Origin of the sequence: Pseudonocardia sp. TRM90224, assembly GCF_021245725.1 — a bacterium.
GTDB lineage: Bacteria > Actinomycetota > Actinomycetes > Mycobacteriales > Pseudonocardiaceae > Pseudonocardia.
This window is the reverse complement of the sequence record NZ_JAJGSX010000003.1, coordinates 169587-227257: the sequence shown is the minus strand read 5'-3', so window position 1 is coordinate 227257 and position 57671 is coordinate 169587. Positions and strand designations below refer to the sequence as shown.

The following is a 57671-nucleotide window of genomic DNA, read 5'->3' as shown; positions in this document are numbered from 1 at the left end:
CCCCAGCAACGGCTCGACATCTCCGCGGGACCCCCATGTCGACAACAGAACTCGCACCACTGCACTTCCGTTTCCTAGGTTGCGGCGTTCGGCCGCGAATTGTGCAGCATGAATGGGGCCTTGCCGCAAGGCCGGGGGCGTGTTATACGTTGAAGTGGGAAGAGTAGATCTCTTTTCTTTTCGTTGTTCGTGGGCTCAGGCTCCACGGCCTGGCACGGGCGCACTCTCGTCGAGGCGGTCCGCCGCGTCCTCCTGCTCCATCGGCCAAGAGGGCCCGGAGCAGCCGCGCCGCGGAGGCGTTGTACAAACCGGGGAGCCCCACGACGCAGGTTCCACCTCGGCCGCTGGATCGGGCGGCATGGGCGGACCTGATCGGTGACCGCCGGCGTGAGGCGTCCGGCGAGTTGCTCGGTTTTGCGCCGCCGAAGTGCAGCGGCCTCGTGCCTATAGCCCGGGGGCTTTCACGTGGGGTCGGCCACTGGGGGTGAGCGAGATCGGTGACCGCTTCGGGGAAGCCAGCACGGTCGTCTGCGTCGCCGAGCGCCACGACCGCGCCAGGGTAGCCGACCGGGCGGCGCAGCTGCCCCGCCACGCCCGCGCGCTCCTGACCGAGCTCGACCCACCCGCGGCGGAGCAGCTGCGCATCGAGCACAAGTCGCGGCTGATCGCAGCGCGCCGGATGCTCGACCGCGACCGCGCAGAACTCGAACGCCGCCGCCATAGCTGGACGTGGGCCCGCGTCGGGCACCCACCGCTGCCGATCGAACCCCTTCGGACCGGCGTGGCCGCACACCGACTCGTCGAGAAGGCCCGCACGTGGGCTGAACGCGGCGAGAGCGCTCATTGACGAGCCCCACCCCCTCAAGCCCGAGCTCGGCGCAGGATCAAGAAGGTCTTGAGCCGCCCAGAGCGTGTTCTTGTCAGCTACGCGAGGTCGGGCTGTGTCATCAGCGGCGACGTCAGGTGCAGTTCCAGGTTGGGGCTGCTCGGGGGCACGGTGCTCCACGTCGCCACCGCCGTTCCGGCGTCGGCGTCCACCACCAGCCGGACCCGGTGTGGGGTGGTGATGACATGGAGCTCGGCGGCGAATGTGCTGCCCTGCCAGGCGCCGGCCGTGACGACGGGGCGGCCGAGCGGCGAGCTCTCCCGCCACCCGCCATGGCTGGCCTCGATGTCGAGGCCCGGCCCGAGTCCCAGTAACCAGCCACCGTCTACGGAATCGACGACTACCTTGGTCCCGTCGGGCAGGGCCGAACCCTCGGCGGAGGCGTCGAGCCTCGCCGTGACCGAACGTCCCGGGTTGGCCGAGCCAGGCACGGGGGCGAGCGACAGCCGACGCACGAACGGCACTGGCGTGGGCGGGCATGGTCAAGTCGCGCGACAGAGACCACCGCCAACTCGAACCGATGTTCGACGAGCGGTAGCCTCCCGACGCGGCCGACGAGTGGGGAAGCACTCGGCGGCCGCCGCACTCGTCACGTGCAGAAGGGCTTGCCATGTCCACGCCGTACACCCGAGTCGAGCACCGCGCAGCTAACTCGCTCCGGGACATGCAGGTGATCGCCCAGACCCGCGACATTCTCCGGCAGGTCGCCACGCACGACAGCCACCTCGAGGCGCATCGCGGCTACGTCAGCAGCACTCTCGCGGCGCTCGTCATGTGCTCGGGCGCCGGCGGTGGAAGACCAGGCCCGCCACCAACGCCAGCACGCCGACTCCCACGAGGCCGACCACGTTGTAGGAGGTGGTGAACGCACCGCGGACCGCGTCCAGCAGCGCTGAATCGGAGTGCGCCGTCGCCTCCGAAACTCCGGCGACCACGCTCGTCGACGCCTTGCCCGGCAGGTCGAGCACGCCCCGGTAGACGATGGTGCCCAGAGTTCCGAGGACGGTCAGGCCGAGCGCGATCCCCATCTCGTTGCTGAGCTGGGCCAGCGCGGCTCCCGCTCCGGCCCGCTCGGGTGGCGACGCGCTGATCACCAGGTCCATCAGCAGCGGGTACGCCGCGCCGATTCCTAAAGTGGCCAGCGCGAACCCGCCGGCGGCCAGTGGGCGCCCTGCCCAGCTCACCGGGATCAGCGCGGACAACGCGAACCCGACCGCCATGATCGCCACGCAGGTGAGCACCACCGTGTGGTGCTCCAGCCTGCGGCGCAGCAGCGGTCCGCCGTTGGCCGCGAGGATCATGGCCACGATCTGCGGCAAGGTCCACCAGGCCGCCTCCAGCGGCGTCAGGCCCTGCACCTCCTGCAGGTACAGGCTGAAGAACAGCGAGACGCCACCCATGATCAGCGAGGTGAGGAACAGTGCCGCCAGCGCCCGCCGCACCGCACCGCCGGTCAGCAGGGCGAGGTCGAGCAGCGGGTGCTCGAGCCGCCGCTGCCGCCGGACGAACAGCACCGCCAGCAGCGTGCCGCTGGCTAGCGCGAGCCACACCCCGAGCCCCGCGCCGTCGTTCACCCACGTCTTCAGCGCGTAAACCAGGCCGAGCACGGCGCCGATGCTCTGCGCGGTGCTGAGCAGGTCGATCGGGGGCGCGGCCTCGGCGCGGGTCTCCGGCAGCAGCAGCGGGACGGTGATCATCGTCACGACCATGACCGGTACGCCGACCAGGAACACCGACCCCCACGAGAAGTGCGCGAGCAGGATCCCACCGACGAATGGCGCCACCGCCATGCCCAGGAGGAACACGGTCATGTAGGCGCCCATCGCCTGGATGCGGGCCTTCTGTTCGCCGAAGAGCACGCCGATCAGCGACATCGACGCCGGCATGATCGCCGACCCGGCGATGCCCATCACGGCGCGGGCCAGGATGAGCATCGCGGCGCTCGTGGCGAACGCCCCGGCGGCCGACGCGAGCGCGAACACCGCAGCGCAGATGATGATCATGCGTCGGCGGCCGACCCGGTCGCCGAGCGCGCCCATGGTGAGCATCGAACCGGCGACCAGGTAGTTGTAGCTGTCGCTGATCCACAACAGCTCCGCGGCGCTCGGCTGCAGGTCGCGCCCGATCGAGGGCAGCGCGACGTTCATCACCGAGATGTCGATCGCGATCAGCAGGGTCGGGAACGCGAGCGCAACCAGGCCCAGCAGCGGCGGTCTCGCCCGGGTCGGCGGTGCCGGTGAGGCGGTCAGGGACATGGTCGTCCTTCTCTCGTCGATGCGGGGATCACGGGCGGGCGCGCCGCCAGCTCAGGTGCGTGACGTGGGGTGTGGTGCGGCTCGTGACCGGGACGTAGGCCTGCCCGGTCACGCCCTCGAACACGCGGATACCGGTGCCGACGACGAGCGGCGCCACGTGCAGCCGCAGCTCGTCGACGAGGCCGGCGCGCAGGTAGGCGTTCAGCGTGGTGGGGCCGCCCGCGATCGCGACGTTCCGGTCGCCCGCGGCGTCGCGCGCGAGCTTGAGCGCGGCCTCGATGCCGTCGGTGACGAAGGTGAAGCTGGTGCCGCCCTCCATCTCGACCGGGCGGCGCGGCCGGTGCCCGAGCACGAACACCGGTGCGTGGTAGGACGGTTCCTCGCCCCACCAGCCGGTCCAGTCGAGATCCCACTCGCCGCGGTCGGGGCCGAACATGTGGCGCCCCATCACGAACGCCCCGGCGTCGTGCATCGCCGCCAACTCGTCGGCGTGGTCCTCGGCGTGCTCGATCAGCCAGTTGTGCAGGCGGAACCCGACCTCGGCGCCCATGGGGTGCTCGGCGGACTGGTCGCGGCCCGCGGCGATGCCGTCCATCGATACGGCGAGATCGGCGGTCACCAGTGGCATGGCAGCTCCTCGGCTGTATGGCACCAGGACGGTCCCGGCGCCGCAACCAGTCTTGGGCGGCCACCGCGGCAGCCCCAGTGCCCGGCGCACCGACCACCCCTGGGATGCGCCCCGCTACGCATATGCGTTCCGCACATCGCGCAGGTCAGCCCACCGGGCGCGGGTGCGTTGCCGGGACGGGCGGTAACCGCATACCGTCGCGCGGTGAAGGCACGGCGGTGGTCGGCATCGAGCGAGGCGGCCGACCCGGCGCCCGGGCGGCTTGGCCTGCCGGCACCGGTCTTCCTCGCTGTCGTATTGCTGGCGAGGATCAGCGACGCGAACTCCCACCCGGACATCTCGCACGCCCCGTTCGTCATGGCCGCATTCGTACTGCCCTTCTGGTACGTCTCAGGCATCGGGCGAGCGGTGTGGGCACATTGGTACGCCCCGCTGCTCGTGATCCAGGTCGTGCTGACGTTCGCGCCGTTCGCCCTGTTCGGAGCCGATTGGCCGGGCGGGGTGACGGGCCCGCTGGGTGGGCTGCTGCTGCTCACGGTGCGGGCGCCGCTGAACTGGGTGCTTTTCGTCGCCGCCGGAGCGGCAGACCTGGTCGTGCGGCTCGCAGTCGGGCTGCCTCGAGTGAACCCGGGTATCGGCCCCATCTGGGTCATCATCGCCTATGCCGATGCCGGGATCGCCCTCTACGGCCTGGTCCGCCTCGGCGAGATGGCCGCCGCACTGCACGCGACGCGTTCCGACCTGGTCGACGCCGCCGTCGCTCACCAGCGCCTCGCCGGAGCCCAGCGGTTGCGCGCCGCCGTGGTCGACCGCCTCGACGAGGTTGTCCGGCACGCGGCCAGGGCGCTCGGCGGCGTCGTCACCGAGCCCGCCGGAGTTCGCCGGCACCTGGAGCGGGCGGGGCGGATCGTTCGCGACGCGGCCGCCGAGATCCGCCGCACCCTGCCACCGGGCCCGCCCGATCCGTCCGGTGATCCGGTCGCGCAGCGCACCGCGGTGCTGGCGCCCCGGCTCGCCCGGCTCGTCCTGCTGTCCACGCTCGTGATGTTCGGCGTGCTCAACGTGCTGAACGTGGCGTACCCGGACCTGGACGTGCCGGTCCCCCCACCTCCGGTGGTCCTCGGGACGGTTGTGGTGTCTGCGGCGGTCGTCCTGTTGCAGTGGCGCCACTCGACCGCCATGGCGCGACCAAGGGGCTGGCCGTGGACGCTTGCGCTCCAGGCCGTTCTGACCTACGCCTTCTATCCCGTCGTCGGCGCGGGCGGCATGACACTGGTGGCGTTCCTCGCCGGGAGCGCTCTGCTGCTGCTCGCGCCCCGACTGCGGTGGATCGGGTTCGCGGCGGTCGTGCTCAGCCTGCCCGTGCTCGTGGGGGTAGCTCAGTTCGGCCCGGTTCCGTTGGTCACGTTGGTCGTGTGGTCCGGGTACGTGGGCGGCGTCACCGCGGCCTGGGGGCTGGTGGTGTACGGGCTGTCGAGGCTGACCGGTGTCGTCGCCGAGCTGGTCGAGGCGCGCGCGGAGCTCGCCGAGTTGACCACGGTGCGCGAGCAGTTGCGGATCACCCGCGACACCCACGACCTGCTCGGGCTCGGCCTCTCGGCGATCGCGCTCAAGACTGACATCGCCGCCGCGCTGCTGGCCAGCAACCCAGGGCGGGCGCGGCATGAGATCGGCGAGCTGCTGGCCATCGCGGCCGCGACCCGCGACGACGCCCGTGCGATCCCGACCCGGTCGCAACGGCACACGCTGGCTGCGGAGCTGCGGACCGCGGGGGAGATCCTTCGCACGGCGGGCATCGAGGTGCGTGGTCGCCTCGACCCGCCGTCGCTGCCGCCTGAGGTCGACTCCGCGCTGGCTACGGTGCTGCGTGAGGCGGTGACCAATGTGTTGCGGCACAGCACACCCACGCGGGTGGATCTGGACGTCATGGTCGCCGGTGATGGCGCGGGGCTCACCGTCGGCAATGACGGGGCCTGCCCACGGTCCGACGGCCATGGACAGGGCCTGGCGAACCTTCGCGACCGGCTGGTCGCCCTTGGCGGCACCCTGCGGTGGCGGCGCGGTGACGGGCTGTTCGTCCTGGAGGCCGCGGTTCCGCTGCCCGTCCCCGCCGGGAGCCTCTCGTGATCAGGATCCTGGTCGCGGAGGACACCGCGATCCTGCGCGACAGCCTGGTGGTCGTGCTCGACCTGGAGACCGACCTGGAGGTGGTCGCTGCCGTCGGCACCGGCGACGCCATCGTCCCGGCCGCCCTGCGCCACCGGCCCGACGTCGCCGTGCTCGACATCGACCTGCCTGGCGTCGACGGCCTCACCGCCGCCGCCCGGCTGCACGAGCAGCTGCCGGAGTGCCGCGTGCTGATCCTCACCGCGCTGGCACGGCCGGGGAACCTGCGCACCGCGCTCGCCGCCCACGCGAGCGGCTTCCTCGCCAAGGACGCGCCTGCCCGTGCCCTCGTCGACGCAGTCCGAAAGGTCGCCGCAGGCTGCCGGGTCGTCGACCCCGCACTCGCCGTGGCCACCCTGACGACGCGCCCCAACCCGCTCACCGACCGCGAGGTCGAGGTCCTGCGCCTGTTCGCCGCCGGCGTCGCGCCCCGGGAGATCGCCGCCGAGCTGTTCCTCACCGTCGGCACGGTGCGCAACTACCTTGCCTCCGCCACGACGAAGCTCGACGCGCGCAACCGCGTCGACAGCATCCGAATCGCGACCGAGATGGGCTGGCTCTAAGGCGGGAACGGCCAGAACCGGGCCGTTGTCATGCTGGGCGACCTGAACGACGAACCCCGACGCCGCAACCACCCAGATCCTGCACGGCCGACCGCGCTGCACTGGAACGGCTGATGGACGTGCTGGTGGCCCAGGATGAGCGAGTGCTGACAGGAGCGCTGCGGTCAGGACTTGGCCGGCAGTGCCAGCGCGGCGTCGATGGTGGAGTCCAGGAAGGCGAGGGTGTCGCGGCGGCGGGCCAGCGGGTTGCGGTAACTCCGGTGTCCTTCGGCGCCCTCGGTGCGCAGGCTCAGGCTCTCGGCGATGATGCGCTGCCAGCGCGGGTCGAACTCGTTCTGGGCGTACCGGCCAGCACCGCACTTGGAGGTCATCGTGCCGGTGGCGAGCAGGTGGTGCAGCCTGCTCACACCGAGAACCGTCCACACCGGGAACCACCGGCTGAGCCCGATGGCGAGCGACAGGGCGCTCCGCTGCTGCATCCGCTGCCCCCACGTCCGCCAGTAGGCACGGAGGTTGTTGATCGTGTACGTGCGCAAGGCATCCTGGTCGGCCCACAGATCCACCTCGACGGGCCGTGGCCCGCGCACGGTGATGCCGTGTCCGGCCAGCTCGCAGAACATCACCGGGTTGAGACCGGACCGTCCGGCCGGTACGAACCGGCTCTCCTGGACGCAGGGAACATCGGGGCAGCCGTCCGGACCGGCGGCAAGGTCGTTCCAGGTGAGGACGGCACCATCGAAGTGCGGTCGGGGGAAGCGAGCGGCGGTGCGGGCGTGTGCGTTGGCCAACGCCGTCATCTCCCATAACTCACGCTCCAGGCGGCGGTCGGTCACCGCGACGAAGTCGATGTCGCTGGCTGTGCTGAGCCGACCGCGACCGGCACCGCGGGGATGGAAGTCGCCCAAGGCGACCGATCCAACCAGGTAGAAGCCGGTCACCAAGCCCGGCGCCAACTCGTCCAGGGCCTTCAGGAACAGCTCCACGCTCCGGCCGACCTCGACCGGGAGATCGTCACGAGGCATGCCCCGAGGATGCCACGGGCCGAGCAGGCAATGCCTGCATGACGGGCCGGGGAAAGCCGGCGATGCAACCAACGGCGAGGTGGCGTCCGGCACCCAGGCGACCGACGGCCCGGTGCGGTTCGCCAGCGAGGACGGTCGGCAGCAGCGGACGTTCGACTACGCGGGCCTGTCCGGACACGCCGGGATCCGCGAGGACTTGGTGACCGGCGACCGGTCCGCTGGGCACGTGGCGGCGGGTGGCGTCGACCAATGGCGTGTGGACCATCGTGCGCACGGCCAGCCGATGGTTGGCCGGCAATCGCCCGTCGATGACTGGGTTCGCAGACACGGCGAGCGAGTCGGCCTCCCGATCCGGAAGCGGATCGATCGGGCGATGACTCGCGAGGTCGATCAGTACGGTGCCGTAAACGTGCCCGCGACGCAGCGCGAAGTCGTCCACGCCCAGCACCGCGATGGTGCCGATCTGCAGGTCCGGCAATGCCCGGACCAGCCGCAACAGTGGGCCCCGGCTGATCGCGGACCGTGAGCAACAGCGGCCACAGTCGAGTGGAAGCACCACCGGCGGTACCCCGGAGCGAGGTTTCGAAGCCTGCGCAATACCCAGGTTGGAAGTGGCAGCGCCCGGCTCCGCCGGTTCGTCCGTTCCAGCTCGGCGCCTACGTCATGCACCTACCTCAGCAGCGGCGCTGTGGTGATCGGGCCGCTGGAAGGTGTACGACGGAGTTCGTGCTGACTTGAGCCGGGCCAGGCGCAGTAGCTCGCGCGCGATGCCGGCGTTGCACCCATTGGTGCCCACTCAGAACGGCCCCGGACCCAGTTGGTCGCGACAAGGCCATGCGCGATCTTGCTGGGCGGCGGCGTTGCTAGGGTCGAGTCCCGTGGGGATGAACGGGCGGGCTGCGCTGTTGGTAGCTCTGGGTGTGGATCAGTTCGGCGCCGGCCTGTTCCTGCCGTTGTCACTGGTCTACGCAACGGGAGTAGTGGGGCTACCGCTGACGGTCGCCGCCGCGGCAGTCACCGTGGGCACCGTGGTCGGGCTGGCTGTGCCGCCGATCGCCGGCCGGATGGTCGATCGGGTGGGCGCGCGAGGGGTCGTCGTGGCTGCCCAGGTGGTGCAGGCGGCGGGCGCCTCGGCGTATCTGTTCGCGAACGGCACAGCGCTCGTGTTCGTGGGAGCGACACTGTTGGCTGCGGGGTTGCAGTGCTTCTACAGCGCGCTCTTCGCCCTCATCGCGGACGTGGTCGGGAACGCACCGAAGGACCGGGCCTTCACGGTCGTGAACATGATCCGCGGTGGCGCCTTCGGGCTCGGAGCGCTGGTCGTCGGTGCGCTGCTCGCCGTCGCCGGCCCGGGCGGCCTCGCAGTGGCCATCACCGTCAACATCGGGTGCTTCCTCGCCGCGGCGACCCTGTTGCTCGCCGGAGTGAGTGCCCGGCCCGGTGTCCCGATCGGTGCCGCAGCGCCGTCCGCCGGTGAGCCGTCGGTGGCCGGCGTGTTGGGCAACCGTCCCTATCTGGGGCTGATCGCGGCCACTGTGTTGCTCGTGCTGCCGCTGGACGTGTTCCTCATCGGGGTCCCGGTGTACGTGCTCGATGTCCTGGGCGCGCCGGCGTGGCTGCCCGGTGCGATGCTCGCGCTCGCGACAACGATCGGGTCGGTCGCAGGGACTCTCGTGCTGCACCTGACCCGACGGTGGTCCCGGCCGACCGCCATCCGGCGAGGGGCGTGGGTCCTGCTGGTCTGGTGCGCGGCGATGGCGGCGACCGTGGCCGTCCCGGCGACGTGGCGGGTGCCGTACCTGCTCGCCGCTACGCTGCTGTTCACGACCGCCAACCTGGTCGCCGCCGGCCGGGTGAACGCGCTGGCCGAGGCGGCTGCGCCGGCGCACTCGCGCGGGCGCCACCTGGCCGCGTTCCAGTACGCCTCCACGACCGCCCAGATCGCCGCGCCCGGCGTCGTCGCGCTGTTCGCGATCGCGATGTGGCTCCCGTGGCTCGTGGTCGGTCTGGCCACGCTGCTCGGCGGGGCCGCGATCGGGCCTGTCGCGGCACGACTGCCGCAGAACGCCCAGCGAGACGCCGAGCCGAGCTGGACCACCTGAGAAGGCGGTGGTTGCCGGCCACGGCTGGTGCGCGCCTGCTCGGGTGCGCCCGCAGGGTTCGGGCCGCACGTGCTGCGCCACACGTTCGCCACGCAGCTGCTGCGCGCCGGTGTCGACGGTGCTGCTGGCCGAGCTGCTCGGCCACGCCAGCTTGGACACGCTGCGCGTCCACACCAACTATCAGGCCCTGGGCCATTGTCTTCGTCGCCGACGGCGTCGTAACCCGCGTCCGCGCGGTCGACAGCGATCTGAGCAAGCCGGCCGAGGACGACCGCGGTCATGCCGACGTACCCGTCAGCCCACCCCTTACCGACCTGCAGATCCCCCGCCTCTTCCCCACCCTGGGCTTCGCACTCGGCAACCACCGCCCGCACGTGCGCGGCAAGATCCGTGAGTACATGACGCTGTAATTGATGCCCGCGCCCGGCGCTCTGCCAGGTCCGACCGTCGCGGGCGGATCCTGTTCGCCGGGGACGCTGCGGAGGGCGTCATCGCAACAGCGGAAGGCTTCCGGTGAGTCGCAGGGAGGCCGGGTTCGAGCTCGTCGTCGACGACGGATCGCGGGTGCGGGCGCGCCCCGCCAGGGCCAGCCCGATCACGCAAAGTGGGCCAGATCCAGATCCAGTCCCAACGCGCCGTTGACAGGCCGATCTTGGAGAGGGTGGTGATCACCGTCTGCGCGTAGCGTCGCTCAACCATGCGGGCGTCGCGGAACGTGTAGCTGACCCCTTCTGCTGAGCTGGCTCGGTTGGGTTTGTTCAGTTGCAGGCACCGCGTCGATCGCTTCGAACACGGCCTGGATCTTGTCGAGCTAGATCTGATTCTTCTCAAGGCATTGCAGCCGGGGTGCGCTCGGAGAACTCTCCGCTGTGAAGCGACAACGCCGGACTTCGTCCCGATCGCAAGCGGAGCGGTCCGGACATTCAGTACGGTGGCAGGTATGACAACTCGCAAAGTGATGTTGTCCCTGGACGAGACGGCGCTCCACATGGCAGCGATGGCTGCTCATCGAGCTGACATGTCACTGTCCGAGTGGGTGTCGGCCGCAGCCCAGCGTGAAGCCGTACGCCTGGGCGCAGGCACCGCGTGGGGCGACCACCTTGCTGACGCGACCGCCGCCGACGCTGACGATCGTGCCGCAGAGTGCGACCTCCTCAGCCGAGGCCGAGGGTGATCCCCGGAGCCTCGTGCGCGGCCGTTGGCACGTGAGGAACTAGTCCCAGCAGGGTGTACGGGCTCGTAGGAAGCTCATTCGAGCGTGATGCCGTGCTCGGTTGCCCAGGAGGTGAGCCGCGGTCGGAAGGCTCCGGTGGAGGCCCAATACGGCGTCGAGATCTCACCCTGTGGCGTGAATTGGGGCATCTCGGCCAGGCCAAATGACTGCACGATCTCGCTGCCGACCCGGGCAGCTGTTGCGACCAGTTCGGGTCCGGCACTCGCGATGGCATCGAGGTCGACCGCGACCGTCAGCACGATCGGTTGGTGCGGCTGAGCCGTCATGGCCTTGTGATCGTCGAACCCGGTGGCGCCACGGGTCCAGCGCAGTTCCATCCCCCGACCGCCGGCGGGCAGGACAACCTCCACGCGGAGAAGCCCGTTGCCACTGGTAGCGGCTCGGGTTTGGGCATGACCCCCGATGGTGTGCAGTTACCCGGTCGCGCCGGAGGATCAGCGAGTCAACCATTGCTGCTGTCGCGACTACACCATCACCCGGTCGCCGGGCGTGCGGAACGCAAGGCACCGGCATTTCAGTTAAGGAACCCATCGAACTTTGGCTCGAACGAGAACTGCTCCGCCCGGCCATGGTCAGGAAGGTTCGGCTCCGCGCGCGCCGTCATGGGCCGTACCGGTGCCGCCAAGTCGACGGTTGCGGAGTCCTTCACGCCGCAACTGTAAGCAGGTCACAGAGCGCTGACCTGCGACGGACTGTCGGTCACCACTTGGCCAAGCCTGCTCGCGGTCAGCCAGGTGGTGACGACGGCGTCCGGCATCGCGGGGTCCGCATTCGGCTGAGCTCGACGCGCGGGTCAATGACGGGTTTGCGATTGATCAGGGGCAGCGCCGGCTCGGGTAGTCCCGTTGACAGGGGCCGCACGCGGTGTCGTGCAACTCGTCCCACATTTGCGTACCCCGCCAGAACCCGTGCGGTTCTTCATTCCATTCGCAGCACCTCCGGGGGGTGCATATGACCGCGGCGGCGGTACCCCGCGGGACCACCCGCTCCAACAGGTGATCGGCGAGTCGACTTATGCCACTACTCGTTCTTCTCAATTTGAGCTCCTTTCTGGATAATGAATCATGTTGGGCAAGTCGGACGCTACAGAAGCCACGCGTCCCTTGTCAAGACACGCATTGCGCCCCAGCGGCAGGCGGCAACTTTGCGGCAATTTCCGCCCCGCGAATTGCCTGTCCGATGGCGGCGAGACTTTCTCGCTAGTGCTTGTCGTAAGTCTGTTTGCAGTTGTCGGGCGCAGGACTTCAGTGGCGACGTTCTCCTTGCACTGTCTGACGTGGTCTTACGAGTCAGAGCGCTGCACAGAGTCTTGCATCGATGCGGGCGCGACCCCGGTGGTGAGAAATTGATCGAGGGATCGGTGACGACGAACCGCTTGCAGGCGCCGATCCTTTTCGCCGAAGGCTGGCGGGCGCGCTGCGTCCCACGCACCGTTAACGAGTCCGGCACCTCATTCATGTTCACTTGTCAACCCGGGGCCGTCGATCAGTCCGCACATCACCCCGGCGACCCCAGGCGCTGCCTTCGGTGAGGACGCGGGCATGGATCGTGATTGATGCGCGTGCGTTTGAGCACAGCCGGACACCCGTGCGCCTGTCAGCCCAGCTGGCCCAGCCTGACAGCCTGCTTGAGGAAGAGGACGCCATCGATCATGTCGAGCTGGGCCGGGTCCAGTGGAAAATAGGCGAAATCGTGGGAGATGCGCGGGGTGGGCTTTGTGATGGCCTCGGCCAGGCGGCGGGCATCGATGAGAGAGTGATCCCACGGTAGCGTGGACAGGATACCCTCGACGGTGTCTGGGGGCGGGGTGTTGTCGCCGGCCGTGCCAAGGGCCGAGGCCAGGAAGACGTACCGGTCGCCCAGGTAGGTCCCGGTGATCGCCCCCGCGCTCCACCACTCCAGCTGCTGGTCGCCGAAGGTCATGACGCTCTTGTTCCGCTGCAGGTGGAGGTTGGAAGCGAAGACCAGGGCCGGGCCGCGTTCGGCGACGGCACGCAGGTTGGCGGCCATCATCGCATCCCGCAGGGCCGACAGCCGGGTCCACCGTGCCGGGGACGCGTCGGCCATCCAGTAGTGGTATCGGAGCAGGCCGGTGGCGGTGCGCGCGTGCAGTGCCGCCCGCTCCCTGTCCTGCTCGCTCAGCTGCGGCGCCTGCGTGTCGAGCAGCGCCACCAGGTCGTCGGCGATCAGCCGCAGCCGCTGGGCGTCGGCGGACTGGCCGATCGCCTGGGACGGATCCATGGCCGTGGCCTCGTTCGACCACCGGTCGTCCGGGCCCAGCAGCGTGTCGAGGGTTTCCCTGGTTACTACGGTATTGGGGAGCGGGCCGTCAAGGAGGGCGTAGAGGGCGGTGAGCGACTGTCGCGGGCTCCCTGCCCAATACTCCAGAGGGCCGTCGAACCCGAAGAACCGCAGCTTCTCGGCATGCTTCTCGTTGTAGGCCCGCATCCAGCGCACGAGTTCGCGGTTGCCCGGTGCAGCGCCGAAGTTGTGGCCGAAGCCGCGTTCCATGACGTCATCGAGCGTTCCCGCGCCGGTCGAAATGTAGTCGTCGACCAGGAGGCCCTTGAGGCAATCGCTCTCGATGGCAAACGACCGGTAGCCCTCGTGCTCGACCAGATGCCGGAACATCTCGTTGCGCAACTCACCCAGTTCCCCCACGAAGTGCCTGGCCTCACCCAGGCCGAGCAGCAGGGGCCGGGCGGGAAGCGACCGCAGAAACGCCGAGACGCTCGCGCCATCGAGCAACCGGGCCGAGTCCTTGATATCCATACCCTCAACAGTATCGCTGAACCCTCAGTGTAAACTTTGTGCTGGCATCTCCACTCTGAACACGATGGACCTTCAACCGATGATGCATCCATGAGGCCAGTGGATCTGGCCCGCGAGCACGGCTTGTCCACCCAGGCGGTCAGAAACTACGAAAGCGCCAGCATCCTGCCCGCCGCCGAACGCACCATCACCGGCTACCGCACCTACACACCGCTGCATGCGCAAGCCCTGCGCGCGTTCCTCGCCCTTGTGCCCGGGCACGGTCACCAGACGGCCACGTCAATCATGCAGGCGGTCAACCGCGGTGCCACCGAGGACGCGCTGCGGCTCATCGACGAGAGCCACGGCCAGCTCCTCGACGACCGCCGCACCCTCCAGGCCGTCGAAGCCGCCCTCGGCGATCTGGCGCCCATGCCGCAGGAACGCGGCAACACGTTCATCGGCCCCCTGGCCAGACGGCTCGGCCTTCGCCCCGCCACCCTGCGCAAATGGGAAAACGCCGGGGTGATCCGGCCGCACCGCGACCCGCAAACGGGGTACCGGATCTACAGCGCGGCCGACGTACGCAACGTCCGGCTCGCCCACCAGCTCAGGCGGGGCGGCTACCTACTGGAGCAGATCGCCCCGCTGATCGCTCAAGTCCGATCCGCCGGAGGCATCGCCCCACTGGAGTCGACTCTGCACGACTGGCAGGCCCGCCTGTCCGCCCGGGGACGCGCCATGCTGAAGGGCGCCGCCGACCTGGACGCGTACCTCCGCGCCCGCGAGCTCTGAGTCCGAGTCAGGCTTGCCTCAACAAGGACGCTCCGACGTCTCAGTTCCTAGTACTGCAACGGCGTTTGGATGTCAGGTCGGTGGGCGTTGTCCACGGCGCCGGTAGTGGCAAGTGCGGGCCTGGTGTTGTCGGCGGCGACGCCAATTTGACCAGTTCAGGACCGTGCTCACGGCGGTGATCGGTGTGAGGACGAGCGCGGCGAGGATGCGACGGATCTCGTTGCCCGACAACGGGATCAGCGCATCGAGGCCGGCTGAGGATCCCCTTTTTGGGCCTCCTGTCCGACACGCCGGGCCAACAGGACGGATCGCCGGGACCTGCTCCACACGATGAACGTGAAGATGACGGGCATGGCCACGTAGCGGGACTACGGTTCACGGCAGACAGGTCGACGTCATCAGAGCGACCTCGAAGGATTGGGCCGATCATCGGGGAGATCTAGCTTGAGCGCTGAAACTCCGGAGGTGGATCGGGAACCGACGTTCGCCGAGCTGCTCACTCGCCTCTTTGAGATCCTGCATCCCGTGGGAGACAGGCAGCTGAGTCTGCGCGAGGTGTCGAACAGAGTCCGAGAGCTGGGCGGGTCCCTCTCGCACTCCTACATCGGTGAGCTCCGGAGCGGCGTGAAGGACAAGCCGAGTCGAGACAGCGCCGACCTGTTAGCGCAAGCCTTCGGTGTGCGGCCGGGTTATTTCAACGACCCCGAGGCTCGGGCGAGCGTTAATCGGAAACTTGATCGTCTCGCAGCGCGTCATCGGGACCACAACCTTTCGGAGCTGGCACAGCGAGTTGCGAGTCTCAGTGACTCCGATCGTGCGGCGCTGACAAAGCTCGTGCAGAGCTACGACCCGCGGACCAACTCATCTCCGTCGATGAAGCTCTAGGCCCTCGACCTCGCCGAGGCAAGTCCAAGCCCGGTGCCGCGACGGCGCCCACCACCGTCCTGTCGCGGACGGGCCACGGCGTCGGCATTGAATACACTGCTCAGTTGTGGATGAGGAAGAACCTCGGTACGACACGATGGAGGATGGCCGCGGGCAACGTCTGGACGTAACCGCGAAGCTCGGGGACGAGGAGGTTGGCTGGCTGGTGGCGGTCGAGCGGCGCTACGCCTACGACAGCGTGCCAACCGACCGCAGGTACGCAGAGATCCGCGAGGTCGAAGTTGAGAGGCCATTCCGACGTCGGAGCATCGCCTCGAACATGGTGTTTGTCGCGCTGGATTGGGCCCGCCGCAACGGCTACACCCATGTCTCAGTTGAAGCGAGCGCCAAACCAGACACCCCCGGCCGGGCTCTTTACGAGAGGGAAGGCTTCGTTGCGCGGTCGGTGATACTCGATATTGGACTCAGTTCGTCAGATCCTCCTGCTTGAAGTTGAGCGCTCTGGTACTGCCTTCCCTCGCGTGCCATGTCCGGTGCGGGCGGCCATGTATCACTGGCGGTAGAGCGCCAGCATCTGCTCACGGGCCTGATCCGTGGTCAGCTCGCCGGACGCGACGTGCTCGATCAGCCGCAGGCCATCGGCATCGGGCTCAAGTCCCTCGGCTCGTACAGACGCCAACGCCTCGCGCACCGCGATCTGCCGTCTCTGCGCTTCGTCCAACTTCTCGTATTGCGACGCCGACATGACTACAGTCTCCAGCTTGCGACGTGCACTGACGACCACAGGACCGCCGCCAACGCCCTGCAGCCCGTCGACCTTCGCGAACCCGGCAGGTCGGTCCCTCTTGAAGGCAAGGCCGGGTGCACCGGTGCGTGGCTAGGCGGCACGCTGTGGCAGCAAGACGACGCGGAGCAGGACGATTGCGATCAGGGTGTCACCGAGGATTCCGCACAGCTGGCCGAGCACGCCACTGGCAGCGCACCGTCGCTCCGGCCTGGTGGACCATACTGCCGGGATCACGACGCTCACGAGCACCGCTATCACCACCGTGAGGACGGGGTTGGCGCTTGCGAAGCGGGCCAGGGCGTCGAAGGAGGGGAGCGTGATACTCATGAGTGGTCTCCGTTCCGATCGGGACCTGGGAGTCAGGTCCGCGCTGGAGCCGAGGTTCCGAGTTCCGCACCCCACTCGCAACCACGCGTGAACCCTCGCTAGACTGCACTAGCGCAGCGGCCGAACGCAGCACGATGAAGAGGTCCTTAGGCGCAGTCTAGCGACGACAGTCTTTACAGACTTTGATCTTCAGGGGTTCACTCCAATGGCCGACAGTTCGCCCGACTCCGATAGCGAGCGTAGGGAGCCGCGGTCCGTCAAGGACCGTGCGCTGAAGCGCATCGCTCAGCTCGAGCTCCTCCTCGAGGAGGACGGCGACGGCCGCAGTCCTGACAGCCAGGCATGCGCCTCACGGGCAACGCTGTGGGCCAGCTCGAAGCCGACACGCAGCGAAGTCCTCATCCGCGGGGCAATGATTCGGAGGTCGGACCTACGGGCATCCGACGTGAGCGATCCAGGACAGCCACACAACCAGGGGCGTAGCGGCCGAAAGGCAGGCGCCTCGCCGGCGCGCAAGATCGCTGCATCGAGAAGCGTGGCCCTGCAGCTTCTGCTCGTCGCGATCTTCGCGGAGCAAGCTCGTCCACGTGGTGAGATCGGGAAGCCCACGAACTTGCCGTTGCGTGATCTACCTGCCGATGGGTCTGTCTCCTGGCGCTATCTGGTTGCTATGCCGACGCGCGATCTCCGAAATGACCGATCGAACGCGCGCCGTCCCGCGGAGAACCGTGACGAGCAGCTCCGAAGTGCTCTCAAACGGCTCAACGGCAGCCGCGTCGAACTCTCGCGGCCCTCGGGTCGAGGACGGTTTGCCGGGTTTCGGTTGCTCGATGAGGGCGCAACCCATGACACCGGCACTGTCGCGTATCGCATGCCCGGGGACACCGATGACGACGTGTTCCGGATTCCGATCGAGTTCTTCACCCGCGGCTGGGTCCATGCACTGACCGACGACGAGACGATCGCCTACCTGTTCCTGCAGCATCAGATTCAACTCTGGCCTGCCGAAGCACGGGAGGATGGGGTACCTGTCTCCAAGAGCGTGTGGTCGATGGCCTTCGAAGCGCCTCGGGCCCACGAGGGCGCTTCTCGGAACCTGTTCCGGTTCGGCCTGATCGGGATGGATCGACCTGCCGGCCGCCGCGGCGACGGCACCATCGAAGACTTCAGAGACATCTCCGACGGAGGGGGGCGCGCTCCGGGACCGAACCGCTTCCACATCGCTCCCGAAGCACTCAACCGCCCGGCCGTTGCCACGGTCGTCGAAGGCCTCCGCGAGATCATCGCCGGTACACCCTTGCATCCCTACAGCGACCTCGACGGCTTCTTCCCGCAGATGCAGCGTTGGCGGAGCTCTCCGGTGTGGCCTGGCAGAAGCGACCCGCTCAACGTCCAGGACTGACGAAGCCTCTGCTCATCCTGCTCAATCCTGCTCGCTCTATCGGGACCGCGGCTTCAGGGAACTGGCCCAGCGAACAGCAAGTCTGAATGACTCGATCAAGCTGCTCTTGCCAAGCTCGTCCAGAAATTGCGGCTGCGCGCGTACTCACTGACCCGTCGGTGTACCGGCCGCGCGGGGGGTCGGTGTGCAGCGCAACTAGAGCGGCCATGCAACAGGGCGCAGGCAGCGACGGCGCGGAAGCACGGGCGCGTGTCGGCAGGGCATGCGAAGGGGACTGAAGAGTGGCAAGGTCGCGATGATCACCTTGGGTCGCACGGGCAGATGCGTGCGCACGCGTGACCTCAGAATGGATGCAGGTTACGAGCCGGGTGGGGCACCGTCGGGTCGCCGCGTTGGCCGAGCACGGGTGAGCTGCCGGTGGAGTTCGCCATGGACGGCGGCGAGTTCGTCGTCACGTTGGCGCAGCAGGTGTTTGAGCCGGGTGATCTCGGCTTCATAGCGACTTTTCTGGGTGGACAGGTCATTGCGTAGCGCGGCGATGATCGGGTTGTGCTTGGTCGCGGGTTCGCGTGGGATGGCGCGCAGTTGCGGCCGGTGCTTACGGATGCGTTCGAGCAGGTCGGTGTGGTGGTAGATGGTTTTCCGGCTGACGCCGGCGCGGCGCGCGACGGCGTTGACGTTGATGGGTCGGTGTTGTCTACGCAGCTCTCGCAGCGCCTGTTCTATGGCGGCACGGGCGTCGGCGGAACGTTCCCGGGCATGACGGCGTAGCCCGTCGACCGCGTGTTCGGTCCGGGGATGCTCGGGGCGGGTCACCGGGTCATGTCCTGTCGTCGATCGGCGGCGGGAGTTGATCCGCTCCGACCACCGTGTACATGCCCGGGCCTTCACCGAGACCAACCCGTTGCGTGCGCGTCATCCCGCTCCAGCCGCCCGGTGAAGACTCAGGCCTGCCGCTTGCTGCGGAACCGGTCGAAATCCAGAACCTTCCCGCCGTTCGCGGAGACCGGAATGCTGTTCTCCGCTGAGGACCGCGACCCGTGCTCCCAGCCCGCGGCCCCTGACGGGGGCGCACCTGTCGACGCGTTCGTGGGGGTTGACGACGTGCTCTTTGGGGGTGTGGTGACCGAGGTGGAGGGGGCAGAGCGTTGTCCGGCCAGGATGTCCTCGAGCAGGTCCTGGGGCCAGATCAGCCGACGTGGTGCGAGCATGGCCGGTGAGGTGGCGTTGTAGCAGCGCTCTACCCACTTGGCCAGCAGCCGGGGCTGTTCGGGTTCTCGTTCGTCCCAGCCGGGTTCGGTGCGGCCCCAGGTGTGCCCGGTTTCGGGGTTGATCCGGGTATAGAGCTGGCGGCGCAACATCGCGTAGCGGTGCGCGTCGATCAACTCGGATTCGAACAGGTGCCGCAACAGCGCACCCAGCGAGATGCCCCAGCGCTGCTTGAGCGGCATCAGGTTGTGCAACGAGGCAACCTTGGGCACCTCCGCGGCGATCACGGCGGCAGGGGCCAGCAGTTCCGAGGCGAACCGGGAGGCCTGCTCCTCCTGCTCGTCCTCACGCACCCCGTCGGCATGCAGCACCAAATGTCCGAGCTCGTGAGCCACCGTCCAACGGATCCGCTCCCACGAATCGACAGCCCGGAGCACAATCAACGGTCGGTCGCCGTACTCCCCGACCCGGGTTGCGTAGCCCAGGTGCTTCTCCCGCACTCCGTCGCCCGGTCCCCACTCCAGCTCTCCCGAGGACTTGGTGCGTCGGGCCCGCAGTACCACCGCGACCCCGGCTCGCTCCACTTCGTAGGTCAGATACCCGATCGGTGCATCCGGATCGAGGCTGAGTCGCTCACGCGTGGTCCGGGCCGCCGCGACGGGGTCGGTCAGCCGCGTCAAGTCCGGCAGCTTGACCGGCGGCAACTGCCAGCGACTATTTAGATCCTCCAGCAAATCCCCGACCGAGACCGCGAACTGCGCCAGGTACTCCCTCTCCATCGCCGAGGTCGCCTTCGGCGCCCGGAACAGCAGGTTCCCAACATCCACCCGCGACACCGGAGCCGTGGCGAAGAACTCCAGCGGGAACCGCAACACCTCCGCCAGCCGCGTTGCCGTGTCCACATCCAGCACGGTCACGTCCGCCTGCTCCAGCCGGGTTTGACGAGCCCCTTTCCAGCCCATTTCAGCCAGCACCGTTTTGCCCGTCATGCGACGCAGGATCCGAGCCTGCCGCACCCGTGCACCGAAAACCTCGATCGTCGTCCTCATCATCGCTGGCTCGATTCACACCCGCTCGCACACCGTGGCGGGCCCACGGCTCCACGGATTTGTCCTACGCCGGTGTAGTACCCCCTGCCTGCGAGGACTCGTCGTCCTCGTCGAAGTCGCCCTGCGGGGCCGGGGATGCTGAGGCCGCGGTCTGAGTGGGCTGCAGCTGTGGCAGCGGGACCGCGGCCAAGATCTGTACCGACGAACCAGAATCGATTCCCGACACCGCAGCCAATTCCGCACCCCGCAGCTCGGCTTCGTCGCTGTCGGCCCACCACAGCACGAAAACCTCGGACGGACCTGCCATCGGCCGCGGGAATACTGGCGCATCCAATCCCTCGTCCAGCAGCTGCTGCCGCGCCTGTTCGAGCGCCGTACTCTGCCCCGGCGGCGGCGTTTCCACCGACCGGTATCGCTGGCCGAGATTGTCGGTCGGCCACTTCCGCACCCGGATCTTCGTTCCCAAACCATCCTGGAGCACCACGGACAGACCGGGTCCCTCCGACGCACGCAGCGAGGCGAACGGGAACTCGCCCCGCCGAGCGAACATGCTGATCAGTGTCTGTCGCACGCTCGTGCAGCGGTTGTGCCCGCTCATACTCGCCGCGACCGGGTACCGGTCCGCCCACCGCGACGCCACCTCCGACACCGCATCCCGCAGATCGGCGCGCAGGAGCGCGAAGTCCGCCTCGTGCCGGGCCACCAGACTCTCCACAAGCTCCTGGAGCTGTAGCTGCATGCATGAAAAATTTCATAGGAAGAGCTACACCGCAAGCCTGTCCGAAGAAGCGCCCCCGAATGTCGGCAGGCAACAGTCTCATGCGACGAAGTATACATGTAACCCACGTGCTTGATGCCCCCTGAAGTGCAAAAACATGACCCAGGCGTGAGCGGAGGGGCCTGGCATCCACGCCTCGGGTGACACGGCACCGACTCTGACGGGTGCGTCAGTACAGGCGGCAATCAGGTCGACCCCCGCTCGAAGCCGAAACCTAGGGACAGCTGGTCTAGGCGTTGGTTGGCAGTGACGCCAGAGCATCCGGCGCTTGGCGGGGTCGCACCGGTGGGCGGTACGCGGCGCGTGCTCGTCGAAGGTGTTTGCGTTCGGTGAACTCCGGCCGGGACGGCCCGTACACCAGGGCAGCGTGGAGACTCGCCGGGCTGCAGTCGTGCAACCGGTCGAACCGGCGGCCGGCGTAGCCGTGGTTGCGCAACTCGGTCACGATGGCCGGATCGTCGTCGACGAACGCGGCCAGATAGCTGCGGCGGATCCGGCGCTCGACGATCGAGCAGTGGTTCAGTTTGATCTCCAGGGCAGGGCACGCTGCCTGGTTGTTGGGCCGGGATAGCACCGGGCCGGCGGGGAAACCGTGGTCGGACAGCCAGCCCCGGGTGGCGGTGGTGGTGAAGGTCGGCCTGGTCGTGGAGTACATGGTGGTGAAGCCGAGATTTGCGATCGCGGTGGCAAGCTTCCGCCCGGCCTCGATCACCACGGCGTCGCCGATGCCGGCGAAGAACTCCTGCCAGGCGTCCTGCCGCCACGGTCTCGGGCCGAGACGGTCGGCGATGGGGGACATGTCCGCCAGCCCGCCGTCGATGTCGAACACCACGACGCCCAGACCGGCCATGCGCCGAGGCTAAGAGCCGGGTCGTGATGTTCGGAATCGCGACACTCACTGAATCTCGTGAGGTGTCGGCACCGAGGGCTGTTCTCGACCGACTCGTAGTTCCTTGGGCAACGTTCGACGTTGAGCACTCGATGCCCGCACGTACCGGCCGGTCGCAAATGATCAGACGGTGTTCTGGGTTTGCCTGGGGCGGAGACAGCCCGAGGTCGGAGGTTGCGGATGTGGCCGCGGACCGGACGTCGCGCGAGGGGAGCAGACCGAACGGTCAGCGCATCAACACCGGCAATCGACCACAGAACCGCTCTATCTGCAGCAGACAACGCCAGCGATGTCGACAGGCCGGCGACCACGGTCGTGTCGGGCTACACCCGGCCGCCTCGGCCAAGTGTGACGGGACGCCCGTGGCGTTCATCCTGGCCGGATTGGGCCGATGTTCGTGAGGGTGGTGATCACCATCTGCGCGTAGTTCTGCTCAACCATGCAGGCGTCGCGGGACGGGTAGCTGGCTCGCACGTGTTGTTCGACTGCAGACGCTGCGTCGTGGGCCTCGATCGTGGCCTGGATCTTGTCGAGCCAGATCTGATGGTCCCGAAGGCACGCAGCCGGGTGCACTCGGAGAACTCTCCGCAGAACCGTTCGAAGCTTCGCTTCGCTGCGTCGAATGCGATCGATCGCTCCACGTCAGCCTGTCGGTGCGCCATCCCTGTGTCCTCTGGCGTGTCCGTCACAGGGTCAACGGTATGAGCGCGGCATGCGGGCCGCCATGTCGCAGATCGTCTGGGCTCCCGGCGCGGGTCGTCAAACCTCGTCGAACCGCGGCAATCACGTTCGTACCCTCGTCGTGTTGCGAGCGGCCACCTGCTTCTACGCCGAGGTAGCGAGCCACGGGAGGGCAACCCGGCTGGTGCCATCGAATCCGAAGGCTGTAGTTCTGCGACTACTCTGAGATATCATCTGCTCAGCGGAGGTCAACCGATCCCAGCGGTCAGACCTTCGCCGTGCCGCCGGTCAACGGCGTCCGCAGCACCCGAGTCACGCCCTCCATAGAGGTTCGTCGTGCAGCAAGACGATTTCGGCCGTCCCCGACACGGCCCGCGAATCTTCGAACTTGCCAAAGAGCTTGGTCTGTCAAGCAGACAGATCCTCCGGACCGCGCACGACCTCGGACTCACTCCCAGGTCGCCGAGTACCACTATCGCGCCTGCCGACGCTCGTCTCATCCGCGATCATCTACGTCGCCCGCACCAGAGGGTCCCGGAGCGCAACGTTGGGAACAACCCCTATCTCCTATCCGCCCGCCCGTCACGACCCCCGAGCGCCGGGAGCGTCCATCAAAGGCAGATCCCACAGCCACGATCCGAAGAGTCATTCGACACAGCACTGCGGCGCGCACGAGCAACGAGCAAAGCCACGATGCGCAAGCAGCGCCGGGAACCACTGACAGGCCTGGCCGCCACCATCGTGCAGCGGTGGCCGCACGTTCCCGACGACGATGCTCGGGAGACGGCAACCGAGTGGGTCGTCGCATGGATGGATCCTGCCGAGATCATGGAATGGATGGACGCCGGATTCCTCTGGCATCAGGCACCCCGGGTGATCCTCTTGCGCAAGCTGGGCATGACGCCAGAGTTGATGCGCAAGACCGTCGACGGCACCACCGTGTTCGAGCTACTACAGGTCCATGGCCTGAGCCCTCGGGAGGTGGCCAACCGGCTCGGGTTGCGCCGATAGTCAGCACCGTTGGCGTGGGCGACCCGGTCCGTCGAACCCCCGGACCAGGTCGAACGGCGCGCATAAACACCGGACACACGAGCCGGCGGCGGAGCCAGCGACGAAAACGCTTCCAGTGCCACGTATGTCGGCTTCGCCGGCATCGGCCGGGTCGCTGAGCTCAGGAGGTAGCCGAAGCTATCTTCGGACGAACCGCTTCCGCACCTTGCTCTTGTTCTCCGCGATGACTTCAGCCCGTACCGGCATGCCGATCCTTGCTAGTTAGGCGGTCCCGGCCGACTGTGTCTGTAGGCGGCGACGACCTTCCTGCCGAGTGGGGTGAGCCTCATCGGTCTGCCTCGTTCGGCGCGTTCGAGGAGCTGGCCACCCAGGGCGTGTTCGAGGCGGTGGATCTGAGTGATGAGCGGAGCCTGCTTGAGGCCCATCGCGGCAGCCGCGGCAGTGATGGTGGGGTAGGCCGACGCCACTGCGAGTCTGCGAAGGCGTTCCCATCCGTGGGCGTCGACGAGTGCCGGACGGAGCAGTGCAGGTGCAGTTGCGGCAGTGGCGATTGCGCGGAGGTTCGTGTGGTGGCTCGGACCGCCGCGGCCGCGTATCGGTATGCCGTGGGTTCGCGCCCAGCGGGCGAGGGTGGATGCGCTCGCGCCCGATTCCCGCGCGAGATCGGGCAGCGTTCTCCGTTCGACAACGTATTGCTCGTAGAGCCAGTGGGGGTCGATACCGAGATTGGGTCGGGCTGCGGGACGCAGCGTGATGTCGTACTCGACGGCGAGCCGAGAGATCGTCTGCCTGCTCACGCCGACCCGTTCGGCGATCTCACGCAGGGAGAGTCGAAGGTTCTGGTAGAGATCGAACAGCTCGTCCCGGTCCAGGCAGGCGCGCGCCGCATTGAGTGCGCTCAACTCCGGCTGTGCTGTTTGAGGTGCCGGTGTCTCGGTCAGGACATGACGGACTGCGTCGATCGTCGTTCCCAGCTGGCCGGCGACATCCTCCAGACTGGTCTCGTTCTGGCGGACCAGATGGTGCAGGGACGCGACGTCGACCCCGCTCGGATCTTTCCCGGGAAGCTCGAGCCTGGACAACAGTGACAGTGGGGGATGCCACGTCACAGGTTCCGCGTGGATGCCTTGGCTGCTCAGGAACCGTTTCGCAGCGGCGTCCAGCCCAGCGGCGAGCTCGGGGGTGAGGAGGCTGCAGAACGCGCCTGCTCGGCCGCGGAAGTCGTTGTCGTCGATCGCGAAGGGTGCTCTGGAAGAGGGCAATCCGCTGATCCGTTCGAACAGCACGCTGCGAGCGACGGCGGCGCGCCGGCTACCTGGGCGGATGCCGGCGGCGTGGCACAGCGGTTCCCACTCTTCGTCGGGGAGAAGTAGGTGGTAGTCCATCGTACGGCGGCGTTCGTAGTTGATGGGGACGTCGCTTGTGTCGAGGTAGTCGGCCAGGCGGACCAGAGCGGTGTAGATCCCATGCCATCTCGGATCGTTCTCGAGCTGCTGCAGGATCCGCGAGACGCCAGGCGCGGATACCTGCGAGTCCAGCTGGCGGACCGACGTTGAGAGGCCGAGCCTGGTGCCGATCAGTTGGATCGCGCACGGCAGCGCTAGCCGGAAGTAGTTGGCGTGACCCGATGGCAGGGCGAGCCGGACGAACCACGCCGACCACAGCAGCGTCGGTGTGCCGCGGGCTCGACGGGTCACGCCGGAGTGATAGACGGGGACCCGCGGTGTCGGGGTCCTGCTGCGATACCGAAGCTGATCGCTCGGCTTGAGCAGCGGGTCGAGCGCCGACAACTGGATCCCGGTCAATGTCGGTGTGGTGCCACTACCCCAGCTGCGGATGGTGGTGGCGCTCACTGCTTGTCCACGCCGGCGATTGCTCTTGACGAGCCAGCGCAAGGCTTCACCAGCTGTTGGGATGTCAGCGGCGCCCAGAACGGAATGGGCGGCTGTGACAGCGACGGCCGCCGTGACTGCCAGGCCGGGCGCCATGAACCCGGGGCGGTCGACCGGGTCGACCGGACGAAGCGCTGTCCTCGACCGGCGTGCGGGAGTTGCGCGGCGCGCCAGGTAGGCCGCGAACAGGTCTGCCGGCACGATCGGCGCGAGCTCATCGTCGGTGGCGTGGGTGAGCATCCGTATCGCCAGCGTGCGTACATCGGACAGAAACGCTGGTGTCGGTGCGGCCTGCTCGCGGTAGACGCCGAAGTCGGCCGTGCCGGCGTCGATCGCCTTCAGCAGATGTTGTTGCGCGATCAACGCAGGATGGTCGGCGGGAATCTGCAGGGTTGAGGCCGTAGTCAGGTCAGCACCGCAGCGCTGCTCGGCCAAACCAGTGTTCCCGGGAATCGGTCCAGCGCAACGGCCCGCATGCGGTGTCACATGTACTGGGTGAGGTGTACGCCGCTGGGCCCGGCCGCATTCTGGGCACGCGTCGGCGAGGAGCCGGCGGTGGGCCGGGCATGCGAACGACCATCCCAGCCGCCAGGTCAGCTGCCATCGACCGCCGGATTCGGCCAAGCAGTCGGGGCAGAATCGAGAGTCGCGCGGCCGTCCCCACAGGTGGTGACGATCCACGAGTCCGGTGGAGGAGTCGATCTGCACGGCGATGTTGTGGTAGCGGACCAAGGTCATCGCCGCGATCCGATCCGGCGAGATCGTCGTTGCAGCGGCGAGACGCTCCCGGTCCCGGCGGTGCAGCCGTGCGGTCCAGCGAGGCGACATCCCAACCCTGTCGTCATCGGGATCGAGAAGGTCAAGCGCGATCAGCAAGTCAGCAAGATGGGTGTTCAATCGGTTTGCCAGCGCCTCCAACCACGAGTCCAGCGCCTCACCGGGGTGGGGCGGCACATGGATCGGAAGGGTTCGGACCTGGCTCATACCGCCTCGCGGCGCGGTTTGGTGGTGATCCGGCGGTTGTTGATCGCCGCAATCAGCTCGGCGCGTCCCTTCTCGGCCGCCTCGTCGCTGCGCACCCCGTCCAGCAGTTCCTCGGAAATGTGTTCGACGCCGGTGCGGACAGCGCGCTGACATCCGCGGTTAATCAATGTCATGAGCGAGCCGATGTGCCCGGTGCTGCGCGCGAACAGATAGTCAGACAGCTCGTCAGCGAGCATGCCGGGGTGCTTGTTAGCGAGCACGATCCGCTGTTCCAGCGCCAACAGCATCTGCCGCCACTCCCGTCGACCCCGCTCGGTGTCGACCGTGAACGGCTCGACGCTCAGCTTCGTCGTCCGCCGTCCAGTCTGGGCCATGACAGCGTCGCCGTAGGACGACCCTTCCGAGAACAGGCCGCGCTGCGCCAACCCGACACCGACGAACAGCATCGTCACGGGGAACTCGTTGGCGATGTACTTGAAGTGGTTGCTGACCTCGACCCCAGACTTGGCCCGCCACCGCAGAAAGTGCAGATCATCGATCACCAGAAGTCGCACCTGACAGGCCAGCACACAGTCCAGAGCACGTCTGGCGAACTCAGCGGCCGTACCCCGTCTGACTCCGGGATGGGCAAAGAACTCCAGCATCGCGCGGTTGAACTCACGCATACCTGTGTTGCCCGTCAACCCGACTCGGCAGACCGGCCACCGCTCGCGCCCTTCACCGGTATGCGACCCCTCGGCCTGCACCTCAAGCTGGTGGAACAGTTTCGCGAACGCGAGCACAGCCGTCGTCTTGCCCAACCCGGGGAACGCGTCGATCGCGATCGAGCCCTTCGCCTTGTCCCCATCCTGGGCATTGCTGTCCACGATGTCCCACAAGTCCTCGTGCAGCGCCGCCAACTGCGGAGTCTTGATCGGTCCGAGGTTCGCGTGCCAGACCCGACGCCGGCGGTCATATTCCGTCCGCGCGCGATCGCCAAGGGCGCCCAGCTGCGTTGGGTCCAGCGCATCGGGCTGGACTCGAGCCGGCGCCTCGACGAACCGCCTCCAGCCCTCCTTCCGGGCGAGTGTGAGGTTGTCCAGCTGGACCGGGACGTTCGGCTCCGCGGCGTCGGGTTCCGGTGTGGTGGTCACACGTCCTCCAGGGCGTCTGCATAGAAGTCGTCAGGGTCGAAATCAGCCTCGTCGTCATCACCCGTCTCGGCGGCTGGCTCCGCTATGGCGCGACCTGGTGTGGTCATGTGCTCATCGATACCGGCAGTGAATCGCCCCGGCGTGTCAGCGACCGATGTGGCGGACGCTGATGTGTCAGCGGCGGACGCGGCAAGCACTTTGGCCACTGATGGAAGCTGGGTGACGTTCGCCTCTGCCGTGTCGCCGGGCTCGGGCCCGATCAGAGCTGAGCGTTCTCGGGACAGCCGCAGTGCCATTCGGCGTTCCGCGCGGGTGTTGCCGAGTCCGACGTTCCAGCGCTCGAGAAGATCGGCGACTGCGATCTTGTCGTCTGGGTAGGTGTACCTCGCGGCGGCTAGCTTGCGCGCGAACCGCAGCGCGTCCTCGCTCAGCGGCATCTGCATCGACGGTGCGTGCTCCCAATGCAAGGTGTGCCACTCGCGAGTTGCGGGGTCGCGGAAGTAGACACGACTGACGTCGTCCGCATCGACGTGGATCGGCCAGCGCCCCTTCTGCTTGCCTGAGTAGGTACTGGCCATGTTCCGGTAGGGGTCCAAGGCCTCACCGTTGTAGCGGCGTCCGCCGTACTCCACCCCGTAGTGCTGGATAGTGCGCCACTCAGCACTCAGGAACTCGTAGGCCAAGTCCGGGTCACGGGGGACCTCGATGTACCCCGCGCGGGCGATGCCATGCTCAAACATCGCCGCCGGCGACATTTGCAGGCCTGGCAGGCCAGGGTCAACCAGGCCGTCGTGCTGGCGACGGTGATACACGATCGCCACCCACTCGCGGATGATCGCTTCCAACTCATCGAGGAAGAAGAACGCGTCGTTTTCGGGGTTCTCGCCACGGGAGTAGATATCTGGGCCCTTGTAGCCGGGCAGGGCCTGCAGCAGGTCCTCGCGCAGCGTTCGGAAGAACCGCTCCACTGGGCCCTTGTCACGCCCCGTCCGTAGTCTGGCCGGCTGGATCGAGATACCCATTCGAGCACAAACACTCGTCAGATGCTCCGAAACGTACACTTTCCCGTGGTCGACGATCAGCGTCTCTGGTACCAGCGCCGGAGACGCCAGCCCTGGGCCATCGACTGCGTCCACGTCGACCAATACTGAGCGCGGAATGCCGTGCTCTGGCCATACCGCATGCCGTGGCCAGCCCTGACCTGCGGGGCGGGGCCGAAACGACTCGTACAACACTGCCGCCACGTCCACCGACTTCGTCGACACTGGAGTCAGCCTGATCCCGGTGATGCAGCGCGTATACCAATCCATGCTGACACTCAGTTCGGCCTGTACCCAGCGCAGCGTCAACGGATCGAACGCGAACACATCGAGCCTGGTGGAGTCCATCAGCAAATACTCGCCAGGCCGTGTGGGTCGCAGCTTGCCGTAAACGCCGTCTGGGCGTTCCGCGATGTCCCGGTTGCGTTTCGTGCTCAACCGGAACAGCGGGTGGCGCCGCTCTAGCTCCGACAACACACGAAATGCGGAAGCTCGGCTCGGCGCCGCCACGACGTCGCGGCCGAATCGGGCAACCACGCGGGCATTGGTCCGCTCGATCACCATCGTGCGCGACGGCTTGGACTCCCCAGTGTGCTCAACCATCACCTCCAACGCTGTCTCGACCCACCGCTCGTCGGCCCCGCCAGGTGACCGTCGCGTCGATCCTCTCTTCGTCGCCAGACCTGCTTCTCCGTTCGCGCGGAACTCAGCGACCCACCTCTTCACTGTTCGCAGGCCCGCCTCCAACTCGGCCGCCTTCGCCGCATATCGGCTCTCCAGGGGCGTTCCCGGCGAGTACTCAGGGCGAGGCTCGTCATCGCGAGCCCGTGCAGAGGTACCCGACCGAAATCCGGTCAGAATCTCTCGAACATGTTCTGCACGCTCAAGAACCTTGAGCTTCTCCCGTGCATCAAGTTGACCCAGCACGACTGACGCGACGTCCTCGTCGTCATCACCAGAAGGGCCTGGCTCATCCGGGATGATGGCGGCACGATCGCTGAGCAGAAGTTCCTTCAACGACAGGCGCAACAGTTGGCCGCGCCCGTCCTTCAAAACCACTTCATTGCCGGCAGGGCTCACGGCCATCTCGACGACCTCGGCCGTCTCCCCGTCGTAGCTGAAGCGCGTGCCCACCTTGACGCGGACCGCGGCCCTGCTCATGTCTCGTTCGCCACCCTGCTCAATACAGACGATGGACTCAGTGGACGACTTAGATCCACGGTAAGTTCCCGCTTCCATAGTAGGTGGAGAACCGCGGCGCGCAGAATCTGCTCTGGATAATCTCGGATATGAGCAACCGCGTGACCCAGCGATACTCCATCCAGATTGCCAGATCGAACTCTCTCCACAACCTCTGTACTGAACAGCCAATCCCTACGATAGCCAGCGAGGAATCGGATGTTTTCAAGCTCGCTCACGGGAGGTTCAGTCCAGACCTCATATCTCCAACCACGCGACAGAACAACCCGCCGGGTCCAGTCGAAAGTGAACGCGACCTCAGGCCTCGAAACACGGTGGTACGGCTTGACATCTACGACCACTGGTCCATTGTCGCTGATCAGCAGGTAGTCAGGGACGTGCTTGCGGATCTCGCCGTGTACTTTCGCCTTGAGCAGGAAAGGTTGAGCCAGGACGTGGCGGACGGCAGGGTCGAAGTCCGCGTAGAGCAACCTTGCTAGCTCCAGGCGTGATTCGTAGATCACGTGACGGCGCACCGTGGATGCCCAGTATGTTCCGGAGTAGTGCTTCTGGCCACGGAGCCACCGGAACGTACGCCACGGCTCTGCCGAGGCCAACAGGTCCGTCGATACCTCGTCCCAGGCCTGACCCTCAACTACGTTGCCGTCTGGAAGGCGGACACTCACCGCCGCCGCCACACCGCCCACTGCGCACCCCCTGTACGTCCAGGGCAACTCGCGCAGCCAAGGGTGGACCTCATGCCTCGAGGGCGGATCGCGACACGCCGAGCGAGCCAACAGCAATCTCAGAGACTTGGCACATGTGCCATCTAGATGCCAAGATCACTGAGAATATGCCACCGATCCTGAGACCCTACATGGTCCCGTCAGCCGTGCGCCAGGTCGGCGAAACGGCTGTAGTGCAGCTGGTGCGCGACGGTGATCGTGCTGGTGGGGCCGTTACGGTGCTTGGCGAGGATCAGGTCGGCCTCGCCGGCGCGGGGGTCGTCGCGCTCGAAGGCGTCGGGGCGGTGCAGCAGGATGACCATATCCGCATCCTGCTCGATGCTGTTGTGGGCCACGATGCCGTTGGCGACGAAGTTGTGGGTCGCCGGCACGGTGGCGTCGTAGACGGCCTGCTCCCCGAGCTCCGTGATCTCCACGATCTCGTCCCAGAACACGTCGTTCGTCGCCAGCATCTCGAGGTCGGCGTCTTCGAGCACCGCCGCGGCCCTGGCCAGCCGGGAGCGGCTCGGCGAGTGCTTCCACATGGTCGACCCGCAGAACCGTGATCCCATCGCGGCGGCGAACCCGCGGTGGGTCATCTCCCGTTCCGCGAGCAGCGTGCGCACCTGGCCCCACACGGCACGGGGCACGGTGTCGAGGTTCGTGTTGCTGGCGATGTCACGCAACCGCTCACCGACGGTGTCGGCGAGCGAACCCCTGGCGCCATGCACACCGATGGTCTGGACAAACAGCCGCTGGTGCTCGGATCCGGTGATGTGCAGGTGCCAGCTATCGCGATAGCCGGCCTTGCGGATGCGCTTGAGGCGGCTGAGCACGCCGAACCGGAGAAGGAGCCGCGAGACGTCGTCGACGAGCCTGCGGCTTGTCGACGAGTAGTAGACGCGGCCAAGACCGGCCTTCTCGTCCCAGCTCACCGAACCGTCGGTCGCCCACAGGTGGCGCAGGAACAGCGCAACCTGCTCGTCCGGCAACGTGAACACCGGGGCCGGCACGAACTTCTCGTGACTGCGGAGACCGAACAGTCCGAACTCGTCGAGCCACGCCGCGATCGGGTTCCGCTTGCCGTGCGTCAGATGGAACGGCGCCGGCAACCGGAGCGTCGTGCACCGGGCGGCCGGGTACTCGTCGCGGACGGCCTCGACACCGAACGACCGCGCCGCGGAGGCGACAGCGAGCAGGTTCGCCTCGTCGGTGCTCGCGTAGCGCAACGGCTGCCGCCTGACGAAGGACCCGTCGCCGATGAGGTGCGCCAGCAGAACAACCTGCTCCTCCGGCATCGGGACCGGTGTGACCGGAGCCGGCACCCGACGTGGAGTTGCGAGCTTGTCGCCAACGGCAAGATCCCCGAGCTGGCACCACCCGTCGAAGGTCATGAACCGGTGGCTGGCGGTGGCCTCGACCTCCCGGCCCGACGCCAACCGCAGGCGGAAGACATCCTTCACCCCGCTGGGGAAGACCGCTGACATCGTGCGGGCTACCATCCGCATCCGCTCGTCGAGCGACCACAGCAGCACGTTACGTTCGCCGGACGCGAGCAGATCGCCGAAGGCGACCTCGGCGCCGGTGTCGGCGCGCAGCAGCCGCGTGCCGGCCGTGAGGCACCCCGACTCACGCAGGTCGGACAGCATCGGGCGCTTGTCGGTGCGCTGCTCGGGGCCACGGTTCAGCTGGCTGATCGCCACCACCGGGACCTCGATCTCCTTGGCGAGCAGCTTGATCTGCCGGGAGAACTCCGAGACCTCCTGCTGGCGCGACTCGACCTTGCGGCCCGACGACATCAGCTGCAGGTAGTCGAGGATCACGAGCTTGAGGTCGTTACGCTGCTTGAGCCGCCGCGCCTTCGCCCGGATCTCCATCAGCGTGAGGTTGGGGGAGTCGTCGATGAACAGCGGCGCCTCGCTGATCTCGCTCATCCGCCGGGCCATGCGCGTCCAGTCGTCGTCGCTCATCCGGCCGGCGCGCATGTCGGCGAGCCGGATCCGCGCCTCCGCCGAGAGCAGACGCATGACGATCTCGGACTTGCTCATTTCCAGCGAGAACACCGCGCTGGTCAGACCGTGCTTCACCGAGCACGAGCGGGCGAAGTCGAGGCCGAGCGTCGAGTTGTGGGTGGGGATCATCGAGCGGCCGGCCAGGTACAGGTGCTCGGCGTTGTCGACCTCGACGCACCGCACCGGGACGGTGGGCACCGACCGGACCTCGACGATGCGGCGCAGGTGCTCGACCGGGCCGCCCGCCGAACGCTTCCGGTGCCGATCGCGTTGCCAGCCGACCCGGAAGATGTTCTCGTCGGCGGTGATGGACAGCTTGTTCGCGCTCGGGGTCGAGCACGGGTAGCCGAGGCTGACGACCAGCTCCAGCACGTCGTCGAGGTACGCCTGCTCCGGGGCGAAGAACTCCACGTCGCCGGTTGCGGTCACCTTGCCGCGGGTGTCCATCAGCCCGGCCAGCAGCGCTCGGCGCTGCGGTTCCGAGCCGCGCAGGTAGACGGCGGGCAGGTGCTTGCGGTCGAGCACGCCGATCGACTTCAGCAACGCATCGACGCTGGTGGCGCCCTCCCCGGGTGGGGCGAAGCCCCACCGCCGGTTCGGGAGCTCCATCACGTGGTGCCCCTCGGCAGCCATGTGGTCGGCCCCTGCCGCGGACATCATCTGGAAGGACATCGAGTCGACGTCGCCGTCGCCGAGCCAGTACCCCAGCGTGTAGGGGCCGAGCGGCAGGTCCTGATCGGGCAGCTGCAGCGCGGCGGTCATCCGCACGGCGTGCTCGGCCTGGTCGGCGCCGTCGGCCGCGAGCTCGCGGGTGGTCCGGACGACCCCGTCCGAGGTGAGCCACTGGTGCTCCGCGTCGGCGACCAGGACTGCGCCGTCGGAGAAGGTGATCTCGAAGCACGGCCGCTCGAGCAGCACGTCGGTCGCGGCGACGACCCTGGTCGGGCGCCCGGCGGCGTCGAGGAGCAGGGCGCCGACCTCGACCTCGCCCATGGTGGTCCACCCCTCGGGGGTGGGCAGCGGGGTGTCGAGCGCGAGCGCCTTGCCGAGACCCGGACGGGCCGCGACCACGATCATCTGGCCCGCGTGGAGGCCGTTGGTGGCGGCGTCGAGGTCGGCGAACCCGGTGGGCACGCCGAGCGCGACACCGCCGCGGGAGGCGATGGCGTCGATCTCGTCCATCGTGGGCTGCAGCAACTCTTCGAGCGCGACGTAGTCCTCGCTCGTCGAACGCTCGGTGACGTCGTAGATCGCCGCCTGCGCGCGGTCGACGACGTCGCTGACCTCGGCGCCGTCGGCGCCGTGGTAGCCCAGCTGCACGATGCGTGTGCCGGCTTCGACCAGCCTGCGCAGGATCGCCTTCTCCGCCACGATCTCGGCGTAGTAGGCGGCGTTCGCCGCCGTCGGCACCGTGGCGATCAACGTGTGCAGGTAGGGCGCGCCACCGAGCCGGATCAGCTCGCCGCGGCGCTGCAGCTCCGCCGAGACGGTGACGGCGTCGGCCGGCTCGCCACGGCCGTAAAGATCGAGGATGCAGTCGTAGACCGTCTGGTGGGCCGGCCGGTAGAAGTCGTCGGGCTGCAGCACCTCGACGACGTCGGCGATGGCGTCCTTGCTCAGCAGCATGCCGCCGAGCACGGACTGCTCGGCGGTGAGGTCCTGCGGCGGCTGCCGGTCGAACGCTCCGTTGCCCGCCGGTTCCTGACCCTCGCCGCTCGGCCGGACGGACCGGGGCTTCGAGATAGGACGATCATCAGCCAGTGCCATACGCAGCGTCACCCCCAACACGCAGTATATCGAACAAAAGTTCGATGTGGTCCAGCCAGGTGGGAGTGACGTTCCGATGAACAGAAGACGTGGCGACTGCCGGGCTTCGACATCCCGCCAGGCACGGTAAGGGGCGCGGAGCGGGAAGTCGAACCGCCCTGTGCGCGGTGCTGGGGACGACCTGTGGACGGATCGGCTCCCGCCCAGGAAAGCCGGAGGGGCGACCTGTGGACGGAGTGGGGACAACTATCGATCCGCGGTCGAATCCGCTGGTCACGACATTGAGGATAGCTGTGGACAACTTCTCTTCCGCGACACGCCGCGAACCGGTTTTCGGCGTGTCGCGGCGGTGCTCGAAAGCGTCCGTCCGGCGCACCCGAGCAGTCGTTCGGCGACGGCCGCGTCACCTGTGCGTGGCGCGCTGGACGATCACCGTGAGCATCCTCCGCCGAGCGACACGAAAGTGAACGGGGCGGGACGGAGGCGGTGTGCCTCGGTCCCGCCCCGATCACGGTGCGTGACGAATGCCGATCAGCTCGCGACGACCTCGACCGACAGCTCCGCGGTGACCTCCGGGTGCAACCGGACGGTCACGGGGTGCGTGCCGACGGACTTGATCTGGCCGCTGATCTCGACGGCCCGCTTGTCGAGCGGGGGGCCGCCGGCCGCGCGGACGGCGTCGACGACGTCGGCCGCGGTGACCGAGCCGAAGAGACGGCCGCTGTCGCCCGCCGCCTTCGACTTGATCTTCACCGACAGCGAGCCGAGCTCGCCGGCGACCTCCTTGGCGTGGCCGAGGTCGCGGATCTGACGGGCGCGCTGCGCGCGCTGGATGGCAGCAACCTGCTTCTCGGCACCGCGCGTGGCGACGATGGCCAGCTTGCGGGGCAGCAGCAGGTTGCGGCCGTAGCCGTCCTTGACCTCGACGATGTCGCCGGGCGCACCCAGGTTCGGGACGTCGGCGGTGAGGATGAGCTTCATGTGACTACTCCTCCTCAGCGAGCGGTCGAGGTGTAGGGCAGCAGTGCGACCTCGCGGGAGTTCTTGACCGCGACCGCGACGTCACGCTGGTGCTGACGGCAGTTGCCGGTGACCCGGCGGGCACGGATCTTGCCGCGGTCGGAGATGAACTTCCGCAGCAGGCCGGTGTCCTTGTAGTCGATGTACTGGGCCTTGTCCTTGCAGAACGCGCACACCTTCTTCTTCGGCTTGCGCAGGACGGGCTTGGCCATTGGAGGTACTCCTGGTTGTTGCTCGATGTCCGCCGAGAAGGCGGAAGTGGTCTCAGGTGCTCAGAGCTGGGCGACTAGAACGGGGGCTCGTCGTCGGCCATGGAGCCGCTGCCGGCCGGGGGCGCGGAGCCCCACGGGTCGTCGGCAGGCGGGCCGCCGTAGCCGCCGCCACCGCCGCCGCCACCTCCGGCACCACCACCGCCGCCGCCACCGAAGCCGCCGCCACCACTGCCACGGCTGACCTTGTTGACCTTCGCGGTGGCGTAGCGGAGCGAGGGGCCGACCTCGTCGACCTCGAGCTCGACGACCGTGCGCTTCTCGCCCTCACGGGTCTCGAAGGAGCGCTGGCGCAGCCGGCCCGACACCATGACCCGCATGCCGCGGGTGAGGGTCTCGGCGACGTTCTCCGCTGCCTGGCGCCACACGTTGCACCGCATGAACAGCGCGTCGCCGTCCTTCCACTCGCCGCTCTGGCGGTCGAAGGTGCGCGGCGTGGCAGCCACGGTGAAGTTGGCGACCGCCGCACCGGACGGGGTGAACCGCAGCTCGGGGTCGGCGGTGAGGTTGCCGACCACGGTGATCACAGTCTCGCCTGCCATGGCAGCCGCCTCAGCTCGCGACGGCTGCGGGCGCTGCGGCCCGCTTCGGCTCGCGGCGCAGGACCTTGGTGCGCAGCACGGACTCGTTGAGCCCGAGCTGGCGGTCGAGCTCGGCGACCGTGGCCGGCTCACAGGTGACCTCGAGCACCGAGTAGATGCCCTCGGCGTGCTTGTTGATCTCGTAGGCGAGGCGGCGCTTGCCCCACACCTCGATCTTCTCGACGGTGCCTCCGTCGTTCTTGACGACGTTGAGGAAGGTCTCCAGCGACGGCGTGACGGTGCGCTCGTCGAGGCTGGGGTCGAGAATGACCATGAGCTCGTAGTGACGCATGAGAACCACTCACCTCCTATGGACTAGAAACGGCCGCGGTCGATCCGCGACAGGAGGTTCTCACCGCACCCCGACAGAAACGTGCCGCCCGGCAAACGGGCGGCGGCCTCGGCAGCCCAGGTGGGTGCCAGTCGGTGGTGCGGCCTACAGGTTACCAGCGGTGATGTTCCGGGTTGACGGCGGCCGGACGGGGCGGCGGCACTGTCGGGGCTCTTCACTACTCTGGCCGACATGCTCATCGGGGCCCATGTGTACGAGGACGACCCCATCGCCGCGGCTGCCGAGCGCGGCGCGGCGATCGTGCAGATGTTCCTCTCGGATCCACAGGGCTGGAAGAAGCCGCCCTCGCACCCGCAGGCGGAGCAGCTGCGCGAGTCCGACCTCGCGGTAGTCGTGCACTCGCCCTACGTCGTGAACCTCGCGTCGCTGAACAACCGCATCCGGATCCCGTCCCGCAAGATCGTCGTGCAGCACGCCGAGGCGGCCGCCGAGGTCGGTGCCATCGGCTTGGTCGTGCACGGCGGCCACGTCACCGCGGGTGAGGACCCGGCCAAGGGCTTCGACAACTGGCGCAAGTTCGTCGAGCGGCAGAGCGGCGAGGGCGGGTTCGCCGTCCCCGTCTTCATCGAGAACACCGCTGGCGGCGAGAACGCGATGGCGCGCAAGTTCGACGCGCTCGCACGGCTGTGGGACGCCGTCGGCGAGTTCGGGCTGGGCTTCTGCCTCGACACCTGCCACGCCTTCGCGGCCGGCGAGGACCTCGTCGACGTCGTCGAACGGGCCAAGGCGATCACCGGCCGGATCGACCTGGTGCACCTCAACAACTCGCGCGACGAGTTCGGTTCGGCACGGGATCGGCACGCCAACATCGGCGATGGCACCATTCCTCCCGAGATGCTTGCCGCAGTGTGTGCCGCCGCAGGGGCGCCCGTCGTCGTGGAGACGCCCGTCGAGGGGCAGTCCGCCGACATCGAGTACCTCCGCGCGCAGGTCGCTTCCGGCCAGGCGCCGCCGTGACCAGTGTCGATGTCGAGGAAGGACACGCGCCTGTGGCCGAGCCCGCGCCGGCGCCCAGGCGCGGGGCCAGAACGGCTCGGCTGCTGCTCGCGGTCGTCGTCCTGCTCACCGGCCTGACGCTGCTGGCCGGCTACGCCAACAAGGTGCGCTGCGTCGGGCCCGAGTTCGACGAGCTGGGCCGCAGCCTCCCCGCGCGCAGCGACCCGATCTGGCAGTACGCCAACACGAATCCGGGCAGCCTCCGCCCCGAGCGCGACGTCTGCTACTCGGACATCCAGTACCTCTGGGTCGGCCGGGACATCGACAAGCACGTCTTCCCCTACGTCAACGGGTCCATCGAGCCCAACGGCGCGCTGCGCGGCGGCACCGTCGAGTACCCGGTGCTCACCGGGCTGCTCATCTGGGCGGGCGCGATCTTCGCGACGAACGACGCCGGCTTCCTGTTCTGGTCGGCGCTGCTGATGGCGCCGTTCGGGCTGGCGACGGGCTGGATGCTGGGCAAGCTCACGCGCTGGCGGGCGCTCGTGTGGGCGCTCGGCCCGCCCGTCGTCCTCTACGCCTTCCACAACTGGGACCTCCCGGTGGTGGCGTGCGCCGTCGGGGCCGTCTACGTGATGCACGGCTGGCGGTCGCGCCTCTCGGTCGCCCAGCGCGGCGTCATCGCGGGGGTGCTGCTCGGCCTCGGGTTCGCGTTCAAGCTCTACCCGGGCGCGTTCGTGCTGCCGCTCGCGCTGTATGTGCTGGTCATGTCCCGGCCGGGGCGGCTCGACTGGCGCGGCGCCGTGCAGGCACCGATCGCCGCGGCGCTGACGGTGGCGCTGGTCAACATCCCCTTCGCGCTCGTCGGCTACACCGGCTGGCGGGCGTCCTTCGCCTTCCAGCAGCTGCGCAAGGTCGACATCACCACCAACTCGATCTGGTACTGGGGTTTCCGGCCCGAGTCGAAGCCGGAGAACGTCGATTTCCAGGAGCTGATGGACTGGCTCTCGCCCACGCTGGTGCTGCTGTCGTTCGCCGTGGCGGCAGCGGTGGGGCTCTGGCGGTGGCGCCGCGACGGGGTCTACCCCTGGGTCGGGGTGAGCGGCGCGATGCTGTGCGGCTTCATGCTGCTGCACAAGGTCCACTCCCCGCAGTACACGCTCTGGCTGCTGCCGTTCTTCGCGCTGCTGGCGGTGCCGTGGCGGTGGGTGATCCTCTACCTGATCGCCGACCTGTGCATGGGCATCGGCATCTTCCGCTGGTACTACACGATCCACATCGGCAAGGACTTCGGCATCGACGAGGGGTTCGCGGCGCAGGCCGTCGCGCTCGGCGTCTGGGGCCGCGCCGTGCTGCTCGTGGCGCTGTTCGTGGTGTTCCTGACGTTGCCCGACAAGCTCGCCGCCAGACGCCAGGCCGACCTGCTGCCGGCCCGCACGTCGGCCTAGCGCCTAGCGCCAGGCGAACACCGGCTGCTCGAGGTGCGCAACACGCGTCGCGCGGCCGTGCAGCACGACCTCGCAGAACTGGTAGAGCACCGCGGCGGTCGGGGCGTGCAAGTAGCGGCCGAAGAGCGGCACCTGGATCACCGGCGAATCGGACTCCGGGATCGTGATGAACCGCGGCTCGACGTCGATCAGCTCCAGCGGCACCCGGTAGACCTCGCCGACCTCGGCGGGGTTCGGGACGATCTCGGGGACGGTGCCGGCCCAGACGACCACCGGGGTGATGACGTACCCGGAGCGGGTCGGGTAGTCGTCGAGCATGCCCAACTCCGCGTCGGAGCCGAGGTGCAGTCCGAGCTCCTCGGCGAGCTCCCGGCGGGCCGCGTCGCCCGCCTGCTCACCGGGCTCCGCACGGCCGCCGGGCAGCGCCCACTGTCCCGCGTGGCCGCGCAGCCCAGCAGCGCGCCTGGTGAGCAGGAACGCCGGCCCACTCGGCTCGTCGAGGAGCGTGATGGCGACGGCAGCACGTTTCAGGTCGGGACGGTCGGCCGGGCGGCGTTCGAACCGCCGCACCGCCGCAAGGACCTGATCGGCATCCACGGATCCGATACTGCCTCACGCGTCAGCGGGCCCGCGATGTATCCAGTTCGGCCCTGGGGGTTGGAGACGGTGTGACGGCTGCGGGGACGGGCGCCGGCGCCGGGTCCGGGACGGGTGGCGGCGGCCAGTCGGGGTCGTCCTCGTCGAGCCCGACGGCGGTGCGCACCGGGTCCTCCTCGGGCCTCAGCACCGAGCGGACGACGAGGACGCAGAGCATCACGACCATCGCGTCACGCAGCAGGACCGCGCCGAAGAAGTAGCCCTCCGGCACGCCCTTGTGCGCGGTGCCGAGGAAGTAGAACATGCGTGGCACCCACACCAGCGCATCGACGAGCATCCACGCCAGCAGCAGTCGCCACCGGGGGAGCGCGAGCACGGCGAGCGGGACGAGCCACAGCGAGTACTGCGGGCTCCACACCTTGTTGACCAGCAGGAACGCCGCCACCACCAGGAAAGCGAGCGACGCGATCCGCGGTGTTCGTGGGGCCCGCAACGCCAGCACGGCGATGGCGATGCAGCAGACGATGAACAGCGCCGCGGTCACGGCGTTGAGGACCGAGGGCGCCTGCCAGTCGGCGAGCTCACCGTCGAAACCCGGCCAGCCGGACAGGTGGGAGACGATGAAGTACAGCGAGTCGGGGTCGGCATGTCGCGTCTGGTTGAGCCGGAAGAACTCCCACCAGCCGACCGGGTAGAGGATCGCGATCGGCGCGTTGATGGCCGCCCAGACGACTACGGTGCTGACGATCGTGCGCACGGATTGACCCAGCTCACGTCGTCGCAACCCCACCAGAAGGACGGGCAGCAGCAACAGCAGCGGGTAGAACTTGAACGCACCGCCGATCCCGAGCAGCACCCCGGCCAGCACCGGCCGGCGTCTGGCCAACGCCAGCAGGCCCATGGTCGCGAAGGCGACGGCAGGGGTGTCCCAGTTCGTGAAGGCATGCACGATCACGAGCGGCGAGATCGCGACGAGCGCGGCGTCCCACGGCCGCGTGCGGCGCATCGCGCGCACCGCCCACACCACGGCGAGCCACGCGAACGCGAGCCAGATCGCGGTGATGTTGAAGTACATGACGACGGTGAGCGCTGTCGGCATCAACGGGACCGTCTGCGCGAGCTCGGTCCAGCCGTCGGCAAGCCGTCCGTTGACGTACTGGAAGAAGCCGGTGAGGACGGGGTACTCGACGTACCGCACCTTCTCGTCCGGCTTGCCCTCGTTCTCGATCCACGGGTCGCGGTAAGGGACGCTGCCGACGTTCGTGCCTTCGAGCCCCCACAGCGGGATCGTGTCCGAGTAGCACATCGCCACGTATTGGCGGTCGGCGCTCCAGTCGAGCTCGATCGACCCGCTCTCGGTCGTGTACTGCTGCAGGCAGGGCGCTTTGCCCAGCCAGCCGAGCGCCAGCGTGACCACCGCGAGCAGCAGCACGGCGCGCAGCGGCGTCCAGAACAGGCTCCGGCCGACGAGTGCGTGGCGCCCGAGCGGTCCGCCGATCAGTCGGCTCGCCGACGCAGCAAGAGGCTCAGTCCACGTCGGCACGACGCGCACTGCTGCTGGTACCTGCGAAACGGCCCCCCGACCGGCTCCGGGCTTCACCCCGTCGGAACGGCCGCCGGGCCGGATTGGGTACTGGGCGGTGGTGGGTTGGGTGCGCGGCGAGCGGCCGGGTTGGGGTTGCTGGTGCTCGCCAGCGTCGCCGCGCCGGAGGTCGGCGCCGCGGCGCCGACCGTCGACGGGGTGCGGTTCTCGCTGCGGAAGGTGGCGCCGCCGTCGTTGCCGTTGTTGTCGCCACCGTTGTCGCCGCCACCACGGCCGTTGTCGCCGCGGCCGTTGTCACCACCACGGCCGTTGTCACCACCGCCGTCACCATCGCCATCGCCGTCGTCACCGTCGCCGTCCCCGTAGTCGTCGGAGTACGGCTGCGGGCCGAGCGGGACGAAGGTGGTGAAGTCCTCCTGGGGCTGGCCGCGGAGCACGGAGCTCATGAACTGCTGCCAGATCGGGCCCGGCAAGGTGCGGCCGTAGACCGGCTGGCCTTCCTTCGTCCTGATGGAATCGCTCTTGTCGGTGCCGACCCAGACCGCGGTGGACACCTGCGGGGTGTAGCCCACCATCCAGGCGTCCTTGTTCTCGTTGAGCCCGCTGCCCTGCACCGTGCCGGTCTTGGAGGCGACGGGCCGGCCGTCCCCGAGGTCGATCCGCGAGTAGGAGGCGACGTTCTTCATCGACTCGGTGACGTTGCGGGCGACGTCGGCGGGGATCACCCGCTCGCCTTGCGGCTGCTTCTTCTCCATCAGCACGCGGCCGTCCGCGGCCTCCACCTTCGACACGATGTAGGGCGGGAACCGCTCGCCGTTGTTGGCGAAGGTCGCGTAAGCCGACGCCATGTCGACGACGCGGACCTCCTTGTCGCCGAGCGCGATACCCGCGTTCGGCGCCTCTGTGAGCAGGTCCTCACCGATGCCGGCCTTGTGTGCGATGTCCACGACGTTGGCCGGGCCGATGTCGATGGCCATCTGGTAGAAGACCGTGTTGACCGACTGGGTCATCGCGGTCAGCACATCGCACTGCTCGCCGCAGTCGGACGAGTCGCCGGAGTTGTTCACCGGCTTGGTGCGGCCGGGGAACATCTGCCCCGACATCCCGTTGAACGTCGATCCGAGCCCGATGCCCTTGGGGCTCTCCAGCGCCGCGGCGAACACGAACGGCTTGAACGACGACCCCGGCTGCCGCTTGGCGGTCGCGTAGTTGAGCCCGAGGCCGTTCTCACCGCCGTAGTACGCCAATATCGCGCCGTTGCGCGGGTCGACCGACACCAGGGCCTCGCGCAGGTTCTCCGGCTGGCCCTTCATCACCTTCTCGACCGCGGCGACCGCAGCCTTCTGCGCGGCCGGGTCGATCGTCGTGGTGATCTTCAGGCCCTGGGTGTTGAGCTCGGCGTCGGTGATACCGGCCTTCTCCAGCTCGGCCTTCGCCGCGCTGTAGATGTGGTACGAGCTGTCCTCCGGCACACCCCCACCGGACGGCGCCTTCTCCAGGTACGCCGGGAACTGCTGCTGCGCGCGCTCGGTCGGCGTCAGCCACTTCGAGTCGACCATCCAGTTGAGCACCTGGTTCCAGCGCCGCTGGGAGTCGGGAAGGCTCTTCACGGGGTCCCACCGCGACGGCGACTGGATGGTGCCCGCGAGCATCGCGCCTTCGGAGATCGTGAGCTGGTCGACGTCCTTGCCGAAGTACGCCTGCGCGGCGGCCTGGATGCCGTTTGCGCCCCGCCCGAGGTAGATCGTGTTGAGGTAGCTCTCGAGGATCTTGTCCTTGGTGTACTCACGGGAGATCTTCACCGCGAGCACGACCTCCTTGTACTTGCGCCACAAGGAGCTGTCGTCCTGGCCCGTCGAGACCTTGATGTACTGCTGGGTGATCGTCGAACCGCCACCCTGGCCGCCGGTGAGCTGGTTGTAGACCGCGCGCATGATGCCGGTGATGTCGAAGCCGGGGTTCGAGTAGAACGAGTTGTCCTCGGCCGCGAGCACGGCCCGCCGGACGTGCTCGGGGATCCGATCGATCGGCACGCTCACGCGGTTGACCTTGTTGCCCTCGGCGTCGACGCCACGGACGGTCGCGAACGTGGAGCCGTCGGAGTAGTTGAAGGTGGCGACCTGGGTGAGCGCCGCCTCCTCCGGCGTGGGGACCTTGAAGATGAACCACCCGATGAAGAACGCCACGATCGGCGCCAGCAGGAAGAAGGCGAGCGCGATCAACAGCCAGCGCCGGATCCGCCGGCCACGGGTCATGGGCTTCTTGCCACGCGCGGCGCGGGTGTCGCCCGGCGCGCTCGGCCGCTCCTGCAGCGCGACGCTCGAGCGGGCCTGCTCCCGCGCCATCGCGGCCGCCGCCATCTCGTCGTGGGTGAGCAGTGGCATCTCCGACGACTGGTACGGGCTGTCGGAGTGGCGGACGTCGGGGTGCTGCGGGTGCTGCTGGTCGGGGTGCGGGGGACGGCGACGCTGCGGCGGCACCTGTCCCTGCCGGCCGTCGGGTGCGGGGCGCTGGGGAGGCACCGGACGTCCTGATCGCACTGGGGGCCGCTGCGGCGGGCCAGGGGGCCGCCGGGGTCCGCGGGCCGGGGGGCCGGCCGCGTCGAACCGCGGATCTCGCGGATCACTCACCGCTCTCCCTCTCGCTGTGCTCGCTGAATCCTGTCACTCCGCTGCGGAGCGGCGACGATCGGACCGCCGGCGGCCGGACGTGGACCCGTCCTCGGGGGTGCCGCCGGTGCCCATCACATAGGACAGGACCAGGTGGTTCCAACTGCACGTTCGACAGACCTCCACCACGTACACGGAGAAGTCGGCGTAGTGGTTCGCCAGCTGCTCGAGCTCCTCCGGTTTGCGTGCGGATCCTGCTGCGTGTTTGAGCTCGTCCCCGAAGATCCAGGAGACCAGCGTGAGCCGTTCCTTCCGGCACACCGGACAGGTCTGTTCGCTCGGCTCACCGTGGAAACGGGCAGCGCGGAGCAGGTACGGGCTGGCATCGCAGACCTCTGCAACCCCGACCCGACCGGAGTGGACGTCGGCGAGCAGCGCCCGGCGCTGCAACGCGTAGTCGACCACCTGTCGCTGGGTGCGCACCCGGCCAGGGTACGCGTGACGCCGTTCGGGGTAGTCGGAACGCCTCGCATGACCCTCGGTCGGGAACTGTCAGCGGTGCGTGACGCCGGTCTCGACATGGTGCGTGGATGTATCGGCTCGATATAGTCGAGCCGTCTGACGACGCCGTCGTCGGGTCGTCGCCGGAAGGAGGCGGGCGTGCTGGAGCTGGCGATCCTCGGCCTGCTCCACGAGGCCCCCGTGCACGGCTACGAGCTGCGCAAACAGCTCGGGCTGAGGCTCGGCGGCTTCCGGGTCTTCTCCTACGGCTCGCTCTACCCGGCGTTGCGCAGGCTCATGAGCGCCGGGCTCATCGTCGAGGATCCCGGGCAGCCCCGCCGCGGCCGCCGTGTGTACCGCATCACGGCGGAAGGCAAGGAGCGCTTCACCGAGATGGTCTGCGGAACCGGCTGCCGCATGTCGGACGACGAGCACTTCGGTGTGCACCTCGCGTTCTTCTCCCGCACACCCGCCGAAGCGAGGATGCGGATCCTGGAAGGCCGCAGGCGCGCGGTCGAGGAACGTCGTGAGGGCCTGCGTGCCGCGCTCGCGCGGGCGAACGAACAGATCGACCGGTACACGCGCGAGCTGCACCAGCTGGGGCTCGACGCGAGCGAGCGCGAGGTGCGGTGGCTCAACGAGCTGATCGCGACCGAGCGCGCGGAGCAGGAGACCGGCGGCGTGGCCGGCACCAGTGCAGCAGGAAGCGAAGCAGGAAGCGAAGCAGAAGCAGAGTGACGAGTACGCGCAGGACGAGTACACGAAGGAGCCAGCCATGAGTCAGGTCCGTGTCGCTGTTGTCGGGGTGGGCAACTGCGCCGCGTCGCTGGTGCAAGGCGTGCACTACTACGCCGATGCCGACCCAGCCGCGCGCGTGCCAGGGCTGATGCACGTCGACTTCGGCGGGTACCACGTCCGCGATGTCACATTCGTCGCCGCGTTCGACGTCGACGCCAAGAAGGTCGGCCGCGACCTCTCCGAGGCGATCACCTCGAGCGAGAACAACACGATCAAGATCGCCGACGTGCCGCCGCTCGGGGTGCCCGTGCAGCGCGGGCACACGCTCGACGGGCTCGGCCGCTTCTACCGCGAGACGATCACCGAGTCGGACGAGCAGCCGGTCGACGTCGCGCAGGTGCTGCGCGACACGGCCGCGGACGTGCTCGTCTCGTACCTGCCGGTGGGCAGCGAGGCGGCCGACCGGTTCTACGCGCAGGCCGCGCTCGACGCCGGTGTCGCGTTCGTCAACGCGCTGCCGGTGTTCATCGCCTCCGACCCGGTGTGGGCCGAGAAGTTCCGCACGGCCGGCGTCCCGATCATCGGCGACGACATCAAGAGCCAGGTCGGCGCGACGATCACGCACCGGGTGCTCGCCAAGCTCTTCGAGGACCGCGGCGTGCAGCTCGACCGCACGATGCAGCTCAACGTGGGCGGGAACATGGATTTCCTGAACATGAAGGAGCTGGAGCGGCTGGAGTCGAAGAAGATCTCCAAGACGCAGTCGGTGACGTCGCAGATCGATCGCGACCTCGGCAAGGACAACGTGCACATCGGCCCGTCCGACTACGTTGCGTGGTTGGACGACCGCAAATGGGCATATGTTCGACTGGAAGGCCGGGCATTCGGCGATGTGCCGCTGAACCTCGAGTACAAGCTCGAAGTCTGGGATTCGCCGAACTCCGCAGGGATCATCATCGACGCCGTGCGGGCGGCGAAGCTGGCCAAGGACAGGGGTATCGGCGGGCCGATCCTCTCCGCGTCGAGCTACTTCATGAAGTCGCCGCCGGAGCAGTACAGCGACGACGAGGCGCGCGCGGCGGTCGAGGCCTTCATCCGGGGAGACGTCGAGCGCTGACCATTCCCGACCGCAACACTTCCTGCGGCCCCGGCTCGTGACACCAGTCACGACCGGGGCCGCAGTGCGTCCGGGAGGATCTCGGGGCCGGATTTTGCTTCGGATCTGCAAACTCTCGCTGCCGAGGGATCTGCTTCCATACCGGAAGGACTTTCACTCGTTCGCCGCAATCACGAAACCATAACAGATGGTTCTGCGACGCAGGTCACCCGGCAGTCGGGCACTCACCTTATGAACTCCTTAATCCCGCCGTTGTGATTCGTCCCAACGAGCAACCACACCGGTGAGCATCCTCACCGAATGTTGCAACGGTAATGAGAGGTTCATCATGGATTTACCCGTTATCAGTTCGTAGCCTCTTATGCGGCCCCACGAGCTGCCGCTCACCAGGAGTGACAGGCGTGGGGTCACCGCCGGAGAGGCGGGAAGTGGTGCCGCCTGCGACGACCGGGGCGGCGCGCTGTCGCTCCCCGTTCCGCGCTCCGTCCCCGACCCCCATCGGCGGACGGCGGAGGTGTGGGTTCCCCCGGACCCGCGCACTCGCCCGACGGTGCTACCCCGAGGACCATGAGTGCCCAAGCACACCCCATTGGCATCCCGTGCGGCCGTATTCGCCACCTCGACCGCCGCTGCCGCGCTCTTCGTCGTCATGCCGGTCGCCCCAGCGACCACGCCGACGGCAACCGCAACTCCCGCAACGTCCGCAGCCCTCGCGGTGACCCCCGCCGCGCAGGCCGTTCCCGTTGCCCCCGCCGCCGCTCCCACCGCGCCGATCACCCGGGTCGAACCGGTATCGGTCACGGTCAAGGCGGCCGTTGCGTCCGCCGCACCGACCGCCACCAGCTCGTCCGCGCTCAAGAACGCCATGAGCAAGATCGGCGCACCGTACGTGTGGGGCGCGACGGGACCCAACTCCTTCGACTGCTCCGGTCTCGTGAGCTGGGCGTACAAGCAGGTCGGCAAGCCGCTCCCGCGCACGAGCAAGGCGCAGTCGCAGGTCGGCACCCCCGTGTCGAAGGCCAACCTTCGCCCCGGTGACCTGGTGTTCTTCTACAAGCCGGTCAGCCACGTCGCCATATACATCGGCGACGGCAAGGTCGTGCACGCCAGCACGAGCGGCAGCCCGGTGAAGATCTCGGACATGAACCGCATGCCGTTCAACTCGGCACGGCGGGTCTGAGCTCCGGCAGAACAAGGTCCGTCAGACCGTTCCGCTCCTCACCGCCCCGGCCACACCACTCGGTGTGACCGGGGCGGAGGCATGCGTTACCCCGAACGGGTCGGAATCGTGGTCACGGCCGCATATAGTCGTGGTGCGGTGGCCGCGGACTGGCATCGCAGCGGCAGCGCGAGGAGCGCAGATGACCGAGCCTTCGCCGTCGGCACGGCGTGGCCAGGACCTGCGCCCCGTCGCGCTGATCACGGGTGCGTCCCGCGGTGTCGGTGCCGCGGTCGCCCGTGCGCTGGCGCCCAGCCACGACCTGCTGCTCGGCGGTCGCGACACCGCCGCGCTCGCGGCTCTCGCGGCTGAACTGCCCGGTTCCCGGCCGTGGCCCATCGAGCTGACCGACACCGTGGAGGTCGTCGAGGCGACGGGCGGCATCGACCGGCTCGACGCGCTGGTGCACTCGGCTGCCGTCGTCGCTCCCGGCACGGTCGCCGATACGAAGGCGGCGGTGTGGCGCCGCCACTTCGACGTGAACGTGGTCGCGGTCGCGGAGCTGACCCGGCTGCTGCTCCCGGCGCTGCGCGCGGCCTGCGGGCGGGTCGTCATCCTCAACCCGGGCACCGACCTGCGCGGGCAGCCCGGCTGGGCCTCGCTCGTCGCGTGCTCGCAGGCGTTGAGCGGGTTCGCGGAGGTGCTGCGTGCCGAGGAGGGGCCGCGCGTGCGCGTGACGTCGATCCACGCCGGCCATCTCGGCGCCCCGGCCGAGCCCGATGCCGTGCTGCGGCCGGAGTCGATCGCGGGTGCCGTGCTGCTCTCGGTCACCGCGCCGGACGACGCCGTGCTGTCCGACATGGTGCTGCACCCGGCAGCCCGCACCACATCCGACCCGTTTGCCGTGGTCGACCGCGAGACGTCCGACTTTCGTCGGACGCTGCCCGCCCAGCACGCCGCTACCGTGGAACGGGGGAGCGTGCGAACGGGGGAGCAACGATGAGCGATGTCGAGCACGGTGTGATGCGGGCGTCCGAGGCGGACCGCGCCGCTGTTGCGGAACGGCTCCGGCTCGCCGTCGACGAGGGGCGGCTCGGGCTCACCGAGTACGACGAGCGGCTGCGCGCCACCTACGCCTCCGCGACGTACGGCGAGCTGGACCGGGTCACCGCCGATCTCCCGGCGCTGCGCCCCGAGCAGCGGCCCACCGCGAAGGAAGAGAAGGCCACTGCCGAACGCAAGGAGTGGTTCGACGAGTGGCGTTCGTGGCTCGGCGGCGCGGTGATCATGCTGGCCATCTGGGGCGGGAGCTCGGTCGTGTCAGCCGAGCTCCAACCGTTCTGGCCCGCGATCCCGCTCGGGATCTGGGCGGCGATCCTCATCGCCTCCGCCATCGGCGGCGGCGGCGATTGCAAGAAGGACAGCAAGTAGAGCCGCCCCTCAGACCACCACGTTCACCAGCCGGCCGGGCACCACGATCAGCTTCCGCGGCTCCTTGCCCTCCAGTGCCGCGACGATCTTCTCGTCGGCCAGCGCCGCCGCCTGCACCGCATCGGTGTCGGCGTCGGCCGCCACGGTGACCCGCGAACGCACCTTGCCGTTGACCTGGATCGGGTACTCGACGGTGTCGGCGACCAGCCACTTCTCGTCGGCGACCGGGAACGGGCCGTGCGCCAGCGAGCCGTCGTGGCCCAGCACCGACCACAGCTCCTCCGCGATGTGCGGGGTCAGCGGCGCCATCATCAGCACCAGCGGTTCCGCGACCGAGCGGGGCACCCCCCGGCCGGCGTAGGCCTTGGTCAGGTGGTTGTTCAGCTCGATCAGCTTCGCGGCGCCCGTGTTGTAGTGCAGCGCGGTGTAGTCGCCGTGCACGCCGGCGATGGTGCGGTGCAGCACGCGCTGCGTCTCGTCGTCGGGCACCTCATCGGTGACCCGGGACGCGCCGGTGCGCTCGTCGACCAGGTTGCGCCACACCCGCTGCAGGAACCGCTGCGAGCCGACGACGTCGCGCGTCGACCATGGCCGCGAGACGTCCAGCGGCCCGGTGGACATCTCGTACAGGCGGAACGTGTCGGCGCCGTAGCGCTCGCACATCTCGTCGGGCGTCACCACGTTCTTCAGCGACTTGCCCATCTTCCCGTACTCCCGCCGCACGGGCTGGCCGTTCCACGTGAAACCACCCTCGGCGGCCTCGACGACCTCCTCGGCCGGGACGTAGACGCCACGGGCGTCGGTGTAGGCGTACGCCTGGATGTACCCCTGGTTGAACAGCCGGCGGAACGGCTCGTCGGAGCTCAGGTGGCCCAGGTCGAACAGCACCTTGTGCCAGAACCGCGAGTACAGCAGGTGCAGCACGCCGTGCTCGATGCCGCCGATGTACAGGTCGACACCACCGGTGTCGTCGGTGCGCGCCGGGTCCTTGCCCATCCAGAACTTCTCGACCTCGGCGTCGACGAAGCGCTCGTGGTTCTCCGGGTCCAGGTACCGGATCGGGTACCAGCAGGAACCCGCCCACTGCGGCATCGTGTTCGTCTCGCGACGGTACTTCCGCGGCCCGTTGCCCAGGTCCAGCTCGACCTCGACCCACTCCGACGCGCGCGACAGCGGCGGCTCCGGCTCGGTGTCGGCATCGTCGGGGTCGTACGTCTTCGGCGAGTAGTCGTCGATCTCGGGCAGCTCGACGGGCAGGTGCGAATCCGGCAGCGCGACCGGCATGCCGTCCTCGTCCCAGACGATCGGGAACGGCTCGCCCCAGTAACGCTGGCGGGAGAACAGCCAGTCGCGCAGCTTGTACTGGACGACGGCCTCGCCCGCGCCGCGACCGACCAGCCACTCCGTGATCACACGCTTGGCGTCGGCGACACCCAGACCGTTCAGGCTGACGTCGGCGTTGGCGGAGTTGATCGCCACCCCCTCGCCGATGTACGCCTCGCCCTCGAAGCCGTCGGACGGCTGGACGGTGCGGATGATCGGCAGCCCGAACGCAGTCGCGAAGTCCCAGTCGCGCTGGTCCTGGCCGGGCACGGCCATGATCGCGCCGGTGCCGTAGCCCATCAGCACGTAGTCGGCGACGAACACGGGGATCTCCCGGCCGTCGACGGGGTTGGTGGCGTACGCGCCGGTGAAGACGCCCGTCTTGTCCTTGTTCTCCTGGCGGTCCAGGTCGGTCTTGCGACCGGCGGCCTCCCGGTAGCCGGCAACGGCCTCCCGCGGGGTGGCCGCGCCGCCCGTCCAGCGCGCGTCGACGCCGGCGGGCCACTCGGCCGGCGCCAGCACGTCGACCAGCGGGTGCTCGGGCGCCAGCACCATGTAGGTGGCGCCGAACAGGGTGTCGGGGCGGGTGGTGAAGACCTCGATCGCCGCCTCGCCGCACGGGAAGCGGACCTGGGCGCCCTCGGAGCGGCCGATCCAGTTGCGCTGCATCGACTTGACCGAATCGGGCCAGTCCAGCCGGTTCAGGTCGTCGATCAGGCGGTCGGAGTACGCGGTGATCCGCATCATCCACTGCTTCAGGTTGCGGCGGAACACGGGGAAGTTGCCCCGCTCGCTGCGCCCGTCGGCGGTGACCTCCTCGTTGGCCAGCACGGTGCCCAGCCCGGGGCACCAGTTGACCGGCGCCTCCGCGATGTAGGCCAGCCGGTAGGAGTCGACGACACCGCGCTGCTCGACGCTGGTCAGCTCGCACCAGCCGCGGCCGTCCGGCGTGCGTCGCTTGTCCTGCGCGAACTCCGCCTCCAGTTCCGCGATGGGACGGGCGGTCTGGCGGGCGGGGTCGTACCAGGAGTTGTAGATCTGCAGGAAGATCCACTGGGTCCAGCGGTAGAACTCGACGTCGGTGGTGGCGACCGAGCGGCGGTCGTCGTGGCCCAGGCCCAGCTGCCGCAGCTGCGCCTTGTACCGCAGGATGTTCTCCTCGGTGGTCTTGCGCGGGTGCGTGCCCGTCTGCACGGCGTACTGCTCGGCCGGCAGCCCGAAGGCGTCGAACCCCATCGCGTGCAGGACCGTGCGGCCCTTCATGCGCAGGTAGCGACCCAGGACGTCGGTGCCGATGAAGCCCAGCGGGTGCCCGACGTGCAGCCCGGCGCCCGACGGGTACGGGAACATGTCCAGCAGGTAGAACTTCTCGCCCGTGATCTCGTCGGGGGCGGCCAGCGAGCCGGTGGGGTTCGGGGCGTGGAAGGTGCCCTCGGCCTCCCAGCGGTCCTGCCAGCGGCGCTCGATGGCGGCGGCCAGCGTCGCGCCGTAGCGGAAGGGCAGCGCCTCGCCGTCGATCGCCTCGGGGGCTGCTGCGGTCGTGTCCGTGCTCATGTCCCACTCCTGGGAAGTTCGGAAGGCGGCCGTTAAACCAGAAGACCCCTCCGCCATCAGGGCGTGAGGGGTCGGCCGCGCCGGGTGAAGCTCAGATCGGCGCGGCCTCGGGAAGAAGTCGCCGGGCCACGCAGCCAGGATAGCCGCCCGCGTCAACGACGATGTCGGCGCATACGCTGGATCCGTGCCACTCCCCGTTCAGATGGTCGTCGGGTCGCTGCTCGTGCTCATCGGTGCCGCGCTGGTCACCGTCGCCGTGCTCGGAGTGCGCTCGGTGCTGCGTCGCAACCGCTGGGTCGGCGTCCGCACCCGGGAGACGCTGCGTTCCGACGCCACGTTCGCCGTCGCCAACCGGGCCGCCGCCGCACCCGTCGGGGCGGCCGGCGCGATCGCCGTGCTCGGCGGCATCGTCCTGCTGGGCGGCGCGGGCGGCGCGCTCGTCTGGATCGTGCTGGTGGTCAGCGTGCTCGGCCTGCTGGTGCTCACCGGGGTCGGCGGAATGGTCGGCGACCGGGCCGCGGCCGCCGTCGAACCGCCCACCCCGCCGGCCGCGTGCGCCGGCACCTGCGCGGGCTGCGAGCTCGTCGCCGGCTGCCGCCCCGAGCTGGTCAAGGACGCAGCCGGCTCCTGACCCCGAACTTCCCCACCGTGGGGAGATTTGGGGTCAGTTCTGGCGGACGTCGATCGGGTAGGTCGCCAGGAGCGCCAGCGGCATGCCCTGCCGGCGCAGCACCTGGCCCCACAGCCCGGTGTCGCGGCCGGTGAGCACGTCGTCGGGCAGCGCCGGCACGACGATCCAGTCGCCACGGGCGATCTCGGCATCGAGCTGCCCTGCGTCCCATCCCGAGTACCCGGCGAAGACGCGCAGGCCGCGCAGCCGGTTCACCAGCGCGTCGGGGTCGCCGTCGAGGTCGACGAGCGCAACCGGCCCGCGCACGGTGACGAGCCCGCCGACCTTCGCGGGGTCGTGCCCGGTGCGCACGGCGGCGAGGCACAGCGCCGTCTCGCCCTCCACGGGGCCGCCGACGAACACGGAGTACGGCTGGGCCGCCAGCGGCGCCCACGTGGGCAGCACGTCCCGCACGGCGACCTCGCTCGGGCGGTTCAGCACGACACCGAGACTGCCCCGCCCGCGGTGCTCGATGATGTAGACGACGGAACGTCGGAAGTTCGGATCAAGCAGCCCGGGCGACGCGACCAGCAACGTTCCTGGCGCGACCTCGGACCCATCACCGGAAGTCGCTCCGGAGCGGTCGTCCACCACATCCCACATATTTGCACCCGCCCCTGCGCGTAGCCTTCGCACCGTGCCGACGCCGTCAGCGACGCCTCCCGAAAAGGGGGCGACAGGGGAGCGGCTCGGCGTCGGCAGGCTCCTGCGCACCCGCGGGTACCGGCGCCTGCTCGCTGTGCGGTTCGCAACGCAGTGGGGCGACGGCATGTTCCAGGCCGCGCTCGGCGGGGCCGTCCTGTTCAACCCGGAGCGGCAGGCCGACCCGCTCGCAGTTGCGGCGGGGCTCGCCGTGCTGCTGCTCCCGTACTCGCTGATCGGCCCGTTCGCCGGCGCGCTGCTCGACCGCTGGGACCGCAAGCGGGTGCTGATGTTCGCGAACCTGCTCCGCTCGGTGCTGGTGCTCGTCGTCGCCGCGACGGTGTTCAGCGGGGTCGTCGGGCTGCCGCTCTACCTCAGCGCGCTCGCCGTCGCCGGCGTCACGCGGTTCGTGCTGGCCGGGCTCTCGGCGTCGTTGCCGCACGTGGTGCCACGCCAGCACATCGTCGAAGCGAACGTGCTCGCCGTGACGATCGGCTCCGGCATGACCGCGCTGGGCGCCGCGACGGCCATCGGGCTGCGAATCGTCGTCGGCAGCGGCGACACCGGCTCCGGGGTGACGACGGCCATCGCTGTGCTCGGCTCGCTGCTCGCCGCGCTGCTCGCCGCCGGGTTCCGCAGCGGCCTGCTCGGCCCCGACCGCACGAACGAGCACCCGAAGGCGATGGTCGCGGTGGCCCGCGGCTTCGTCGACGGCGCGCGGGCGACGTTCTCGAACCCGACGATCTCCGCGTCGTTCTTCGCGCTCGGCGCGCACCGCCTCGCGTTCGGGATCAGCACGCTGCTGAGCCTGATGCTCTTCCGCTACGCGTTCACCGACGACGGGCTGATGCGCGCCGGGCTGCCCGGCATCGGCGAGGCGGTGGTCGTCGCGGCAGCCGGGCTGCTCACGGCCGCGCTGGTCACGCCGTGGCTGGTGCGGAAGTGGGGCCGGCCGCGCACGGTCCGGGTCGCGCTGGTCGTCGCCGCGGTGACGCAGCTGCTGCTCGCGGCGTTGCTGGCGCTGCCGACGGTGCTCGCGGCCGCGTTCGTGCTCGGGCTCGCCGGACAGGTGGTGAAGCTCTGCACCGACGCCGCCGTGCAGACCGACGCGGGCGACGAGGTGCTCGGGCGGGTCTTCGCGCTCTACGACGTCGTGTTCAACGCCGCGTACGTGCTGGCGGTCTCCGCCGCCGCCTTCCTCAGCCCGAAGGACGGCCACTCGCCGGCGCTGTTCGCCGCGGCGGCAGCTGTTTACGTGGTCGGCCTGCTGGTGCACAACCAGCAGCTGCGCCGCCGGCGGGTGGTGGCGGCGACCCCGCCTTCCTGAGCGACCCGACCCAACCCGTCCGGGAGGTCTCAGCCGATCCCGTTGGCCTCGGCCCACGCCTTCAGCTCGGCCTCCGCCTCGTCGTGGGTGAGCGGCCCCCGCTCCATCCGCAGCGCGAGCAGGTGCTTGTACGCCTTGCCGACCAGCGGTCCCGGTGGGATGCCGAGCAGCTCCATGATCGCGTTGCCGTCGAGGTCGGGCCGGATCGCGTCGAGCGCCTCCTGCTCGCGCAGCGCGGCGATGCGCTCCTCCAGCGAGTCGTAGCTGCGCTGCAGCGCGGCCGCCCGGCGCCGGTTGCGGGTGGTGCTGTCGGAGCGGACGAGCTTGTGCAGCCGCTCCAGCAGCGGCCCGGCATCGGCGACGTAGCGCCGCACGGCCGAGTCGGTCCACTCGCCGGTGCCGTAGCCGTGGAACCGCAGGTGCAGGAACACCAGCTGCGAGACGTCGTCGACGATCGCCTTCGAATAGCGCAGCTCACGCAACCGCCGGCGCGTCATCTTCGCCCCGACGACCTCGTGGTGGTGGAAGCTCACCCGCCCGTCCGGCTCCTTGCGCCGGGTGTCGGGCTTGCCGATGTCGTGCAGGAGCGCGGCGAGGCGCAGCACGAGGTCGGGCCCGTCGGTCTCGCGTCCGATCGCCTGCTCCATGACGACGAGCGAGTGCGTGTAGACGTCCTTGTGCTGCATGTGCTCGTCGATCGCGAGGCGCATGGCCGGCACCTCGGGCATTACTTCCTGGGCGAGGCCGGTGTCGACCATCAGCTCGATCGCGCGGCGCGGGTGCTTCCCGAGGATCAGCTTGCTGATCTCGACCTGCACGCGCTCGCGGGTGATCCGCGCCAGCTGGCCGGCCATCTCCGTCATCGCGGTGACCACGCGTGGGGCCGGGGTGAGGCCGAGCTGCGAGACGAACCGCGCCGCGCGCAGCATCCGCAGCGGGTCGTCGCCGAAGGACACCTCGGGCGGGCCCGGCGTGTCCAACGAGCCGGACGCGAGCGCGGCCAGCCCGTTGTGCGGGTCGACGAAGCGGTGCCCCTCGACGGTCAGCTCGACGGCCATCGCGTTGACGGTGAAGTCGCGGCGGACGAGGTCGCCCTCGATCGTGTCGCCGAACGCGACGACCGGGTTGCGGCTCACGCCGTCGTAGGCGTCGGCGCGGAACGTCGTGACCTCGATGGTGTCGCCGCGCTTGCGCGCCCCGACCGTGCCGAAGGCGATCCCCGTGTCCCAGGTGGCGTCGGCCCAGCCGTCGAGCAGCGCCTTGACGACCTCGGGGCGGGCGTCGGTGGTGAAGTCGAGGTCGGTCACGTCACGCCGCAGGAGCGCGTCGCGCACGCTGCCGCCGACCAGGAACAAGCTGTGGCCGGCCGCGGCGAAGACCGCCGCGATCTCATCGGCGACCGGTGGGACCTTGACCATCTCCACGACCACATTCTCCTGGGCACGCACGAGGTCGGGGGGAACGGCGGGAGCAGACACGACGGGCCATTTTAGGGTGTGGCCTGGCGATCCCGGCGAGGGGTTTCGGACATGGAGATCATGGGCCGTCGGCGCGGTCCCGGCCGAGGTGGCCATCTCCTCGTTACCATCGCCACATGTCCACCTCCCGCGGCCGCTCGGGCGGGCGCCGCGCGGGCCGTCCCTCCGATCGTCGGCGACGGCTCCGCACCGTCGACGAGACGTCGGCCGGTGGACTCGTCGTCGACCACTCCTCCGGCACCGCAGCGATCATCGGACGGCTCGACCGGAGGGGCCGACTGCTCTGGTCGTTGCCCAAGGGCCACATCGAGGCTGGTGAGACGGCCGAGCAGGCGGCGGTGCGCGAGGTCGAGGAGGAGACCGGCATCATCGGGCGCGTGGTTGCACCACTGGGCACCATCGACTTCTGGTTCGTCGCCGAGGATCGCCGCGTGCACAAGACCGTCCACCACTTCCTCCTGCAGGCGCTCGGCGGGGAGCTCTCCGACTCCGACGTCGAGGTCTCCGAGGTCGCCTGGGTGCCGCTCGACGAGCTCGAGTCGCGGTTGGCGTACGCGGACGAGCGCAGGTTGATCAGGCGGGCCACCGAGCTGCTGGAGGAGACGGCGTGAAGGCGGTCGCGACCATGGTCGCGATCACGGTGATCGTCCTGACGGGCCTCCTGGGCCCGGCACCCACGGCGGCGGGCCAGCCAGGACCGGCCCAGGCAGGACCGGCCCAGACCCCGGAGGCCGGGGGGCCGCTCAAGCTGGAGCTCACGGACATGGCACCGCGGATCGTCACCTCCGACGGGCCGGCGACCCTGACCGTCGCCGGCACGGTGACCAACGTCGGACCCACGCGCGTCAACGATCTTGTGGTCAGGGTGCAGCGCGGCCTGCCGATCGCCACGGAGGGCGGTATCCGCGACGGGCTCGACGGCAACGCCCCGACCGACGCCGTGCAGCCCCAGTTCCAGCCGCTCGCCAGCAGCCTCGGTCCCGGCGAGCAGGCGCCGCTGCGGCTGACCGTCCCGCTGCAGGGTCTCCAGGAGCAAGGGCTCGCGCTGAGCGAGACCGGCGTCTACGAGCTGCTCGTCAACGTCAACGGGGTGCCGGAGGGCGGGCTGCGCGCCCGGCTCGCCGCCATGCGGATGCTGCTGCCCGTGCTCTCGCTCCCGCAGGGACGCGACCCGGCCCGCCAGGCGACCCCGCGTCCGTTCGCGCTGCTCTACCCGATCACCGAGCGCCCGCACCGGGTGTCCACGGTGCCGCCGGAGCAGACGCTGCTGACCGACGACGAGCTGGCCACGTCGTTCGCCACCGGTGGCCGGCTCGACGGGGTTGTCTCCGCGCTCGCCGAGCAGGCGCCCGTCGGGTCGCAGGCCCGCGCCGCGACCTGCCTCGCCGTCGACCCGGACCTCGTCGAGACCGCGTCGCAGATGAGCGCCGGCTACCGGTTCCTCAACGCCGACCGGACGCCGGTGCAGGGCGCCGGCGCCGAGGCCGCCCGGCTGTGGCTCGAACGGCTGCGGGCGGTCGCGCAGGGCGGCTGCGTCATCGCGCTCCCGTACGCCGACGCCGACCTGGTCGCGCTGACCAGGGGCGGGATGGCCGACCAGGCCACACTCGCGATCAAGGAAGCGCGCACGCTGCTGACCGAGCTGCTTGCGGTGCGGCCGGTGCCGGACCTCATATGGCCCGCCGACGGGGTGCTGGACGGCCCGACGTTCGACCTCACAGGGGCCGCCGACGGCGGCAAGCTGGTGCTCACCGCCGACGCCGTCGAGCAGGGCCGGACGAAGCGCAGCACCGGCGTCGTGCCGGTGGCCGGCCGGTCGCCGCAGGTGGCTGTGCTCACCGACCCGCTGATGGAGCGCGCGGTGCGCGGCCCCCGGGCCGCGCCGGTCGACACCGGGATCGGGAGCGCCGCACCGACCAGCACCCCCGCCGGCACCCCGACCGCGCTCTCGACGCAGGACGTGATCGGCGTGCTCGCCTTCCGGGCGGGTGCGGCCGACCCGGCCGGTGAGGCGCCGCTCGTGCTCGCCCCTCCACACCAGTGGACGGTCGACGGCACCGGGGCCCGCGCCCTGCTGACGGCCGTCGACCAGTACATCGGCTCCGGGATGCTGGCTCCGCGCAACATCGGGACGGTGCTGGCCGACGCGCCGCCCGGCACCGCGCGGCCGGTGGCGTACCCGCTTAGCGCGCAGTCCGACGAGATCCCGGGCGACGTCGTGCAG

Annotated in this window: 50 protein-coding genes and 1 pseudogene (2 of these 51 cut by a window edge); 21 read left to right on the top strand and 30 right to left on the bottom strand. The window is 68.9% G+C overall.

Annotation, left to right across the window (positions count from 1 at the left end):
* A protein-coding gene (locus LL648_RS05260) for a glycosyltransferase (protein WP_232661257.1) crosses the window boundary here: on the bottom strand, positions 1-57 show its 5' portion. The gene continues 1146 nt to the left of window position 1, outside the view; 57 of the gene's 1203 nt are visible here — the first part of the coding sequence; it begins with the start codon at positions 55-57; its stop codon lies beyond the left edge, outside the window.
* A gap of 427 nt (positions 58-484) precedes the next feature.
* On the opposite strand from LL648_RS05260, the gene LL648_RS05255 reads away from it, so the two are divergent.
* Positions 485-847, top strand: a complete 363-nt coding sequence (locus LL648_RS05255) for a hypothetical protein (RefSeq protein WP_232661256.1) — start codon at positions 485-487, stop codon at positions 845-847.
* 77 nt (positions 848-924) lie between these two features.
* Here LL648_RS05255 and LL648_RS05250 read toward each other — a convergent pair whose 3' ends face one another.
* The 3 genes from LL648_RS05250 to LL648_RS05240 form a co-directional block, all read right to left on the bottom strand.
* A complete protein-coding gene (locus LL648_RS05250; protein WP_232661255.1) occupies positions 925-1341 on the bottom strand; it encodes a hypothetical protein in 417 nt (138 codons plus the stop codon).
* Positions 1342-1656: 315 nt separating this feature from the next.
* Complete coding sequence (locus LL648_RS05245) at positions 1657-3141, bottom strand: MFS transporter (protein WP_232661254.1); 1485 nt, start codon at positions 3139-3141, stop codon at positions 1657-1659.
* Between the two features lie 28 nt (positions 3142-3169).
* Positions 3170-3769 (bottom strand): dihydrofolate reductase family protein, encoded by a 600-nt coding sequence (locus LL648_RS05240; RefSeq protein WP_232661253.1) that lies wholly within the window; start codon positions 3767-3769, stop codon positions 3170-3172.
* Between the two features lie 204 nt (positions 3770-3973).
* Between LL648_RS05240 and LL648_RS45015 the strand changes: the two genes are divergently transcribed.
* Both LL648_RS45015 and LL648_RS05230 read left to right on the top strand, forming a co-directional pair.
* Positions 3974-5896 carry a sensor histidine kinase gene (locus LL648_RS45015; protein WP_232661252.1) on the top strand — a complete coding sequence of 641 codons (1923 nt, stop codon included), beginning with the start codon at positions 3974-3976 and terminating at the stop codon, positions 5894-5896.
* A complete protein-coding gene (locus LL648_RS05230) occupies positions 5893-6498 on the top strand; it encodes a response regulator transcription factor (RefSeq protein ID WP_232661251.1) in 606 nt (201 codons plus the stop codon). Before LL648_RS45015 ends, LL648_RS05230 begins: the two co-directional genes overlap by 4 nt.
* Before the next feature lie 164 nt (positions 6499-6662).
* Here LL648_RS05230 and LL648_RS05225 read toward each other — a convergent pair whose 3' ends face one another.
* Both LL648_RS05225 and LL648_RS05220 read right to left on the bottom strand, forming a co-directional pair.
* On the bottom strand, positions 6663-7520 hold the full coding sequence (locus tag LL648_RS05225; RefSeq protein WP_232661250.1) for a nucleotidyltransferase domain-containing protein: 858 nt from the start codon (positions 7518-7520) through the stop codon (positions 6663-6665).
* The gene (locus LL648_RS05220) at positions 7510-7998 is read right to left on the bottom strand and encodes a hypothetical protein (protein WP_232661882.1); all 489 of its coding nucleotides are present in this window, start codon (positions 7996-7998) and stop codon (positions 7510-7512) included. Before LL648_RS05220 ends, LL648_RS05225 begins: the two co-directional genes overlap by 11 nt.
* 406 nt (positions 7999-8404) lie before the next feature.
* Between LL648_RS05220 and LL648_RS05215 the strand changes: the two genes are divergently transcribed.
* Positions 8405-9622 carry an MFS transporter gene (locus tag LL648_RS05215; protein ID WP_232661842.1) on the top strand — a complete coding sequence of 406 codons (1218 nt, stop codon included), beginning with the start codon at positions 8405-8407 and terminating at the stop codon, positions 9620-9622.
* Positions 9623-10870: 1248 nt separating this feature from the next.
* Here the strand turns inward: LL648_RS05215 and LL648_RS05210 are convergent.
* Both LL648_RS05210 and LL648_RS05205 read right to left on the bottom strand, forming a co-directional pair.
* Entirely contained in the window at positions 10871-11173 is a 303-nt protein-coding gene (locus LL648_RS05210; RefSeq protein WP_232661249.1) for a hypothetical protein, read from the bottom strand.
* A gap of 1279 nt (positions 11174-12452) precedes the next feature.
* The gene (locus LL648_RS05205; protein WP_232661248.1) at positions 12453-13628 is read right to left on the bottom strand and encodes an erythromycin esterase family protein; all 1176 of its coding nucleotides are present in this window, start codon (positions 13626-13628) and stop codon (positions 12453-12455) included.
* A 90-nt stretch (positions 13629-13718) separates the two neighbouring features.
* On the opposite strand from LL648_RS05205, the gene LL648_RS05200 reads away from it, so the two are divergent.
* The 3 genes from LL648_RS05200 to LL648_RS05190 all read left to right on the top strand — a co-directional run bounded on the left by LL648_RS05200 (position 13719) and on the right by LL648_RS05190 (position 15777).
* Positions 13719-14402 (top strand): TioE family transcriptional regulator, encoded by a 684-nt coding sequence (locus LL648_RS05200; RefSeq protein WP_232661247.1) that lies wholly within the window; start codon positions 13719-13721, stop codon positions 14400-14402.
* Positions 14403-14867: 465 nt separating this feature from the next.
* On the top strand, positions 14868-15287 hold the full coding sequence (locus LL648_RS05195) for a hypothetical protein (RefSeq protein ID WP_232661246.1): 420 nt from the start codon (positions 14868-14870) through the stop codon (positions 15285-15287).
* A gap of 106 nt (positions 15288-15393) precedes the next feature.
* Positions 15394-15777, top strand: coding sequence for a GNAT family N-acetyltransferase (locus tag LL648_RS05190; protein WP_232661245.1), 384 nt, complete (start codon positions 15394-15396; stop codon positions 15775-15777).
* Between the two features lie 60 nt (positions 15778-15837).
* Here LL648_RS05190 and LL648_RS05185 read toward each other — a convergent pair whose 3' ends face one another.
* On the bottom strand, positions 15838-16032 hold the full coding sequence (locus LL648_RS05185) for an antitoxin VbhA family protein (RefSeq protein ID WP_232661244.1): 195 nt from the start codon (positions 16030-16032) through the stop codon (positions 15838-15840).
* A gap of 132 nt (positions 16033-16164) precedes the next feature.
* A complete protein-coding gene (locus tag LL648_RS05180; RefSeq protein WP_232661243.1) occupies positions 16165-16401 on the bottom strand; it encodes a hypothetical protein in 237 nt (78 codons plus the stop codon).
* Positions 16402-16936: 535 nt separating this feature from the next.
* On the opposite strand from LL648_RS05180, the gene LL648_RS05175 reads away from it, so the two are divergent.
* A complete protein-coding gene (locus LL648_RS05175) occupies positions 16937-17803 on the top strand; it encodes a hypothetical protein (RefSeq protein WP_232661242.1) in 867 nt (288 codons plus the stop codon).
* Between the two features lie 357 nt (positions 17804-18160).
* Here LL648_RS05175 and LL648_RS05170 read toward each other — a convergent pair whose 3' ends face one another.
* The 4 genes from LL648_RS05170 to LL648_RS05155 form a co-directional block, all read right to left on the bottom strand.
* Positions 18161-18619 carry a DUF6262 family protein gene (locus tag LL648_RS05170; protein ID WP_232661241.1) on the bottom strand — a complete coding sequence of 153 codons (459 nt, stop codon included), beginning with the start codon at positions 18617-18619 and terminating at the stop codon, positions 18161-18163.
* Between the two features lie 128 nt (positions 18620-18747).
* The gene (locus LL648_RS05165) at positions 18748-20064 is read right to left on the bottom strand and encodes a helix-turn-helix domain-containing protein (RefSeq protein ID WP_232661240.1); all 1317 of its coding nucleotides are present in this window, start codon (positions 20062-20064) and stop codon (positions 18748-18750) included.
* A 61-nt stretch (positions 20065-20125) separates the two neighbouring features.
* Positions 20126-20800 (bottom strand): hypothetical protein, encoded by a 675-nt coding sequence (locus tag LL648_RS05160; RefSeq protein ID WP_232661239.1) that lies wholly within the window; start codon positions 20798-20800, stop codon positions 20126-20128.
* Positions 20801-21068: 268 nt separating this feature from the next.
* Positions 21069-21689 (bottom strand): hypothetical protein, encoded by a 621-nt coding sequence (locus tag LL648_RS05155; protein WP_232661881.1) that lies wholly within the window; start codon positions 21687-21689, stop codon positions 21069-21071.
* Positions 21690-22745: 1056 nt separating this feature from the next.
* On the opposite strand from LL648_RS05155, the pseudogene LL648_RS45695 reads away from it, so the two are divergent.
* Both LL648_RS45695 and LL648_RS05150 read left to right on the top strand, forming a co-directional pair.
* Positions 22746-22913, top strand: a pseudogene (locus LL648_RS45695) (translation initiation factor IF-2 N-terminal domain-containing protein); the annotation flags it as partial.
* A gap of 189 nt (positions 22914-23102) precedes the next feature.
* Positions 23103-23420, top strand: a complete 318-nt coding sequence (locus tag LL648_RS05150; RefSeq protein ID WP_232661238.1) for a hypothetical protein — start codon at positions 23103-23105, stop codon at positions 23418-23420.
* Positions 23421-23677: 257 nt separating this feature from the next.
* On the opposite strand, the gene LL648_RS05145 is transcribed toward LL648_RS05150, so the two are convergent.
* From LL648_RS05145 to rpsF, 9 genes are all read right to left on the bottom strand, one after another.
* On the bottom strand, positions 23678-26296 hold the full coding sequence (locus LL648_RS05145; protein WP_232661237.1) for a TniQ family protein: 2619 nt from the start codon (positions 26294-26296) through the stop codon (positions 23678-23680).
* Positions 26293-27429, bottom strand: a complete 1137-nt coding sequence (locus tag LL648_RS05140; RefSeq protein ID WP_232661236.1) for an AAA family ATPase — start codon at positions 27427-27429, stop codon at positions 26293-26295. The genes LL648_RS05145 and LL648_RS05140 overlap by 4 nt, the downstream gene beginning before the upstream one ends.
* On the bottom strand, positions 27426-29630 hold the full coding sequence (locus LL648_RS05135) for a Mu transposase C-terminal domain-containing protein (protein WP_232661235.1): 2205 nt from the start codon (positions 29628-29630) through the stop codon (positions 27426-27428). Before LL648_RS05135 ends, LL648_RS05140 begins: the two co-directional genes overlap by 4 nt.
* Positions 29627-30355, bottom strand: coding sequence for a TnsA-like heteromeric transposase endonuclease subunit (locus LL648_RS05130; RefSeq protein ID WP_232661234.1), 729 nt, complete (start codon positions 30353-30355; stop codon positions 29627-29629). The genes LL648_RS05135 and LL648_RS05130 overlap by 4 nt, the downstream gene beginning before the upstream one ends.
* 179 nt (positions 30356-30534) lie before the next feature.
* On the bottom strand, positions 30535-34152 hold the full coding sequence (locus LL648_RS05125; RefSeq protein ID WP_255684522.1) for a replicative DNA helicase: 3618 nt from the start codon (positions 34150-34152) through the stop codon (positions 30535-30537).
* Between the two features lie 531 nt (positions 34153-34683).
* The gene (rplI, locus tag LL648_RS05120) at positions 34684-35133 is read right to left on the bottom strand and encodes a 50S ribosomal protein L9 (protein ID WP_232661233.1); all 450 of its coding nucleotides are present in this window, start codon (positions 35131-35133) and stop codon (positions 34684-34686) included.
* A gap of 14 nt (positions 35134-35147) precedes the next feature.
* Positions 35148-35384 (bottom strand): 30S ribosomal protein S18, encoded by a 237-nt coding sequence (gene rpsR / locus LL648_RS05115; RefSeq protein WP_232661232.1) that lies wholly within the window; start codon positions 35382-35384, stop codon positions 35148-35150.
* 74 nt (positions 35385-35458) lie between these two features.
* A complete protein-coding gene (locus LL648_RS05110) occupies positions 35459-35983 on the bottom strand; it encodes a single-stranded DNA-binding protein (protein WP_232661231.1) in 525 nt (174 codons plus the stop codon).
* A 10-nt stretch (positions 35984-35993) separates the two neighbouring features.
* Positions 35994-36314, bottom strand: coding sequence for a 30S ribosomal protein S6 (gene rpsF / locus LL648_RS05105; RefSeq protein ID WP_232661230.1), 321 nt, complete (start codon positions 36312-36314; stop codon positions 35994-35996).
* A gap of 231 nt (positions 36315-36545) precedes the next feature.
* Here rpsF and LL648_RS05100 point away from each other — a divergent pair, with 231 nt between their 5' ends.
* Both LL648_RS05100 and LL648_RS05095 read left to right on the top strand, forming a co-directional pair.
* Positions 36546-37331 (top strand): deoxyribonuclease IV, encoded by a 786-nt coding sequence (locus LL648_RS05100; protein ID WP_232661229.1) that lies wholly within the window; start codon positions 36546-36548, stop codon positions 37329-37331.
* 32 nt (positions 37332-37363) lie between these two features.
* Entirely contained in the window at positions 37364-38758 is a 1395-nt protein-coding gene (locus tag LL648_RS05095) for a glycosyltransferase family 87 protein (RefSeq protein WP_232661228.1), read from the top strand.
* 3 nt (positions 38759-38761) lie between these two features.
* On the opposite strand, the gene LL648_RS05090 is transcribed toward LL648_RS05095, so the two are convergent.
* The 4 genes from LL648_RS05090 to LL648_RS05075 form a co-directional block, all read right to left on the bottom strand.
* Positions 38762-39355 carry an NUDIX hydrolase gene (locus tag LL648_RS05090; protein ID WP_232661227.1) on the bottom strand — a complete coding sequence of 198 codons (594 nt, stop codon included), beginning with the start codon at positions 39353-39355 and terminating at the stop codon, positions 38762-38764.
* Between the two features lie 22 nt (positions 39356-39377).
* Positions 39378-40898: a glycosyltransferase family 87 protein gene (locus LL648_RS05085; protein WP_232661226.1), complete on the bottom strand. Its 1521-nt coding sequence runs from the start codon at positions 40896-40898 to the stop codon at positions 39378-39380.
* Between the two features lie 53 nt (positions 40899-40951).
* Positions 40952-43420 carry a transglycosylase domain-containing protein gene (locus tag LL648_RS05080; protein WP_232661225.1) on the bottom strand — a complete coding sequence of 823 codons (2469 nt, stop codon included), beginning with the start codon at positions 43418-43420 and terminating at the stop codon, positions 40952-40954.
* Between the two features lie 141 nt (positions 43421-43561).
* Positions 43562-43990, bottom strand: a complete 429-nt coding sequence (locus tag LL648_RS05075) for a DUF5318 domain-containing protein (protein ID WP_232661224.1) — start codon at positions 43988-43990, stop codon at positions 43562-43564.
* A 177-nt stretch (positions 43991-44167) separates the two neighbouring features.
* Here LL648_RS05075 and LL648_RS05070 point away from each other — a divergent pair, with 177 nt between their 5' ends.
* From LL648_RS05070 to LL648_RS05050, 5 genes are all read left to right on the top strand, one after another.
* Positions 44168-44746, top strand: coding sequence for a PadR family transcriptional regulator (locus LL648_RS05070; protein WP_232661223.1), 579 nt, complete (start codon positions 44168-44170; stop codon positions 44744-44746).
* A 37-nt stretch (positions 44747-44783) separates the two neighbouring features.
* Complete coding sequence (locus LL648_RS05065; RefSeq protein ID WP_232661222.1) at positions 44784-45863, top strand: inositol-3-phosphate synthase; 1080 nt, start codon at positions 44784-44786, stop codon at positions 45861-45863.
* A gap of 571 nt (positions 45864-46434) precedes the next feature.
* A complete protein-coding gene (locus LL648_RS45010; protein ID WP_308190244.1) occupies positions 46435-47043 on the top strand; it encodes a C40 family peptidase in 609 nt (202 codons plus the stop codon).
* A gap of 181 nt (positions 47044-47224) precedes the next feature.
* Entirely contained in the window at positions 47225-48025 is an 801-nt protein-coding gene (locus tag LL648_RS05055; protein ID WP_308190243.1) for an SDR family NAD(P)-dependent oxidoreductase, read from the top strand.
* Entirely contained in the window at positions 48022-48453 is a 432-nt protein-coding gene (locus LL648_RS05050) for a DUF1707 SHOCT-like domain-containing protein (RefSeq protein ID WP_232661221.1), read from the top strand. The genes LL648_RS05055 and LL648_RS05050 overlap by 4 nt, the downstream gene beginning before the upstream one ends.
* A gap of 9 nt (positions 48454-48462) precedes the next feature.
* On the opposite strand, the gene leuS is transcribed toward LL648_RS05050, so the two are convergent.
* Positions 48463-51330: a leucine--tRNA ligase gene (leuS, locus tag LL648_RS05045; protein ID WP_232661220.1), complete on the bottom strand. Its 2868-nt coding sequence runs from the start codon at positions 51328-51330 to the stop codon at positions 48463-48465.
* Between the two features lie 184 nt (positions 51331-51514).
* Between leuS and LL648_RS05040 the strand changes: the two genes are divergently transcribed.
* Positions 51515-51961 (top strand): SdpI family protein, encoded by a 447-nt coding sequence (locus tag LL648_RS05040; protein WP_232661219.1) that lies wholly within the window; start codon positions 51515-51517, stop codon positions 51959-51961.
* A 33-nt stretch (positions 51962-51994) separates the two neighbouring features.
* On the opposite strand, the gene LL648_RS05035 is transcribed toward LL648_RS05040, so the two are convergent.
* On the bottom strand, positions 51995-52603 hold the full coding sequence (locus LL648_RS05035; RefSeq protein WP_232661218.1) for a YqgE/AlgH family protein: 609 nt from the start codon (positions 52601-52603) through the stop codon (positions 51995-51997).
* Between the two features lie 34 nt (positions 52604-52637).
* Here LL648_RS05035 and LL648_RS05030 point away from each other — a divergent pair, with 34 nt between their 5' ends.
* On the top strand, positions 52638-53969 hold the full coding sequence (locus LL648_RS05030) for an MFS transporter (protein ID WP_232661217.1): 1332 nt from the start codon (positions 52638-52640) through the stop codon (positions 53967-53969).
* 29 nt (positions 53970-53998) lie between these two features.
* Here the strand turns inward: LL648_RS05030 and LL648_RS05025 are convergent, their stop codons facing one another.
* Positions 53999-55387, bottom strand: coding sequence for a CCA tRNA nucleotidyltransferase (locus LL648_RS05025; RefSeq protein WP_232661840.1), 1389 nt, complete (start codon positions 55385-55387; stop codon positions 53999-54001).
* Between the two features lie 176 nt (positions 55388-55563).
* On the opposite strand from LL648_RS05025, the gene LL648_RS05020 reads away from it, so the two are divergent.
* Together LL648_RS05020 and LL648_RS05015 are read left to right on the top strand one after the other, a co-directional pair.
* A complete protein-coding gene (locus LL648_RS05020) occupies positions 55564-56058 on the top strand; it encodes an NUDIX hydrolase (RefSeq protein WP_232661216.1) in 495 nt (164 codons plus the stop codon).
* Positions 56055-57671: the 5' portion of a DUF6049 family protein gene (locus LL648_RS05015; protein ID WP_232661215.1), read on the top strand. 1242 nt of this gene lie beyond the right edge of the window; only the first 1617 of its 2859 coding nucleotides appear in the window; it begins with the start codon at positions 56055-56057; the stop codon falls past the right edge of the window. Before LL648_RS05020 ends, LL648_RS05015 begins: the two co-directional genes overlap by 4 nt.

Bases quoted from the DNA above. Each gene is read 5' to 3' on its own strand.
- LL648_RS05110 (WP_232661231.1), bottom strand. From the start codon at position 35,983: ATGGCAGGCGAGACTGTGATCACCGTGGTCGGCAACCTCACCGCCGAC.
- LL648_RS05180 (WP_232661243.1), bottom strand. From the start codon at position 16,401: ATGAGTATCACGCTCCCCTCCTTCGACGCCCTGGCCCGCTTCGCAAGC.
- LL648_RS05215 (WP_232661842.1), top strand. From the start codon at position 8,405: ATGAACGGGCGGGCTGCGCTGTTGGTAGCTCTGGGTGTGGATCAGTTC.
- LL648_RS05020 (WP_232661216.1), top strand. From the start codon at position 55,564: ATGTCCACCTCCCGCGGCCGCTCGGGCGGGCGCCGCGCGGGCCGTCCC.
- LL648_RS05185 (WP_232661244.1), bottom strand. From the start codon at position 16,032: ATGTCGGCGTCGCAATACGAGAAGTTGGACGAAGCGCAGAGACGGCAG.
- rpsF (WP_232661230.1), bottom strand. From the start codon at position 36,314: ATGCGTCACTACGAGCTCATGGTCATTCTCGACCCCAGCCTCGACGAG.
- LL648_RS05150 (WP_232661238.1), top strand. From the start codon at position 23,103: ATGCGCAAGCAGCGCCGGGAACCACTGACAGGCCTGGCCGCCACCATC.
- LL648_RS05210 (WP_232661249.1), bottom strand. From the start codon at position 11,173: ATGGAACTGCGCTGGACCCGTGGCGCCACCGGGTTCGACGATCACAAG.
- LL648_RS05025 (WP_232661840.1), bottom strand. From the start codon at position 55,387: ATGGTCAAGGTCCCACCGGTCGCCGATGAGATCGCGGCGGTCTTCGCC.
- LL648_RS05035 (WP_232661218.1), bottom strand. From the start codon at position 52,603: ATGTGGGATGTGGTGGACGACCGCTCCGGAGCGACTTCCGGTGATGGG.
- LL648_RS05050 (WP_232661221.1), top strand. From the start codon at position 48,022: ATGAGCGATGTCGAGCACGGTGTGATGCGGGCGTCCGAGGCGGACCGC.
- LL648_RS05125 (WP_255684522.1), bottom strand. From the start codon at position 34,152: ATGGCACTGGCTGATGATCGTCCTATCTCGAAGCCCCGGTCCGTCCGG.
- LL648_RS05225 (WP_232661250.1), bottom strand. From the start codon at position 7,520: ATGCCTCGTGACGATCTCCCGGTCGAGGTCGGCCGGAGCGTGGAGCTG.
- LL648_RS05055 (WP_308190243.1), top strand. From the start codon at position 47,225: ATGACCGAGCCTTCGCCGTCGGCACGGCGTGGCCAGGACCTGCGCCCC.
- LL648_RS05245 (WP_232661254.1), bottom strand. From the start codon at position 3,141: ATGTCCCTGACCGCCTCACCGGCACCGCCGACCCGGGCGAGACCGCCG.
- LL648_RS05100 (WP_232661229.1), top strand. From the start codon at position 36,546: ATGCTCATCGGGGCCCATGTGTACGAGGACGACCCCATCGCCGCGGCT.
- LL648_RS05065 (WP_232661222.1), top strand. From the start codon at position 44,784: ATGAGTCAGGTCCGTGTCGCTGTTGTCGGGGTGGGCAACTGCGCCGCG.
- LL648_RS05160 (WP_232661239.1), bottom strand. From the start codon at position 20,800: ATGCAGCTACAGCTCCAGGAGCTTGTGGAGAGTCTGGTGGCCCGGCAC.
- LL648_RS05165 (WP_232661240.1), bottom strand. From the start codon at position 20,064: ATGATGAGGACGACGATCGAGGTTTTCGGTGCACGGGTGCGGCAGGCT.
- LL648_RS05205 (WP_232661248.1), bottom strand. From the start codon at position 13,628: ATGGATATCAAGGACTCGGCCCGGTTGCTCGATGGCGCGAGCGTCTCG.
- LL648_RS05155 (WP_232661881.1), bottom strand. From the start codon at position 21,689: ATGGCCGGTCTGGGCGTCGTGGTGTTCGACATCGACGGCGGGCTGGCG.
- LL648_RS05240 (WP_232661253.1), bottom strand. From the start codon at position 3,769: ATGCCACTGGTGACCGCCGATCTCGCCGTATCGATGGACGGCATCGCC.
- LL648_RS05200 (WP_232661247.1), top strand. From the start codon at position 13,719: ATGAGGCCAGTGGATCTGGCCCGCGAGCACGGCTTGTCCACCCAGGCG.
- rplI (WP_232661233.1), bottom strand. From the start codon at position 35,133: ATGAAGCTCATCCTCACCGCCGACGTCCCGAACCTGGGTGCGCCCGGC.
- rpsR (WP_232661232.1), bottom strand. From the start codon at position 35,384: ATGGCCAAGCCCGTCCTGCGCAAGCCGAAGAAGAAGGTGTGCGCGTTC.
- LL648_RS05135 (WP_232661235.1), bottom strand. From the start codon at position 29,630: ATGAGCAGGGCCGCGGTCCGCGTCAAGGTGGGCACGCGCTTCAGCTAC.
- leuS (WP_232661220.1), bottom strand. From the start codon at position 51,330: ATGAGCACGGACACGACCGCAGCAGCCCCCGAGGCGATCGACGGCGAG.
- LL648_RS05145 (WP_232661237.1), bottom strand. From the start codon at position 26,296: ATGAGCCAGGTCCGAACCCTTCCGATCCATGTGCCGCCCCACCCCGGT.